This is a genomic window from Nocardioides sp. YIM B13467 (assembly GCF_042788075.1).
Taxonomy (GTDB): Bacteria; Actinomycetota; Actinomycetes; order Propionibacteriales; family Nocardioidaceae; genus Nocardioides.
Genome location: NZ_JBHZPJ010000001.1, coordinates 1 through 55273 on the forward strand (window position 1 = coordinate 1; position 55273 = coordinate 55273).

57 protein-coding genes (1 of these 57 cut by a window edge) are annotated in these 55273 nt (G+C 68.0%); 25 read left to right on the forward strand and 32 right to left on the reverse strand.

Going from position 1 to position 55273, the window contains the following annotated elements; translation table 11 throughout:
* Positions 1-48: 48 nt before the first annotated feature.
* The 5 genes from ACFX43_RS00005 to ACFX43_RS00025 form a co-directional block, all read right to left on the reverse strand.
* Complete coding sequence (locus tag ACFX43_RS00005) at positions 49-1119, reverse strand: nitrate- and nitrite sensing domain-containing protein (RefSeq protein ID WP_378815577.1); 1071 nt, start codon at positions 1117-1119, stop codon at positions 49-51.
* Positions 1116-1628, reverse strand: coding sequence for a SigE family RNA polymerase sigma factor (locus tag ACFX43_RS00010; RefSeq protein ID WP_378815578.1), 513 nt, complete (start codon positions 1626-1628; stop codon positions 1116-1118). Before ACFX43_RS00010 ends, ACFX43_RS00005 begins: the two co-directional genes overlap by 4 nt.
* A gap of 108 nt (positions 1629-1736) precedes the next feature.
* Positions 1737-2993: a hypothetical protein gene (locus tag ACFX43_RS00015; RefSeq protein WP_378815580.1), complete on the reverse strand. Its 1257-nt coding sequence runs from the start codon at positions 2991-2993 to the stop codon at positions 1737-1739.
* Positions 2993-3556, reverse strand: coding sequence for an RNA polymerase sigma factor (locus tag ACFX43_RS00020; RefSeq protein WP_378815582.1), 564 nt, complete (start codon positions 3554-3556; stop codon positions 2993-2995). Before ACFX43_RS00020 ends, ACFX43_RS00015 begins: the two co-directional genes overlap by 1 nt.
* A 137-nt stretch (positions 3557-3693) precedes the next feature.
* A complete protein-coding gene (locus ACFX43_RS00025; RefSeq protein ID WP_378815584.1) occupies positions 3694-4284 on the reverse strand; it encodes a TetR/AcrR family transcriptional regulator in 591 nt (196 codons plus the stop codon).
* Positions 4285-4332: 48 nt separating this feature from the next.
* Between ACFX43_RS00025 and ACFX43_RS00030 the strand changes: the two genes are divergently transcribed.
* Genes ACFX43_RS00030 through ACFX43_RS00040 form a run of 3 tightly spaced genes read left to right on the forward strand, consistent with a single transcriptional unit; the run spans position 4333 to position 7222 of the window.
* Positions 4333-5847 carry a flavin-containing monooxygenase gene (locus ACFX43_RS00030; RefSeq protein ID WP_378815586.1) on the forward strand — a complete coding sequence of 505 codons (1515 nt, stop codon included), beginning with the start codon at positions 4333-4335 and terminating at the stop codon, positions 5845-5847.
* Entirely contained in the window at positions 5844-6680 is an 837-nt protein-coding gene (locus tag ACFX43_RS00035) for an SDR family NAD(P)-dependent oxidoreductase (RefSeq protein WP_378815588.1), read from the forward strand. The genes ACFX43_RS00030 and ACFX43_RS00035 overlap by 4 nt, the downstream gene beginning before the upstream one ends.
* 17 nt (positions 6681-6697) lie before the next feature.
* Entirely contained in the window at positions 6698-7222 is a 525-nt protein-coding gene (locus tag ACFX43_RS00040; RefSeq protein ID WP_378815590.1) for a DUF402 domain-containing protein, read from the forward strand.
* On the opposite strand, the gene ACFX43_RS00045 is transcribed toward ACFX43_RS00040, so the two are convergent.
* On the reverse strand, positions 7217-8557 hold the full coding sequence (locus ACFX43_RS00045; protein ID WP_378815592.1) for a threonine/serine exporter ThrE family protein: 1341 nt from the start codon (positions 8555-8557) through the stop codon (positions 7217-7219). The two genes, ACFX43_RS00040 and ACFX43_RS00045, sit on opposite strands and share 6 nt — an antisense overlap.
* 82 nt (positions 8558-8639) lie before the next feature.
* On the opposite strand from ACFX43_RS00045, the gene ACFX43_RS00050 reads away from it, so the two are divergent.
* On the forward strand, positions 8640-9767 hold the full coding sequence (locus tag ACFX43_RS00050; protein WP_378815594.1) for a glutamate--cysteine ligase: 1128 nt from the start codon (positions 8640-8642) through the stop codon (positions 9765-9767).
* On the opposite strand, the gene ACFX43_RS00055 is transcribed toward ACFX43_RS00050, so the two are convergent.
* The 5 genes from ACFX43_RS00055 to ACFX43_RS00075 all read right to left on the reverse strand — a co-directional run bounded on the left by ACFX43_RS00055 (position 9764) and on the right by ACFX43_RS00075 (position 14388).
* Positions 9764-10879 (reverse strand): aromatic acid exporter family protein, encoded by a 1116-nt coding sequence (locus ACFX43_RS00055; protein WP_378815596.1) that lies wholly within the window; start codon positions 10877-10879, stop codon positions 9764-9766. The two genes, ACFX43_RS00050 and ACFX43_RS00055, sit on opposite strands and share 4 nt — an antisense overlap.
* A 32-nt stretch (positions 10880-10911) precedes the next feature.
* Positions 10912-11562, reverse strand: a complete 651-nt coding sequence (locus tag ACFX43_RS00060; protein WP_378815598.1) for an HNH endonuclease family protein — start codon at positions 11560-11562, stop codon at positions 10912-10914.
* Between the two features lie 109 nt (positions 11563-11671).
* On the reverse strand, positions 11672-12484 hold the full coding sequence (locus tag ACFX43_RS00065; protein ID WP_378815600.1) for an MBL fold metallo-hydrolase: 813 nt from the start codon (positions 12482-12484) through the stop codon (positions 11672-11674).
* A gap of 67 nt (positions 12485-12551) precedes the next feature.
* Positions 12552-13793: a site-specific DNA-methyltransferase gene (locus ACFX43_RS00070; RefSeq protein ID WP_378815602.1), complete on the reverse strand. Its 1242-nt coding sequence runs from the start codon at positions 13791-13793 to the stop codon at positions 12552-12554.
* Positions 13794-13803: 10 nt separating this feature from the next.
* A complete protein-coding gene (locus ACFX43_RS00075; protein WP_378815604.1) occupies positions 13804-14388 on the reverse strand; it encodes a hypothetical protein in 585 nt (194 codons plus the stop codon).
* A 77-nt stretch (positions 14389-14465) separates the two neighbouring features.
* Here ACFX43_RS00075 and ACFX43_RS00080 point away from each other — a divergent pair, with 77 nt between their 5' ends.
* Positions 14466-15041 carry a mismatch-specific DNA-glycosylase gene (locus ACFX43_RS00080; protein ID WP_378815606.1) on the forward strand — a complete coding sequence of 192 codons (576 nt, stop codon included), beginning with the start codon at positions 14466-14468 and terminating at the stop codon, positions 15039-15041.
* 4 nt (positions 15042-15045) lie between these two features.
* On the opposite strand, the gene ACFX43_RS00085 is transcribed toward ACFX43_RS00080, so the two are convergent.
* Positions 15046-16203 (reverse strand): hypothetical protein, encoded by a 1158-nt coding sequence (locus tag ACFX43_RS00085; RefSeq protein WP_378815608.1) that lies wholly within the window; start codon positions 16201-16203, stop codon positions 15046-15048.
* Positions 16204-16353: 150 nt separating this feature from the next.
* Positions 16354-20331 carry a carboxypeptidase regulatory-like domain-containing protein gene (locus ACFX43_RS00090; RefSeq protein WP_378815610.1) on the reverse strand — a complete coding sequence of 1326 codons (3978 nt, stop codon included), beginning with the start codon at positions 20329-20331 and terminating at the stop codon, positions 16354-16356.
* 394 nt (positions 20332-20725) lie between these two features.
* On the opposite strand from ACFX43_RS00090, the gene ACFX43_RS00095 reads away from it, so the two are divergent.
* On the forward strand, positions 20726-22555 hold the full coding sequence (locus ACFX43_RS00095; protein ID WP_378815612.1) for a hypothetical protein: 1830 nt from the start codon (positions 20726-20728) through the stop codon (positions 22553-22555).
* A gap of 1 nt (position 22556) precedes the next feature.
* Here the strand turns inward: ACFX43_RS00095 and ACFX43_RS00100 are convergent, their stop codons facing one another.
* Positions 22557-23096, reverse strand: coding sequence for a TOPRIM nucleotidyl transferase/hydrolase domain-containing protein (locus ACFX43_RS00100; RefSeq protein ID WP_378815614.1), 540 nt, complete (start codon positions 23094-23096; stop codon positions 22557-22559).
* A gap of 74 nt (positions 23097-23170) precedes the next feature.
* On the opposite strand from ACFX43_RS00100, the gene ACFX43_RS00105 reads away from it, so the two are divergent.
* Positions 23171-23920, forward strand: coding sequence for a helix-turn-helix domain-containing protein (locus tag ACFX43_RS00105; RefSeq protein WP_378815616.1), 750 nt, complete (start codon positions 23171-23173; stop codon positions 23918-23920).
* Positions 23914-24699, forward strand: a complete 786-nt coding sequence (locus tag ACFX43_RS00110) for a hypothetical protein (RefSeq protein WP_378815617.1) — start codon at positions 23914-23916, stop codon at positions 24697-24699. Before ACFX43_RS00105 ends, ACFX43_RS00110 begins: the two co-directional genes overlap by 7 nt.
* Before the next feature lie 4 nt (positions 24700-24703).
* Here the strand turns inward: ACFX43_RS00110 and ACFX43_RS00115 are convergent, their stop codons facing one another.
* The 3 genes from ACFX43_RS00115 to ACFX43_RS00125 form a co-directional block, all read right to left on the reverse strand.
* Positions 24704-25321, reverse strand: coding sequence for a nucleoside/nucleotide kinase family protein (locus ACFX43_RS00115; RefSeq protein WP_378815619.1), 618 nt, complete (start codon positions 25319-25321; stop codon positions 24704-24706).
* A gap of 164 nt (positions 25322-25485) precedes the next feature.
* Positions 25486-27021 (reverse strand): alpha-N-arabinofuranosidase, encoded by a 1536-nt coding sequence (locus ACFX43_RS00120; protein ID WP_378815621.1) that lies wholly within the window; start codon positions 27019-27021, stop codon positions 25486-25488.
* Positions 27022-27260: 239 nt separating this feature from the next.
* Positions 27261-28283, reverse strand: a complete 1023-nt coding sequence (locus ACFX43_RS00125; protein ID WP_378815622.1) for a LacI family DNA-binding transcriptional regulator — start codon at positions 28281-28283, stop codon at positions 27261-27263.
* A gap of 136 nt (positions 28284-28419) precedes the next feature.
* Between ACFX43_RS00125 and ACFX43_RS00130 the strand changes: the two genes are divergently transcribed.
* Both ACFX43_RS00130 and ACFX43_RS00135 read left to right on the forward strand, forming a co-directional pair.
* Positions 28420-28671 carry a helix-turn-helix transcriptional regulator gene (locus ACFX43_RS00130; protein ID WP_378815624.1) on the forward strand — a complete coding sequence of 84 codons (252 nt, stop codon included), beginning with the start codon at positions 28420-28422 and terminating at the stop codon, positions 28669-28671.
* Positions 28671-29696 carry a YDG/SRA domain-containing protein gene (locus ACFX43_RS00135; RefSeq protein ID WP_378815626.1) on the forward strand — a complete coding sequence of 342 codons (1026 nt, stop codon included), beginning with the start codon at positions 28671-28673 and terminating at the stop codon, positions 29694-29696. Before ACFX43_RS00130 ends, ACFX43_RS00135 begins: the two co-directional genes overlap by 1 nt.
* Positions 29697-29807: 111 nt before the next feature.
* Here the strand turns inward: ACFX43_RS00135 and ACFX43_RS00140 are convergent, their stop codons facing one another.
* On the reverse strand, positions 29808-30539 hold the full coding sequence (locus ACFX43_RS00140; protein WP_378815628.1) for a helix-turn-helix domain-containing protein: 732 nt from the start codon (positions 30537-30539) through the stop codon (positions 29808-29810).
* Between the two features lie 84 nt (positions 30540-30623).
* On the opposite strand from ACFX43_RS00140, the gene ACFX43_RS00145 reads away from it, so the two are divergent.
* The 6 genes from ACFX43_RS00145 to ACFX43_RS00170 all read left to right on the forward strand — a co-directional run bounded on the left by ACFX43_RS00145 (position 30624) and on the right by ACFX43_RS00170 (position 36222).
* Complete coding sequence (locus tag ACFX43_RS00145; protein ID WP_378815630.1) at positions 30624-31502, forward strand: DUF5919 domain-containing protein; 879 nt, start codon at positions 30624-30626, stop codon at positions 31500-31502.
* Positions 31502-32290: an inositol monophosphatase family protein gene (locus ACFX43_RS00150; RefSeq protein ID WP_378815632.1), complete on the forward strand. Its 789-nt coding sequence runs from the start codon at positions 31502-31504 to the stop codon at positions 32288-32290. Before ACFX43_RS00145 ends, ACFX43_RS00150 begins: the two co-directional genes overlap by 1 nt.
* Positions 32291-32334: 44 nt before the next feature.
* Complete coding sequence (locus ACFX43_RS00155) at positions 32335-32817, forward strand: TrmO family methyltransferase (RefSeq protein ID WP_378815634.1); 483 nt, start codon at positions 32335-32337, stop codon at positions 32815-32817.
* 140 nt (positions 32818-32957) lie between these two features.
* Complete coding sequence (locus ACFX43_RS00160) at positions 32958-35084, forward strand: Tox-REase-5 domain-containing protein (RefSeq protein ID WP_378815636.1); 2127 nt, start codon at positions 32958-32960, stop codon at positions 35082-35084.
* Positions 35081-35782: a hypothetical protein gene (locus ACFX43_RS00165; protein WP_378815638.1), complete on the forward strand. Its 702-nt coding sequence runs from the start codon at positions 35081-35083 to the stop codon at positions 35780-35782. The genes ACFX43_RS00160 and ACFX43_RS00165 overlap by 4 nt, the downstream gene beginning before the upstream one ends.
* Positions 35779-36222 carry an agglutinin cell wall attachment protein gene (locus tag ACFX43_RS00170; RefSeq protein WP_378815640.1) on the forward strand — a complete coding sequence of 148 codons (444 nt, stop codon included), beginning with the start codon at positions 35779-35781 and terminating at the stop codon, positions 36220-36222. The genes ACFX43_RS00165 and ACFX43_RS00170 overlap by 4 nt, the downstream gene beginning before the upstream one ends.
* Positions 36223-36399: 177 nt before the next feature.
* On the opposite strand, the gene ACFX43_RS00175 is transcribed toward ACFX43_RS00170, so the two are convergent.
* From ACFX43_RS00175 to ACFX43_RS00185, 3 genes are all read right to left on the reverse strand, one after another.
* The gene (locus ACFX43_RS00175; protein ID WP_378815641.1) at positions 36400-37251 is read right to left on the reverse strand and encodes a hypothetical protein; all 852 of its coding nucleotides are present in this window, start codon (positions 37249-37251) and stop codon (positions 36400-36402) included.
* Positions 37248-38504 (reverse strand): AAA family ATPase, encoded by a 1257-nt coding sequence (locus tag ACFX43_RS00180; protein ID WP_378815643.1) that lies wholly within the window; start codon positions 38502-38504, stop codon positions 37248-37250. The genes ACFX43_RS00175 and ACFX43_RS00180 overlap by 4 nt, the downstream gene beginning before the upstream one ends.
* A gap of 443 nt (positions 38505-38947) precedes the next feature.
* A complete protein-coding gene (locus tag ACFX43_RS00185; protein WP_378815645.1) occupies positions 38948-39868 on the reverse strand; it encodes an AraC family transcriptional regulator in 921 nt (306 codons plus the stop codon).
* 53 nt (positions 39869-39921) lie between these two features.
* Between ACFX43_RS00185 and ACFX43_RS00190 the strand changes: the two genes are divergently transcribed.
* From ACFX43_RS00190 to ACFX43_RS00215, 6 genes are all read left to right on the forward strand, one after another.
* A complete protein-coding gene (locus ACFX43_RS00190; protein WP_378815647.1) occupies positions 39922-40617 on the forward strand; it encodes a class I SAM-dependent methyltransferase in 696 nt (231 codons plus the stop codon).
* Positions 40618-40664: 47 nt separating this feature from the next.
* The gene (locus ACFX43_RS00195; protein ID WP_378815649.1) at positions 40665-42419 is read left to right on the forward strand and encodes a DUF429 domain-containing protein; all 1755 of its coding nucleotides are present in this window, start codon (positions 40665-40667) and stop codon (positions 42417-42419) included.
* A gap of 33 nt (positions 42420-42452) precedes the next feature.
* The gene (locus tag ACFX43_RS00200) at positions 42453-43991 is read left to right on the forward strand and encodes a molybdopterin-dependent oxidoreductase (RefSeq protein ID WP_378815650.1); all 1539 of its coding nucleotides are present in this window, start codon (positions 42453-42455) and stop codon (positions 43989-43991) included.
* A gap of 82 nt (positions 43992-44073) precedes the next feature.
* Complete coding sequence (locus ACFX43_RS00205; protein ID WP_378815651.1) at positions 44074-44721, forward strand: fasciclin domain-containing protein; 648 nt, start codon at positions 44074-44076, stop codon at positions 44719-44721.
* A 37-nt stretch (positions 44722-44758) separates the two neighbouring features.
* Positions 44759-45358: an ECF RNA polymerase sigma factor SigK gene (sigK, locus tag ACFX43_RS00210; RefSeq protein ID WP_378815653.1), complete on the forward strand. Its 600-nt coding sequence runs from the start codon at positions 44759-44761 to the stop codon at positions 45356-45358.
* The gene (locus tag ACFX43_RS00215) at positions 45355-46110 is read left to right on the forward strand and encodes an anti-sigma factor domain-containing protein (RefSeq protein ID WP_378815655.1); all 756 of its coding nucleotides are present in this window, start codon (positions 45355-45357) and stop codon (positions 46108-46110) included. The genes sigK and ACFX43_RS00215 overlap by 4 nt, the downstream gene beginning before the upstream one ends.
* 27 nt (positions 46111-46137) lie before the next feature.
* Here the strand turns inward: ACFX43_RS00215 and ACFX43_RS00220 are convergent, their stop codons facing one another.
* Positions 46138-46914, reverse strand: coding sequence for an NPP1 family protein (locus ACFX43_RS00220; RefSeq protein WP_378815657.1), 777 nt, complete (start codon positions 46912-46914; stop codon positions 46138-46140).
* Positions 46915-47041: 127 nt separating this feature from the next.
* Between ACFX43_RS00220 and ACFX43_RS00225 the strand changes: the two genes are divergently transcribed.
* Positions 47042-47488 carry a hypothetical protein gene (locus ACFX43_RS00225; protein ID WP_378815659.1) on the forward strand — a complete coding sequence of 149 codons (447 nt, stop codon included), beginning with the start codon at positions 47042-47044 and terminating at the stop codon, positions 47486-47488.
* Here ACFX43_RS00225 and ACFX43_RS00230 read toward each other — a convergent pair.
* From ACFX43_RS00230 to ACFX43_RS00270, 9 genes are all read right to left on the reverse strand, one after another.
* Complete coding sequence (locus ACFX43_RS00230; RefSeq protein ID WP_378815661.1) at positions 47482-47928, reverse strand: hypothetical protein; 447 nt, start codon at positions 47926-47928, stop codon at positions 47482-47484. The two genes, ACFX43_RS00225 and ACFX43_RS00230, sit on opposite strands and share 7 nt — an antisense overlap.
* Entirely contained in the window at positions 47925-48347 is a 423-nt protein-coding gene (locus ACFX43_RS00235; RefSeq protein ID WP_378815663.1) for a hypothetical protein, read from the reverse strand. The genes ACFX43_RS00230 and ACFX43_RS00235 overlap by 4 nt, the downstream gene beginning before the upstream one ends.
* A gap of 2 nt (positions 48348-48349) precedes the next feature.
* Positions 48350-48709 carry a hypothetical protein gene (locus ACFX43_RS00240; RefSeq protein WP_378815665.1) on the reverse strand — a complete coding sequence of 120 codons (360 nt, stop codon included), beginning with the start codon at positions 48707-48709 and terminating at the stop codon, positions 48350-48352.
* 7 nt (positions 48710-48716) lie between these two features.
* A complete protein-coding gene (locus tag ACFX43_RS00245; RefSeq protein WP_350716524.1) occupies positions 48717-49919 on the reverse strand; it encodes a hypothetical protein in 1203 nt (400 codons plus the stop codon).
* The gene (locus ACFX43_RS00250) at positions 49919-50221 is read right to left on the reverse strand and encodes a hypothetical protein (protein WP_378815667.1); all 303 of its coding nucleotides are present in this window, start codon (positions 50219-50221) and stop codon (positions 49919-49921) included. The genes ACFX43_RS00245 and ACFX43_RS00250 overlap by 1 nt, the downstream gene beginning before the upstream one ends.
* Positions 50222-50274: 53 nt before the next feature.
* The gene (locus tag ACFX43_RS00255; RefSeq protein ID WP_378815669.1) at positions 50275-52287 is read right to left on the reverse strand and encodes an MDR family MFS transporter; all 2013 of its coding nucleotides are present in this window, start codon (positions 52285-52287) and stop codon (positions 50275-50277) included.
* A 73-nt stretch (positions 52288-52360) separates the two neighbouring features.
* The gene (locus ACFX43_RS00260) at positions 52361-53521 is read right to left on the reverse strand and encodes a hypothetical protein (protein ID WP_378815671.1); all 1161 of its coding nucleotides are present in this window, start codon (positions 53519-53521) and stop codon (positions 52361-52363) included.
* A gap of 103 nt (positions 53522-53624) precedes the next feature.
* Positions 53625-53885, reverse strand: coding sequence for a metal-sensitive transcriptional regulator (locus tag ACFX43_RS00265; RefSeq protein ID WP_378815673.1), 261 nt, complete (start codon positions 53883-53885; stop codon positions 53625-53627).
* Entirely contained in the window at positions 53869-54291 is a 423-nt protein-coding gene (locus tag ACFX43_RS00270) for a DUF302 domain-containing protein (protein ID WP_378815675.1), read from the reverse strand. The genes ACFX43_RS00265 and ACFX43_RS00270 overlap by 17 nt, the downstream gene beginning before the upstream one ends.
* A 129-nt stretch (positions 54292-54420) precedes the next feature.
* Between ACFX43_RS00270 and ACFX43_RS00275 the strand changes: the two genes are divergently transcribed.
* The gene (locus ACFX43_RS00275) at positions 54421-54810 is read left to right on the forward strand and encodes a carboxymuconolactone decarboxylase family protein (protein WP_378815677.1); all 390 of its coding nucleotides are present in this window, start codon (positions 54421-54423) and stop codon (positions 54808-54810) included.
* A gap of 35 nt (positions 54811-54845) precedes the next feature.
* Positions 54846-55016 carry a hypothetical protein gene (locus ACFX43_RS00280; RefSeq protein WP_378815679.1) on the forward strand — a complete coding sequence of 57 codons (171 nt, stop codon included), beginning with the start codon at positions 54846-54848 and terminating at the stop codon, positions 55014-55016.
* A 100-nt stretch (positions 55017-55116) separates the two neighbouring features.
* Here ACFX43_RS00280 and ACFX43_RS00285 read toward each other — a convergent pair whose 3' ends face one another.
* Positions 55117-55273, reverse strand: partial view of a hypothetical protein gene (locus ACFX43_RS00285; protein WP_378815681.1) — the final stretch only. 488 nt of this gene lie beyond the right edge of the window; only the last 157 of its 645 coding nucleotides appear in the window; its start codon lies beyond the right edge, outside the window; the stop codon is at positions 55117-55119.

The following is a 55273-nucleotide window of genomic DNA, read 5'->3' on the forward strand; positions in this document are numbered from 1 at the left end:
CTTTCTTCCCCCACAACTGCCATCTCGGCCCGTTTCACCAAGCCGGGCTCAGTCGACCTCGGCGAGGTCGGCGATGAGCTCGTTCGACGCGGCGACGGCCAGCTTCTGCAGCCCGCGGAACAGCTCGGTACAGGACGCCGCATGCTGCTCCGGCGTCATCGTGACCCGGCCCAGGTTGCCCGTGCTCAGGACCTGGTTGACCGCCCGTTGCGCGGGAACCCCGACGGCTCCTGCGCTGGCTGTGTTGATGGTGATCTGGTCGAGGGAGTCGCGCTGAGGTTCCGAGCTCGACGTGTAGATCGCAGAGAGCGATAGACGCCACTCAGCCTCGGCCCGAGCAAGCTCGGCGAACTCCTCCTTGCTGAGAGCATCCGCGCCTGCAGCCCCCGCATGCTGCATGGCCTCACGCTTGGCGAGTGCCGTCATCATGATGTTCCGCTGCGTGCCGAGCGACCGGAAGGCCGGGCCCAGGTGGCCGAGCGCCTCGATCTCGTCGTCGATCTCGGCGTCACCGACATACGGCACGAGCGTCGAGATCGCGAGGACGTCCTCGGAGAGTGCCGATAAGGCCAGCGCTCCCTGCAGCAGAGTCTCCTTCGTACGGGCCATGGATCGCGTCTCCGGTAGGGCGGCCAACGACCGCTGGATCTCGGAGGCGAGGTCAGCGAGCTCCTGGTCCCCGCCGTCGATCTGCTCCGCCTTCGCGGTCCAGGTCACGATGGCCTCGTCGGTCGCCTCCTGCACCGGCCTCATCACCACGTCAGGGGCGCCCGCGAGGGCGGCGTCGCGCTCGAAGATCAGGTTGATCGCCAGGTCGAACGTGCTGGGCAGCGCCTGCGCGACCGACTCGGCCCGGCGCACCGACGAGGAAGATGTGGAGGTTGGGGAAACGGCCGGGTCAGTGGCCCGATCCGCAACGAGAGGCCGCAGCGCGACCCCGGCGATGCCGATGATCCCGACCGCCAGGACGGTCCCGGCAGTCGCGACCAGGCGGGCCCGGAACACGCGGCGGCGGCCGCGACGTACGTCCTCTAAGGGGTCCGCGCGTGGGACCGGAGCAGTGACGCCGATGCGGTGGAGGCGCTCGGTCAGCAGGGTGTCGTCGTCGAAGGTGTTCATCGCCGGCCTCCTCGGGCAGCGTCGGGGGAAGCATGGCCGGGACGGAGGGAATGGCGAAGGTTGGCCAGAGCGACCGAGGTCTGGCTCTTGACCGTCCCCGTGCTGATGCCGAGGTCGGCGGCAGTCTCCTCGACCGACAGGCCCCAGTAGTGCCGGAGCACCACAACTCGACGCTGACCTACGGGAAGGGATCGCAGCGCGGTCCAGAGCTCGTCGAGCTCCTCGGCACCGAGGCCGACCGGCGCCGGCCGGTCCGAGATCTCTCCGGTGCGCTCGCGTCGCCACGGGCGGCGGCCCTCGTCCAGATGGCTGTTGACCAGCACCCGACGTACGTAGGCATCGACGCTGTCGGCCTTCCGAACCCGCCGCCACGCCGCGTACACCTTCGACAGCGTCAGCTGCACGATGTCCTCGGCGCGATGCTCATCGCCACACAGCAGGTAGGCCGCGCGGTACAGGTGTGCGCGTCTCTCCCTGACGTAGGCCGTGAACTCCTCGTCCCTGCTCAACGTCTCTCCTCCTCCGGTTCCACCCCCGACGCCCTGTTGACGTAACCGGTGCCGGATCGGTTGGGGCCGCGTGGCTGTTCGCGGGTCACCGTCAGCGACGCCTGGCGCTCAGCCCTTCGGCTGCCACCTCTGATCGAGTACGAAGTCAACGGCGCGGTCCACTGGGATCGCGCCGTCGCCGTGCACGCTGACGGTGTAGACGGGACCCTGGAAGACGACGAGGTTCACCGGGTCAGCGGACTTGCCCATCCAGCGGCGCTTCTTGCCGAGCCCGATGAAGACCTCGCTGCCATCGACGGTGCGAATGATGCAGCGCTTGAAGACTGCGCGGTTGCACGCCTTGTCCATCTGGATCGGGTTGAGCGTCTCCTCCAGGCGCACGTCGACAAGGCCCGGCTCCCCACTGGAGAAGCCGTCCGCCATGTCCTTCTTGACGTCGGTCAGAACGACGTACGCCTCGTGGTTGAAGCGCGTCGGCATGCCGTCGTACCACTCCGCCGGGGTTCCGGGCGGGACCAGCGCCTTGAGTGCGGCCCTGCCCAGCTCCTTGGCGTTGACCTCAGGCGGCAGATCCAGCTCCGGTACGACCAGCCGGGGGTCGGCTGCGGCCGCCATGACCTCTTTCTCCCCGAGGTCGACACCGGAGACGGGGATCGTCGAGTTGTTGCCGAACAGCGAGTCGAGCGTGATCGCGACGACCGTCCCGTCGGATCGCTCGACGGCATAGGTGCGCGCGCCGTCGTGTGTCGCGACTCTCGCCACCTTCACCCCCGGGTGGTTGACGTCCTCACAGCTCCATCCGGGGTCCTCGCACAGGAGACCGACTCCATCCCAACCGGACCCGACGGCCAGCTGAACCATCCCGAGACCGTCCTCGCCTTCCACGGTCCACCCCAGCTTCGTACCGATGGTGCGCCCGCTGTCGGTCTCCCCGCCCTGCACGTTGGAGACGGTCTTATCGAGATGCTCTCCGGCCGGATCCAGGTGCTCGGCGAGGATGTCTCGGTACTCCTGAAGCACCGGGATGTCCCGAGACCACCCGACGCCGTGGCCGTTGAAGGCCGCGGGCCACAGCCCCGTGGCGTCGCTGACAGGGACCTTCACCGGCGCGACCACCCGGTCGGGAACCGGCGACGGCTTCGCCGACGTCTCCAGCGGACCTGCGATCTGCTTGTCGCCGCTCAGCAGCGAGGTTCTCTGGGCGACCACGACACCCCCGGTCGCCACGACCGCCACCGCGGCGGCAGCCGCGACGGGCACCATCCACCTCTTCGTACGACTCTCCTGCGAGATCGCCTGCATCAGCTCCGCCTCTCGCCGCGCCTTCACATGGGGCCGCAGCCTGCGTTCAGGAATTCCGGTCATCACATCTCCCCCTCACCCATGAGCGCGGCGACCCGCTTGCGTGCACGGGAGAGCCGGCTGCGTACGGTCCCGACAGGGACGTCGAGAGCTTGGGCAACTTGCAGATAAGAGAGGCCGTCCCAGGCGATGAGCATCAGGATCTGACGGTCCTTGCGGCTGAGCCGGTCGACAGCCACGAGCAGCTCAGACATCCGACGCTCCTCGTCGAGGCGGCGTACGACTCCCTCCGCGTGGTCCTCGGCGTCCTCGAGCCGCACCAACTGCAGCCTGCCCGCCAACGCGCTCCGCCGGCGGGCACCACGGGTGGCGTTGCGGCAGACGTTCTCGGCGACCGTGTAGAGCCATGGCATCAGCGAGCCGTCATAGGCCACCGCCCGCTCCCGCACCCGCCAGACCTCCAGGAACGCCTGGGACATCACGTCCTCGGCGAGGTTCCAGGAAGCCACGCGGCGGAAGCAGAAGTTGTAGACCGGGTCCGCATAGCGCCCGAACAGCTCTGCCATCGCCTCGTGGTCGCCCCGGCGCAGACGCTCCGCCAGACCGCTGTCGTTCTCCGTCACCACGAGTCCGAAGCTCTGGGACTCACTACCTCTCACGCCCCTCTATGTCCGGCACGCCAGGAGGGGTTCCATCTGGGGTGACCGCCCGCGGAGCCTAGCCAAACACCCACCGGGGTAGTCGTCCGCCCGGGTAACACGTGTTACAGCTCCCCCGACCCGAGCAGCTCCAGCAGCACCGGCAGCGACCCGGCCAGCAGCTGCAGCAGCTCCTCACGTGACAGCCCCGCGGGATCGGCCTTCCACGACAGCACCAGCTCCTCGGACATCGCCTGCCAGCCCCTGACGACCAAGCGGGCGGCCGGAGTGTCGGCAACGAAGTCGACACCGGCCTCGAAGATGCGGAGGCCGAGAGCGCCGAAGGCATCGTCGTAGATCTGGCGCAGCACCGGGTCGCTGGCGGCACCACGGACCATCGAGACGTACCCCTCGTAGTTGGCGTCGACGAAGTCCACATAGGCGGTCATCGATGCCAGCAGACGCTCGACCGGCTCCCCCGTCGAGGGCGGGGCGGTCTGGGCGACGAGTGCGTCGGCGGCGCGGCGTACGACCGCCTCGCGGAAGGCCATCTTGTCGCCGAAGTAGTGGTAGAGCAGCCCGCGCGAGATGCCGGCCTCACGCGCCACCACGTCGATCGATATCTCGTCGAGGGAGTGGTTCGCGAAGAGGCGAATGCCCAGATCGAGCAGCTGCTCGCGGCGTTGCTCGGGCGTCAGTCTCGTCCGTTGGCTCATGCCGACCATTCTATTGACATCTGTTCAATAGGCAAGAATACTCTCGGTATGACCACTGCTGACCTCACCCATGTCGACCACCTGATCGTCGGTGCCGGCTTCGGAGGCCTGTGCGCGGCGATCAAGCTCGAAGAGGACGGCGAGCGCGACTTCGTCGTCATCGAGAAGGGCTCCGGCGTCGGCGGCACCTGGCGCGACAACACCTACCCCGGCGCCGCCTGCGACGTCCCAAGCCAGCTCTACAGCTACTCCTTCGCACTCAACCCCGACTGGTCGATGAGCTTCTCGCCCCAGCCGGAGATCGAGGCGTACATCAACAAGGTCGCCGAGCAGTCCGGCACGCTGGACCGCTTCGTCTTCGACACCGCCATGACCGCCGCGACCTGGGACGAGAGCCGGCAGCGCTGGCTCGTCGAGACCGAGGGCAAGGCCGGGAAGAAGACGTACGCAGCGACGACCGTCATCGCCGGCCCCGGCGCGCTCTCCGAGCCCAAGCTCCCGGACATCGCGGGCATCGAAGGCTTCCAGGGCGAGATCTTCCACTCCGCGCAGTGGAACCACGACGTCGACCTCACCGGCAAGCGCGTCGCGGTGATCGGCACCGGCGCGAGCGCGATCCAGATCGTCCCGGAGATCCAGAAGAAGGCCGCTCGCCTCGACGTCTACCAGCGCACCGCACCGTGGGTGCTCCCCCGCAACGAGCACCGCTACTCCAAGCTCGAGAAGGCCGCCTTCCGCCACGTCCCCGGCGTCCAGCGTCTCGCCCGCGCGGCGGTCTACTGGGGCCTCGAGGTCCGCGTCCTCGGTCTCGCCGTGCAGCCCAAGCTCACCTTGGCCCATGAGCTGATGGCGAGGAACAACATCCGCCGCGGCATCAAGGACCCCGAGCTGCGCCGCAAGGTCACGCCCGACTACACCCTCGGCTGCAAGCGCACGCTGATCTCCAACGCCTACTACCCGGCGCTGGCCGCCGACAACGTCGACCTGATCACCGACGGCATCGCCCGGGTGAGCGAGAACGCGATCGTCGCCAAGGACGGCACCAGCCGCGAGATCGACGTACTCGTCGTGGCGACCGGCTTCTACACCACCGACCTGCCGATCGCCCACGCCATCACCGGCAGCAAGGGCCGCACCATGGCCGAGCGGTTCGTGGAGACCGGGATGAGCGCCTACAAGGGCACCACGGTCCCGGAGTTCCCCAACCTCTTCTTCGTGGTCGGCCCCAACACCGGTCTGGGCCACTCCTCGATGGTGTACATGATCGAGTCGCAGGTGGCCTACATCCGCGACGCGATCCGCACCATGCGCACCAACTCCTACGCGACCGTCGAACCCACCGAGGACGCCACCTCCGCCTGGAACGACGACCTGCAGCGCAAGATGGACAACACCGTCTGGTCCGAGGGCGGCTGCGCGTCGTGGTATCTCGACGAGCACGGTCGCAACACCACCCTGTGGCCGAGCTTCACATTCCTGTTCCGCCACCTGACCAGCAAGTTCGACGTCGACAAGTACGCCGTCACCGCCGCAACCACGACCAAGGAGAGTGTCCCCGCATGAAGTCCTTCGACGACAAGGTAGTCGTACTCACCGGAGCCGGCTCCGGGATCGGCCGCGCCCTCGCGGTCAACCTAGCCGGCCGTGGCGCCCGGCTGGCGCTCTCCGACGTCAACGAGGCCGGTCTGGCCGAGACCGTCGAGCTCGCCAAGCAGGCCGGGGCCCGCGAGATCAAGGAGGACAAGCTCGACGTCGCCGACCGCGAGGCCTTCAAGACGTACGCCGAGGGCGTCATCGCCCACTTCGGCCAGGTCAACGTGGTGATCAACAACGCCGGCGTCGCGCTCTCGGGTCGGGTCAACGACCTCGACTGGGAGGACATCGACTGGATCATGGGCATCGACTGGTGGGGCGTCGTGCACGGCACGAAGCTCTTCCTGCCGGCCCTGATCGAGTCCGGCGACGCGCACATCGTGAACATCTCCTCGCTCTTCGGGCTGGTCTCGATGCCCGACCAGGCCTTCTACAACGCGGCGAAGTACGCCGTGCGCGGCTTCACCGAGGCGCTGCGCGAGGAGATGCTGATCGACGGTCACAACGTCGGCGTCACCTCGGTCCACCCCGGTGGCATCAAGACCGCGGTCGCCCGCAGCGCCCGCGTCTCGGCCAAGGACGACCAGGCCGCGACCGCGAAGTTCTTCGACGAGAAGCTCGCCAAGATGGAGCCGTCGCGCGCCGCCGAGATCATCGTCAAGGGCATCGAGAAGAAGCAGGCCCGCGTACTGGTCGGCCTCGACGCCCACGTGATCCACAACTTCGGCAAGTTCACCGGCTCGCGCTATCAGGACCTCATCGCCCTGGGGGCCAAGTATGTGATGCCGAAGAAGAACGGCTGATCTCTAGACTGAGCGCCATGCGCTTCGAGGCCGGTCACCCTGTTCGTGTCGAGTTCACGAAATGGGGTGGCCGGCCTCATTGGTCCTTCACGGGCCTCTACCTCGGCGAGGACGAGCACGGCGAGTGGATCGGTCACCCGGTCGGCACCGAGTTCGCCCGCCCGGGACACGGCTGGGTCGCCAGCTGGGAGTCGGTCAGCCTGGTCCCCCACCACGACGCAGCCCACTTCCCCGCGTTCAACCGGCCCAACGATCGGGTGAGCTCGCAGATATATGTCGACATGTGCACCCCGCCGGTGTGGCAGGACTCGACGGTCACCTGCATCGACCTGGACCTCGACGTGGTCAAGAAGTTCGACGGTTCGGTCTACATCGACGACGAGGACGAGTTCGAGCACCACCAGCTCGAGTACGGCTATCCGCCCGAGGTCATCTCGATGACTGAGGACTCCGCCGAGCGCGTCTTCCTCGCAGTCAAGGAGAGCCAGGCTCCGTACGACACGACCCCCGAGCGCTGGTTCGAGGTGCTGAGCGGCCTATGAGTCGGTGTCGGCGACAGGCACCGGGGCTCGGTCCTTCCGCAGCGGACCGACCAGGCGCGGCCCGGACAGGCGCGTCTCGATCCGCCACGACCGGCGACTGAGCGGCTGGGCGATGTATTCGCCCAGGTAGACGCCGGAGGCGAGAGCGAGCGCGACCGAGGCCGCGGTGAAGAGGGCGACCAGGCCGACCGAGGTGGTCGTGGGCGTCTCCTGGGCGAGCATCGTCAGACCCCGGTAGATCGAGTAGCCGGGCAGGAACGGCACCACCGAGGAGACCACGACGACCAGCGGCGGCACCTTCAGTCGGGTGGCTACCGAGTAGGCGACCAGACCGATGAAGAGGGCGGCCACGGCCACCCGCCACGTACGCCCGACGTCGCCGGGCACGACGATCGACAGGATCACCGCGACGCCGGCGATCACCGCGATGGGAGCCAGCGTCCGCTTGGGCGCGTACGCCGCGTAGGCGAAGGCCGCGGCGCCGACCGCACCACCAACGGTGGCGAGGGTGATCGACTGCAGCGACGTGACGCTTCCCGTCACCGCGCCGCTGATCGGCACCCCGACCGCGCCCGCGAAGACCAGACCGCCGGTGACCCCGGCGATGATCCCGGCCGTGGAGACCAGCGCCTCCATGATTCGGGCGCTGGCGGTGACATGGAACCCGGTCAGGGCGTCCTGGAGGGCACCCATGAAGCTGATCCCGGCCAGCATCACGGTGATGTTGGCGGTGATCGAGGTGGAGACGTCGAGGTCCAGCGGCAGCGCTGCGGCGATGACCGCGAGCAGGGTAGCCACGCCCGCACCGGCGACCTGCAGGTAGAAGAGCGGCAGCCGCCAGCGCCGGTGGAGGAAGTGCTGCAGCTGGTCGATCGCGGCGCCGGAGATGAAGGCGAGGACGACCACGCGGAACTCACCACCGACGTAGACGGTGAACGCGGCCGCCATCACCGCCATGCCGAGCGTCACCGCCCAGCGCGGCCGCCGGTGGCCGCCGGAGATGATGCGACCGAGCGCGATCCGGGCGCCCTGGAGGTCCACCTCGTCGCGTACGACCTGGCGGACCAGGTGGTCGACGGCGGTCAGGTGGTCGTAGTCGATGGTGCGGTTCTTGACCTGACGGGTGGTGTGGATCGGGATGGCCTCGGGATCGGCCTGATAGCTCATCGAGAGACTGGTGTACGTGACGTCGACCTCGGCCTCGCGAAGACCCAGATGTTGGGCGAGCGACCTCATCGTCGCGGTCACGTCAGCGGCCCCGGCGCCGGTCGAGATCAGCAGCTCACCGACGCGGAGGCAGAAGTCCAGAGTCAGGTTCACCTCTCGCGCGTCCACCGTCACAGGGTGCCATCGGGCCGGTGAACGACAGGCATTCACGATGCTCGACAAACGGGCCCGTGCAAGGAACGCTCAATACATGCGGATCGACTTCCATCCCTCCCCCCGGCCGACGCTCGGCGTCGAGTGGGAGCTCGCGCTCGTCGACCGCGAGACCCGGGATCTGGTCAACGTCGCGGACCATCTCTTCGCCCGGGCCAAGCCCCGGGTTCCCCACCCCGGGCGGATCCACAAGGAGCTGCTGCGCAACACCGTCGAGATCGTCACCGGGGTCTGCGAGACGGTCGAGGAGGCCATGGACCAGATCCGTGAGACGACCGCCGGCGTGGTCCGCGCCGGTGACGATCTCGGCGTGGATCTGTTCGGTGCCGGGACCCACCCGTTCGCGTCCTGGACCACGCAGGAGCTGTCCGCGGGGCATCGCTACCAGGAGCTGATCAACCGCACCCAGTGGTGGGGCCGGCAGATGCTGATCTGGGGCGTGCACGTGCACGTCGGGATGCCGGAGCGAGATCGGCTGCTGCCGGTCCTCAACGGGCTGCTGACCTACTACCCCCACTTCCAGGCGCTCTCGGCCTCCTCACCGATATGGGCGGGCGTGGACACCGGCTACGCCTCCAACCGGGCGCTGATGTTCCAGCAGCTGCCGACCGCCGGGCTGCCGTTCCAGTTCGCGACGTGGCAGGAGTTCGAGGCGTACGTCTCGGACCAGTCCGTCACCGGCGTGATCGAGGACATCAGCGAGATCCGCTGGGACATCCGGCCCTCGCCCCGGATCGGCACCATCGAGAACCGCATCTGCGACGGGGTCTCCACGATCCAGGAGCTGGCCGCGATCGCCGCACTGGCGCACTGCCTCTGTGTCGACCTGGACTCCCGGGTGGCGGCCGGGGAGCCGGTGGCGACGATGCCGCCGTGGCACGTCCAGGAGAACAAGTGGCGCGCCGCCCGCTACGGCCTGGACGCGATCGTCATCCTCAACGACGCCTCCGAGGAGCGGCTGGTCACCGACGACCTCGCCGACCTGCTGGTGCGCCTGGAGCCGGTGGCCGCGCGCCTGGGCTGCGAGAAGGAGCTCGCCGGGGTGCACGACATCATCCACAAGGGTGCCTCCTACCAGCGACAACGCGCCATCGCGGCGTCCACCGAGGGCGACCTGGTCGCGGTCGTCGACTCGGTCGTACGCGACCTGCGCGGGTCGCTCTAGCGAGGCGGCAGCGGCGGCAGGGCGTCGGTCGCCTCGAACTGCCCCATCCCGGTGACCCCGAGCAGGTCGACGATGATCGACCTGATCTGGACGAGGATGACCTCGGCGTTGAGCGATTCCGTACGCTCCACCTCGGCCGAGTGCTCGCCGACCGCGAGCAACACCGACCTGGCCTCCTGGCTCAGTCCGTCCGGGCTGCGGCCCGCGGCGAGCTCGGCCTCGACGACGTCGACGGCGTCGGCGAGACCGAAGGCCAGCTGGTAGTAGCTCTCCGGCACCACGTCCCCGCGGTAGGCCGACACCGCCGCCCGCCGCACCAGCACCCGGGTGCTGCGCAGGGCGCGGTCGAGCGGCTCGACGAGCTCGGCCATCCGGTGTACGTGGCTGCGATGCCGGAACCGGAACGGCGAGACCGCCAGCACCGACATGCCCTCGTCGGAGGCGTCCTGCAGCTCGCGGATCAGCGGGTCGGTGGCGCGCGCGTCGGCGAGCACCTTGAGCCCGTGGACCGCGTCCGCGTCGAGCATCACCTGGCCGGCCGCGCGCAGCAGCGAGGCGATCTTCTTGGCGACCACGGCCGCCTGCTCACCGGGCCGCCGCAGCGGTGCGGCGGGCACGATAGAGGCCGCCACCAGCGCGACCGCACCGCCGATGAGCGCGTCGGTCCAGCGCGTGAAGGCGGCGCCGGGCGTCGGCAGCAGCCCCATCACGAAGATCGACTGCACCGCCGCCTGGTTGCGGAAGACCTGTCCCGAGGAGATGAAGATCCCGACCGCCATGGCCATCGCCACCACCAGGGTCATCTGCCAGGCACCCTCGCCGATGACCTGCACCACGACGTCGCCCAGGAACACGCCGAGCGCCACCCCGATGGTCACCTCGGTCACTCTCCTCAGCCGCTGGCCGTAGGAGGTGCCGAGGCTGACCACCGCGGCGATCGGGGCGAAGACGGGTTGGGCGTGGCCGAGCAGAGTGGCCGCGATGAACCAGGCCACCCCGGCTGCCCCTGCGGCCTGCAGCACGTGCCAGCGCTTCGACTTCAGCCGCGCCAGCCGGCGGCGTACGTCGGACTCCACCTGCTCACGTGTGACCCGTGGGGCAGAGAACGCCATGCGCAGATCCTAGGGCAGCCGGGCGGCCCGGGTCAGCGCGCGAGGGTCACCGAGACGCTCTGGCCGCCGCAGCCGTTGGCGGAGGTGAGGTTGGTGAGGGCGGACTTCTCGGTGCTGTCGACGGAGAGGCGCCAGCGGATCTTCACCGAGACGTACTCCTTCAGGTAGCGGCACTTCTGGAGGTCGGGCATCCACTCGGCCGGGTCGGCGTCGGACTTCTCCTGGTTCTCGTTGTCGGTGACGCCGACGAGGGAGCCGTAGTAGCCGAGGTCGTTGGCGTAGTTCTTGCGCTCGGTCGAGGTCCAGGTGCGGGCACCGGAGTCCCAGGCCTCCGCGAGCGGGACCATGTGGTCGATGTCGATGTCGCTGGTGGCGGTCCAGGAGAGGCCGTCGTAGTAGGAGTACCAGCGGCCGCCCGACAGCGAGCAGCTGGAGCCGACCGTGGGGGCCTCCTCGGCCTCCGCGATCAGCACCTCGTTGCGGGTGCTGCAGCCGTCGCCGTCTGCGTCGATCCAGTGCTGGAAGAGGTCACGGCTGTAGCCGGTGCGGTTCTCGGCCGCGACCGGGAGGTCGCCGATGGCGGTCGAGAGCGGCTGCGAGTAGGTCTCGGCGTGTGCTGCCGCCGGAATGGTGAGCGGCACGAGGGCGCCGCAGGCGAGGATGAACAGGCCACGGAGTTTCATGGGGGTCTCCCGAGGTGAGGTGTTCGGTCGCCCCCTGACGATGCCGTGTTTTACGCACCCCGTGTAACTCGGTTACCAGATGTTTCGAGAAGTTCACCAAGAGGCGCGATCACGCCGAGATGAACGGCTCCGTCAGATGCGGCGTCGCCAGGTGAAGCGTGGTGGAGGCTTCGCGGCTGAGCATGCGCTCCCTCGAGCGCCTGGCCGCATCGGGATCGATCTCGTGTGAGTAGGCGAGCTCGGAGTGGAGCAGCTGCAGCGCGTGGACGAGAAGGTCGCCGGTGACGAGCACCAGCTCGCGCCCCTCGGCGACCAGCACGCTCTGGTGCCCCGGCGTATGACCGGGCGTGGCGACTGCCCGCCCAGCGCGCAGAGGTGTGTCGCCGTCGAGGAGCCGGAGCCGACCGGCCGCAGCGAGCGGGTCGATGAGGGTCTCGCGAAGCTGGGGGTTGAGCGCGTCGAGGGCGTCGTACTCGGCCTGCTGGAGCAGGTATTCAGCGTTCGGGAAGTAGGGTCGGCGGCCGTCGGCCTCGGTCACGACCGCCCATCCGACGTGGTCGGTATGCAGGTGCGTGAGCACCACGGTGTCGACCTCGGCCGGGTCGATGCCCGCGGCGTCGAGCGACCGAGGAAGCACACCGGGAACGGGCGCCCACGAGGCGGCTGGGCCGTCCGCCGGACCGATCCCGGCGTCCACGACGGTGAGGCCCTTCTCGCCGCGGATCGCGAAGGCACGGAACTGGAGCCGCCAGCGACCCTCGGCGTCGACCGCGCCCGGATCGTAGCGGTCGACCTCGGCCCACTGATCGGCCGTGGCCCCGGGGAAGGCATCGGCGCGCGGGGAGAAGAACGGGCCTTCGCCGTCGGCGAGGGCGATGATCTCGGTCGAGCCGATCCGGAGGCGGGGAACGCTGAGGGCCATGGCCGCGATCCTGCCATGCCTTCCACGCGGTGGTGAGGTGTCCGGTCGCCACCTCGCGAGGCCCCTCCTACGCGCCCCGCGTGACGCCAGATGTCTCGAGAAGCTCGCCCATGTCGCGCTCGACCAACCCCTCCGCACCGCCGTTCCCGTGGGCCGCGACCACGGCCCGCAGCCGCGCGCGGGTGATGTCGGAGACGTACGCCATCTCGGCCTTCGCCGCGTTCGAGCCCGGCCGGGTCGCCTCGGCGATCTGGACCGACCAGCACGTACGCCGCGCCCCGTCCTCCACGTTGGCCAGCGCGACCGCGTGGCCGGTGGTGCCGGATCCGGCGAAGAAGTCGAGGACCCTCGCATCGGTCGGCATCGTGGCCAGGATCCGCCGGATCAGACCGGTCGGCTTCGGCGACTCGAACAGCGGCCCCACCAGGGACTTCAGCTCCGCGACTGCGGTGTCGGTCGAGCCGATCTCCTCGGCCATCCAGATCGTGGTGAGCTTCTTGCGCCTCGCCTCACCGGAGGCGTCGCGGGAGAGCCAGTCGCGCTGGTAGACGTCGACCCGCTCCCCCAGCTTCCCGCGTACGCGCCGGCACATCAGGTCGTCGGGACGGGCCGCGATCAGCGGGGCGCTCCACCGCCAGACCGCCGGGCGACCGTCACCGAAGACCGGCCAGATCTCCTGGCCCCCGGCGAACGGCTCGACCGCGACGCGCCCGGTGTCCGGATCTCCCCACACCGGGAAGTGGAGGGTCCTGGCGGTCGCCGGGTTGAACTTCTTGTTGGTGTTGCGCAGCGGCAGCCGCCGGTAGTGGCGCCCGTCGTCGGTGACGAGCGGGAAGTCCTGCTCGTTGACGGCCTCGGGGATGCTCGACTCCAGCGCACAGGCCCGGGCGTCCTTGGCGTAGACCAGCAGATACTCGTGGGACGTCGCGAACCCGTTGCCGAGCTGGCGGCCCTTGGGGTTGAGGTTGACCACGATCTGCGCGAGCTGGTTGCGCTCCTCGAAGACCTCGTCCATCAGCACCTTGAGGTGGGCGGCCTCGTTGTCGTCGATGGAGACGTAGATCGCCGCGCGCTCCGACATCACGGTGCGCGCCGCCTGCAGCCGGGGCCTCATCATCGCGACCCAGGCCTCGTGGCGACCGGCCCGCCGGCCGTCCTCACCGCGCCGGTCGTCGTGGTAGGCGAAGAGGCTGCCGGTGTTGTAGGGCGGGTCGATGTAGATCAGGTCGAACTTCTCACCCGCCACCGAGAGCGCCCGAAGAACATCGAGGTTGTCGCCCTCGACGAAGGTGTTCCACGGCTCCCCCACGCGGGGAACGTTAGCCGACCGGGATATCAGTCGAGAGCAACGCGACCGATCGCTCGGCCACCAGGCACTGGATCTTGGTGCTCTTCGGCGGGATGACGTTCAGGACCACGTCATCGCCGCTCGTGCCGGCCGTGATCGTCGCCGGGTCGGGCGTCTCGCAGCCGTCGTAGACCGTCTGGGCGTAGAGCCGCTGGCCCGTCGGGACGTGCGCGAGCAGCCTGGTCGCCTGGGTGGTGAAGGGCGCCTGGAGCGAGGTGCCGAGGGTGGCTGCGTACGCCTTGATCGCGGCCTCGTCCGGGAGGGGCGTCGCGGTCTTCTCCAGGTCGCCCTTGGCCGCGCCGCCGGCGGAGACCAGGCCGCGTACGGGCTTCTCCGAGCTCGGCGGACGGGACGGCTCGGGCTGCGGCTTCGGCTTCTGGGTTCCTGACGGAGAGGGCGAAGCCGATGCGGGCGAGGAAGCGGTGGAAGCCGGCGCGGAGGAGGCCGACGGCGACGGGCTCGAACCCGGGTCGCTCGCGTCGTCGGAGGTGCCGCAGGCGGAGACCAGGAGCGCCGTCGCAGCGAGTGCGAGTGGGAGAAGACGCGTGGGGTGCATATTTCACATACTCCCCACGGCACCCTGCTGTTGCACCCCCGACCAGCACGTCGTTACTGAGATGGAAGGATCACGCCGTGGCCCGCTTCACCCAGGCCGAGCTCCAGACCTACTACGGCGCCTCGGTCCCCGACCTCCTTCCGGCAGACGACCAGCCCCTGCGCCTCCTCTTCGTCGGCATCAACCCCGGCCTGTGGACGGCAGCGACACAGACCCACTTCGCGCACCCGCTCAACCGCTTCTATCCGGCGATCTTCCGGGCCGGGATCACCACCCGTCCGATCGACGCCTCGGCGGGAATGACGCCGGAGGACCGCGACTACTTCCGGGCCCGGGGCATCGGCTTCACCAACATCGTCCGTCGCGCCACCGCGAAGGCGTCCGAGCTCAGCAACGCCGAGCTCAAGGAGGGTGGCGCCGAGCTGTTCTCCCTCGTCGCACGCCGGAAACCAGCCGTGGTCGCGATCGCCGGGATCACCGCCTACCGGACCGCGTTCAACCGCCCCAAGGCCAAGCAGGGCCGCCAGCCGGAGCCGCTTGCCGGCGCCGAGCTCTGGGTCGTACCGAACCCGTCGGGTCTCAACGCCCACGAGACCGTCCCGACCCTGGCCGCCGCCTACGCCGAGGCCGCCCGCGCCGCCGGCCTGATCTGAGACCTCAGAACCCTGACGGGGCTTCCGGCAGCTCCGGAACCCCGAGCTTCGCCAGCAGCGCGACCGCGTCGTCGGCCGAGACCCGCGACGACTGGGAGTGGAGCATGTCGTCGACCGCGAGGTCGACTTCGGCGGTGAGACACACGAGCACGTCCTCACCCTCCGCCTCGGCAGGCCCCTGGAAGGCGAGCACGGGCAGGTAGGCGAGGTCGAGGGAAGCGGTCTTCTGGAGGAGGCGTACGGCGGCGAGCACGTCGCCACGAGGGTCGGCGACCTCCAGCGGGCGGCCGTCGACGGACGCCGCGCCCGCGGCCGGCACCTCGACCATGCCGGCGGTCGAGGGGATGTCGTGCTGCTCGATGACCGCGACCCCACCTGGATGCACCACGACCGCCTCGAGCTCCCGCGACCCGATGCTCACGTTGAGCACGACCAGCGCCGACTCGAGCTGGCCGAGCGCCTGACGGAGCTTCTCCTCGCCGAAGGTCTCCGGCGCGCCGAGGTCGAGCATCCAGCCGCCGGCGGCGGTGGCGACCCACGCGGCGGTCTCCTGCTCCTTCAGCGCCACCAGCTTCTCGGCCTCCTGCCGCAGCCGGTCCCGCTCGAGGGCCGCGTCATGGGCCCGCCGTCGCTCGTCGTCGAGCTCGGCGCGCAGCATCGCGACCTCGCTCTCGGCCAGCTGCTGCAGCTCGCGGCGCCGCTCCGCCTCCCGGGCACGCTCCTCGGCCCGCTGCTTCTCGGCCCGCAGCCGGGCGACCTCGAAGCGGCGCACGCCCTCCTCGAGCAGCCCGAGGGTGCGGTCGGAGACCGCCACGTCGGCGCCCGACTCGAGCCGGTCCCGCAGCGCACCCCAGTTGACCTCGGGGTGGTCGGTCACGAGTGCGTCCAGCACCTTCAGGAGTACGTCACCCTCGACCCCCGCACGCGAAGCCAGCGAGGCCTGGTTGAACCGAGCCGGCGCGGGCGCCGGGGACGAGGCCGGAGCCAGGCTCCACTGCCCCGGCGGCCCCTCGACGAAGCCACCCGAGTTCAGCACGCCGAGCAGCTCCTCCTCGGTCAGCAGCACCCGTTTGCCCTTCAAAGCGGCGCGCAGGACCTGCAGGCTCAACGGAGCCCGCAGGCGCAGGATCTCGGCGACGGCCGGCATGGAGGAATGAGGCATAGGGGCTGGTTAGGGGGTTGTTCTCGCAGGCGCGGCGATCGTACACCGCAGCACCGACATTCGAGGCCCGCCAGAGCGGTTCCGAACAAACACGCGAAGGCCCCGGACACCGGCTGGTGCCCGGGGCCTCGCTGTCGAGCCGGTCGAGCGCTAGTCGAGCGGCTTCAGGTCGAAGTCGTAGACAGTCGTCTGACCAGCCACGATCTGCGCCTTCTTGGTCGCCGGGACGAACCCGTCGGCCGCGACGACCACCTGGAGCGGCGCGTTGGACTTCTGCATCCAGTACCCGTAGGTGCCGTCCGCATCAGTCCGCAGCGTCACGTCGTACGACACGCCGTCGAGGGCCACCACAGCACCCTCGAGCGCCTCACCCGAGCCCGTCACCGTGCCCGTGATCTTGCCCCAGCCCGCGGGCGCCTTCACGATCATGGTCGCCGGGACCGGCGCCACGGTGTAGGGCGTGTTGTTCCCGATGACCACGTCGGCCGTGTAGGTGCCCGGCTGGTCGACCGTGGCCGCGAACGTGGCGATCGCGGTGACCGACTTGCCCGGCGCCAGGGTGAACGACGGCGGCTGGACGTCCAGCCACGCGACGCCACCGCCGCCACCGGCCTCACCGGTCACATCGAGGATGATGTTGGAGTCGGGGAACCCGAGCTCCGCGGCGTCGGTCGGCTCCGGCGTACCGCAGGCGTCGGAGGCCAGGTAGGTCGGCGACGTCTCGGCGGCGGGGTTGCCGCCGAAGTAGACCGCACCACCTGCGACGGAGACGACCAGGATGTCGTCCGGCGCGATCTCCGCCGACGCCGCGATCGGCACCGTGTAGGTCGCCCCGAAGTCGCCGGTCACCGTCGTCGTACCCGACCCGATCGGGGTCAGGTTGGCGAAGGTGAACGCCGCGCCCTCCGCCAGCGTGTAGAGCGTCGCCGTCACCGGGGTGCTCCCGTTCGCCGACTCCTGGACCGCGAAGCTCACGCTGGTGGGCGTGAAGCCGCCGGAGATCCCGAAGTCACCGGGTGAGTAGGTGCGCAGGATCGTCGTGGTCCCCGAGGGGCACGCGACCGAGCTGGCCTGCACGACCTCGTGCGAGCTCGAGTGGGACAGGGTCGTCTCACCCGCGGGAGTCGGCGCGAGAGCGGTCACCGAGGGCTTCCCCGACGAACCGAGCTTGCTCCCCGACTTCGACGAGGTCAGGCCCGACGCCTTCGAGCCGGCGCCCGGCTTGGTCTCGACAGTCGTGGCCTTCTTGGTGACGCTCTTGGTGACACCGGCCGAGGCGGTCTTGTCACCCTGGATGACGATCTCCTCGCCGGTGGCACCCAGATCGACCTCGGCGGGCGCGGACCCGGTGTTGGTGATCTTCAGGTTGCGGGAGACCGAGCCACCCATCGCGAGGCTGGCGTTCAGCGCCGTCTGGGTGACGGCGAGCTTGCCTGCCTTGAGCTGGGCGTTGGAGGTGAGCGTGGTGTCCTCGGCGACGGTGAGGTTGCGGCTGATCGGGTCGTAGTCGGGCGCGGTGAAGCTCACGCCGTACTTCCCGGTCACCAGGTCGACGCTGTAGGAGCCGTCGGCGCCGGTCTCGACCGTCTTGACGGAGCCGCCGGCGGTCGGGGTCAGGGTTACCTCGGCGCCGTCGATGCCTGCCTTGGTGTTGTAGTCCTTGACGACACCGGAGACCGTGCCCATCGGGGCCAGGTCGAAGGTGATCGACTTGTTGTCGCTCAGCGAGGCGGTGTTGAGCGAGAACTGGGTGCCGATCGTGCCGGTGGCGTTCTCGATGCCGATCGTCGCCGAGTTGCCCCGCCCGCGATCGGTGCTGGGCAGGTCGCCGTACCCCAGCTCGACCCGGCCGTCCTCGAAGAGGGTGACCGAGAAGTCGAGCAGCTGGTCCGAGCCGTTCAGCGGGTAGACGTCACGCCACTCGATGACGAACGCGTCCACGCCGTCGACCGTCGTCGCTCCGGTGAACACGTCGGCCTCACCGCGGGCGTCGAGGTCGTCCCAGAACGGGTAGATCGCCGCGTTCGGCACGGCCGTGGACGGGATCGCCCCGTTGCCGTAGGCCGTGCTGGACGCGAGGAAGTTCACGTGACCGTTGGACGCGACGTACGCCTTGGCGTAGCTGCCTCCATAGAGCGGGAAGCTGAACGGCAGGTCCACCGAAGCGGCCGCGTCGTCACCCTCGAGCCCGAGCGCGGTGGTGCCGGAGCGTACGCCGCTCGAGCCCTCCGAGCAGAAGTAGCCGTAGCCGTCGTAGGAGAAGACCACCTTGACGTTGTGGGTCTTGGCACCCGTGACCTCGATCTCCGAGCTCGTGGCCTCGGCACAGCCGGACCCCTCGGTGAAGATCGTGTACGTCCCCTCCGGAACGCCCGCGATCGAGTAGGTTCCGTCGGCGCCCGAGGTCGCGGACAGGTTGCCCGGCGAGAGCTGGACCTCGGCCCCGGCGATCGGGGCGTTGGTGCTGGCGTTGGTGACCGTGCCGCTGACCGTGTGCTTCGGAGCCTCGGCGAGGTCGAAGTCGACGGTCGTCGTGGCGTCCTGGGTGACCGTCGCGGATCCCGTCTCGGTGACGAAGCCGAAGGCGGAGGTGGTCAGGTCGTAGTCACCGACGAAGACGCCGGCCGAGAAGTGGCCCTCGGCGTCGGTCGTGAGGGTGCGGTCGAGAGCCTCGCCGTCGAGCTCGACGGTCGCGCCCTCGATCGGCTCGCCGCCGCTGGTGACGGTGCCGGCGACCGTGCCGCCCTCGGCCGGAGCCAGGGCGATCAGGCGCGCCAGGTCGAGGTAGCCCTCGCCGTACACGTTGTTGTTCTCGGCGGTGCCACCGCAGGTGGTGTCGTCGACGTCGGTCGCCGCCTCGTTGAGCAGGCGGCGGGTCTCCTCGACGTTACCGATCAGGGTCGGGTTGTAGCTCCACAGGGCGGCGACTGCACCCGCGAGGTGCGGGGCGGCCATCGAGGTGCCGTTGTAGCTGGCGTACCCACCACCCGGGACGGACGAGCGTACGTTCACGCCCGGCGCCGCGATGTTGGGCTTGACCAGACCGTCCTGGCCCGGGCCACGGCCCGAGAAGGAGGCGACGGTGCCCGAGGAGTCGACCGCGCCCACCGAGTAGGTGAGCACGTTCGCGCCCGGGGAGGACGTCCCCTGGCACATCGAGCCCGGGTTGCCGGAGGCCCACGAGGAGAACTGGCCGGCTGCGTTCCAGGCGGCGTTCACGTCGTCGAAGAAGGAGTCGATGTAGCCGACGCCGTTCCAGCCCCAGGAGTTGTTGATGACGTGCGGACGCTTGGCGACGTCCGGGTTCTCACCGGAGGCGTCGGTCGGCTCCAGCAGCCACCAGCCCGACTCGAGGAGTCCGGCGTCGGTGCCACAGCAGCCGTTGGTCTCGATCCACTCGGCGTCGGGTGCGACACCGATCTGGTTGCCGGCGCCGTCGTCGCCGATCATGGTGCCCATGGTGTGGGTGCCGTGGCCGTCGAGGTCGCAGGGACCGCTGGAGCAGTCGCCGTAGGCGTCGTACCAGTTGTAGTCGTGGGTGAAGGTGCCGTCACCGTTGTTGCCGCGGTACTGGTTCACCAGGGCCGGGTGGGTGTAGTCGGTGCCGGAGTCGACGCTGGAGACCACGATGCCGGCGCCGGTCGCGCCCTGCTCCCACGCCTCGGGGGCATTGATGAAGTCGATGCCCCACTCGATGCCCTGCGGCGCCTTGGTGGCCGTCTCCTCCTTGACCGGCTCCACGAGCGAGAGCTTGGCCCGCTCGTGGACGGTCTTGATCTCCGGGTCGGCGGCCAGCTTCAACGCCAGGTCCTCGGAGCCGTCCTTCACCAGGATCGCGTTCGAGATCGCGTACGTCTTGTAGCTGACCTTGGCGGCGTCGAGCTCGGCGACGGCGCCGGCCTGAGATGCCTTCGCCGTCTTCTCGAGCGCGTCGACGACGTACTGGCCACGCTCGGTCCAGTCGTCGATGGATGAGGCCGGGCCGAGGTTGGCCTTGTCGGAGAACCGGAGCCAGAAGTCGGTCGAGTCCGACTTCTCGAACTTCGACTCGAGGGTGGACGTGAGCTTGGCCGCAGGGGCCTTGTCGTCGGCTGTAGGGGTGCCGGCGAATGCGGGAGTGGCAAGCATCGCAGCCGCTGCGGCGAGTATGCCTGTGGCTGCTACGGCCGATCGGCCGAGGCGTGAATATCTCAAGGTGGGTCTCCTTGCGGAAACCGTCGGCAAAACCCGCGAACAGAGATCGTGCACATTCCCGGGTAATGCGGACGGATCGATTATTGCCACGGGAAAGCGTTCTCTCGATTTGTTACAGGCGCAGTCATTCAGAGCGCCGGAGCACGGCAGATACCTGCCAATGTCGTAAATGCGTCACAGCTCTAGACAAGTTGGCGAGGCAAATATGACACAGCCGCGTCATTGACACCCGCCCCCGGTATCGGCTCTGACGAATGCTCCGTCAAAGGCCGGGTCGTTGACGTAGGTCCGCTTTCCGTTCGCTGTACGTTTTTGTAAAAGGAGGGGCATGTCTGCGATCAAACGCGTGACGAACACGTCCGAGGCCGAGGCGCTGGCGGCGTTGCTCAACGGCGACTCCCGGACGAAGCCGACCGTGGTGGTGACGGTCGCGTCAGGACACACCGAGCCCTACGCCGATGTCGAGCGGATCGCGGCCGAGATCGGCGACCTCGCCGACCTCTACCTGGTCACCACCGGCGGACACACCTGGGCCTTCTCCAACAAGATGACGCCGGGCACGCAGGTCTACGGCGGCGCCGGGCGGGTCTACCCGGTCGGCCTGGGGTGGAACATCGATCTGAAGCAGGCCCCGCTGCGGTTCGCGTGGAACAAGTCCGAGGGCAAGAAGCTCACCGGGCAGCTCATCGACGACGCCCTCGACATGGCCGCGGCGGCCGGCCTCTTCGACAGCGCTCGCACCGCCTCCACCCGCGAGCGCCGCGCCGGCACCGTGCGCTCGATCATGAGCGAGCGCGCGCTGGTCGACCTCGTTGGTGGCGACATGGCCTCGGTCCCGCCTCAGCTCGCCCAGGCCGGGGTCCCGATCGAGCGCGTCCTCGCTCCGGGGATGCACGTCGACGGCGTACTGGAGAAGAAGTCACGCTGGCTCGACATCCGGGAGAGCCGTCCCACCGCCGAAGAGGCCTTGAAGACGTACGCCGCCGGGGACGTCGTCCCCGCCGAGGTGCGCTCCGTGCTGGCCGGCTCGGCCGACCTTCGCCTGCATCCCGACGTCACCGTCGAGCTCTTCCGCTCGGACGTGACCGGCGACCCCGACGACGACCTCTCGGCGCTCCTCACGCCCGGTGAGGTCGTGCTCGCGCGAGTCGTCGCCACCGGACCCAAGTGGCGGCTGTCGCTGCGCGAGGTCCGCGAGCACGACACGGCCCGCGAGGCGCTCGCCCTGTACGCCGGTGGTCCGCCCTGGCTCGACCCGGATGCTCCGCCGCCTGCGGTCGTCGAGCATGTCGATCCCGAGCCCGTACTGCCGGAGACCGCTCAGCTGGCCGAGCCGGTCGAGCCTGCTGCCGAGCCCGTTGTCGAGGCTCCGGCCAAGGCGGCGATCCCGAGCCCCGCGATGATGCCGCGGCGCAAGGGCGAGCCGGTCCGCGCGGTCCGACCGGCGCCTGTGCCGTCGCCCGAGCCCTCGCCGATGCCGGAGAAGGAGCACCCGCCGGCGAAGAAGGCCGCGGTGCAGTCGATGTCGCTGCAGGTCACCGCGATCAAGGCCGAGAAGGCCCACCTCGAGGCCGAGCTGACCGAGCTCCGCGACCAGGTGTCCGGGTTGCGCAACGAGCGCGTGCAGTTCGCCAAGGACCTCGCCCGCGCGGCCCGACAGGTCGAGACCCGCGACGCCGAGCTGGCCCGGATGCGCTCCCAGCTGCGCCGCGCCAAGCAGCGCACCGCGCCGCCCGACGTCGCACTGCCCGTCTTCGCCGACCGCGAGCGCGGCTTCCGACACCTGGTCGAGGCCGCCTGGGCCCGCCGGATCCCGGTCGGCGAGCAGCCGACCCGGCCGCTGCCGGACTTCGCGATCGGCGAGCGGTTCCTCGACAGCGTCGACGCGCTCGAAGGCATCGCCGTCGACAAGATCGCCGACGTGGTCATGGAGGTGCTCACCGGCCTGGCGGAACAGTCCACCGGCCGCGAGCTGCACCAGCTGCGTACCTCTGCCGGAGGCAACGCCGCGCCACAGTCCCGCCCCGACGGCGCGGTCTGCTACCGGGTCTCGATGCAGATCCATACCCCCAGCGCCCGCCGGCTGCACTTCTGGAAGTGCCCCGACGGCACCATCGAGCTCTCCCGCGTCGTCGTCCACGACGACATGGAGCCCTAGCTCAGCCCCAGCACCAGGTCAGCAGCCCGATGAGCGGGTCCGGGATCGACTCGAGCTCCACGGCCTCGCCGAGGATCGTGCCGTAGCGGATCTTGCGTCCCGACGCGGTGCCGAAGAAGCGGTGCAGCTGGTCGGCGACCTCCTCGCCGCGGTGCTCGGGCTGGTTCTGCAGCGTACGGAACTTGCCGCCCTCGCCGTTGGCCTCGAGGATCTCGACGATCCGCGCCGCCCCGATCGCCCGGATCATCTCGTCCTCGAGATCGCGGCGGCACGCGAAGAACCCCTGTCCGGAGAGGTCCTCGCCGACCTGTCGGCCGAGCGCGTTGGTGACGAAGTGCTCCTCGGCCTCGTCGTAGAGTCCGCCGACCCGATGCCCCGCGGCCGTCGTCTCCCGGATGAACCGCCCGGCGTTGCCGGCGCCGCCCATGGAGACGACCTCGATCCCGAGCTCGGCGAACTCCACCCCGTAGCGCGGAGCCAGCGCCTCCACCAGTGCCTTGTCGGACTCCCCCTCGACAAGCAGTGTGATCGGTCGCGTCATGGCGCACACGATAGAAGAACGTGCGCCGCCGCGCCTGTTCCATATATGCAACAAGCCGCAATAGGATTGCATATATGGAACAGGACGTCGGCCGCCTCGTCGCCGAGTGCATCGAGCACTCGGGGCTCAACGCGCGCCAGGTGGCCGCACGAGGCGGCGTGGCCGCGTCCACGGTCCACCGGATCCTCAACAACCAGGTCAGTCCGTCGGTCGCGACGCTCCACAACATCACCGCCGCCTGCGGGCTCGACCTGACGATGAGCACCTCACCTTTGGCATCCGCAGCAGCCGCCGCTGCAGCGCGAGCCATCCTCGACGAGAACTACCCAGCTGATGTGGCCCCCGACATCGAGCAGTGGGCCGCCCGGCTCGACACCTGGGCCGACGGCGACCCGGTCCAGATCATCGAAGAGGCGGCGCGCGCATCCGGTGTCCTCCATCGCCGCGACGCGATCCGGCTCAGCGGTGAGGCCACCATCGGCCGGCTCGCCTCCGCCGGCGACGCCTCGGGACAGCATTGGGCACTCTCCGGCGCGGCCGGCCTGGACCTTCCCTCCTTCGACGAGGCAGTCCCCCGAATCTCGGTCCTGTGGTGCGAGGATCCGAGCGAGATCCGGCCGCTGCTCACCGGCGGAACCCTCCGTCCGGCCTCCGCGCCGCACCGGTCCACCGTCGTCATCGCCGCCGCCGAACCCGACCTGTTCCTCGGCACGTTCGAGCGCGATCAGGTCGTCTACGCGGCCCCGATCCAGATCGCCATCGACGCCATCTCGGTCGGCGGCGACGCCGCGGCCCGCGCCCGCGAGGAGATCCGGACATGGTGACGAAACAGCCCCGCTGGGCGCCGGACCCCGAGACGTACGCCGCCCGCAAGCCGACCACCGACGACACCTACCGGGTGGTCACGGACCGCGAGGCCCGGGTGCGCGACACCGGCATCTGGTGGACCGAGGTCGACACCGACCGCGTCCGCCCGAGCGACACCGATCACGCCTGGCGCCGGTTCCGCGCGAGCCTGCCCGAGCTGATCTGGAACGCCGCGAGGCTCGAGGGCAACAGCTTCACCCTTCCCGAGGTCCGCTCCCTCCTCGACGGCGTCACCGTCGGTGGCCATCGGACCGCGGAGGAGCTGCAGGTCCTGGCGCTCGACGAGGCGTACGGCACGCTCCGCGACCTGATCGGGTACGGCAGGTTCCATATCGACAAATCGACGTCCGACCGTCTCAACCGGATCGTCGCCCGCCACGAGACGCTCGACGCCGGAAGGTTCCGCGGCGAAGGCACGCTGCGCCGCAATGGCAGCGAGCTGCTCAGAGCCCGCTTCGCCACGCTGCAGGAACGCCTTGCCGAGGCCGACGACCCACGGCTCCAGGCACTGATCTACTTCTGCTCCGCCACCCGGACCCGGTTCTACGCCGGCGCCAACAAGCGCACCGCCCTGCTGATGATGACCGGCATCCTGATCTCGAACGGCTTCGACGCCGTCACCGTCCCCTACGTCCGGCGCCTCGAGCTCGACCACGCCCTCGACACCCTCTTCGACACCGACGACGCCACCGAGCTGATGGCCTTCCTCATCGACTGCGCCGCCTCCGAGGGCTGACGGCTCACAGCACCAGATCGGCCCGATCCCGCGTCGCCCGCACCAACGCGGCGTTGCGCAGATCGCTCTCGGCGATCTTCGCCTCCGCCTCCTCCCGCGACCTCCCGCCGGCGAGGAACCGCTCGAGCAACCTGGGCACCAGGACGGCGTCCGGGACATCGACGAACCACACCTCATCCAGCAGCCCGCGTACGTCCTTCCACGGCCCCTCATCCAGCAGCAGATAGTTGCCCTCGGTGATCACGATCGGCTCGGCCTCAATCACGACTCCGCCCGGCACAGGTTCGTCGGTGACCCGGCTGAACGTCGGCCACTCGACCCGTCCCTGCCGCTCCCGCACACGTCGCAACGCCGCCACATACCCCTCGGCGTCGAAGGTGTCCGGCTCCCCCTTCCGCCCCCGCGCCCCCATCGAGTCCAGCTCCGCGTTGCTCCGGTGGAACCCGTCCATCGGCGCCACCACCGCAACGTTCCCGGACTCGTTGAGTACGTCCCGAAGCCGCTCCGCCAACGTCGACTTTCCTGCTCCCGGAGGCCCGACGATCCCGAGCACGAACCGGGCGCCCGCCTTCTCCCTGATCTGCTCCGCCAGCCGGAGGAGTTCGTTCTCACTGAGGGCCAAGGTAAACCTCCACGACGCACCCGAAGGCGACCCGGCAATCGGGCCTTTTACTAGACGATGACACTTTGTGAACGGTTCACAGAGTGTCATCGTCTAGTAAAAGGCATGACGAAACCCCGCTCACGCCGCGGGATCCCGCCATGCATCAAACTACGCCCGTGCGGTCACGACACCGCCACCTCGAGCTCGACCACAGCCCACGACAGCGGAGGCAAGGACAGCCGTACGCTGCCGTCCTGGACACCGACGTCGCGAAGCGGCACGAGCCCCACCCGGTCGGGTGCCGCCTCGACGTTGGACGCGTGCCGGTCGCCGCCCTCGGGGATGGTGAGGACCTCGGCGCTCGCCACCCGCGCCACCCCGAGCCCGCGCAGATCGACGGTCACCTCGGAGGCCTCGTCGAGGCCCCGGTTGGCGACGAAGAGCGCGACCCGACCGTCCGCCTCGGACCAGGTCGCGGCGGCGTCGATGACATCGACGTCGCCGAACTTCTCGGTCGGGATCTGGTCGGCGGAGACGGCGAGCCGCAGGATCTGCCCGCGGGCGAGGGAAGCCATCCGAGCGAACGGCCAGAAGATCGTCTGCCGCCAGGCTGGTCCACCCTGCTCCGAGCGGATCGGGGCGATGACGTTCACCAGCTGGGCCTGGTTGGCGATGCGTACGCGGTCACCGTGGCGCAGCAGGCTGTTGAGGAGGGTGCCGACGACGACGGCGTCGGTGACCGAGTACTCGTCCTCGATCAGCCGCGGGTGCTCGCGCCACTCCTTCTTCACCTGATCCGGCTGGTCCTCGGAGTCGAGGCCCTCGGCGTACCAGACGTTCCACTCGTCGAAGGAGATGTCGACCTGCTTCGTGTGCTTGCCGGCCGCCTTGACGGCGTCGATCGTGGCCACGACGCCGTCGATGAACGCGTCCATCCCGACGGCCTCGGCGAGGAACGAGGCGGCGTCCTCGGAGCGCTCCTGGTAGTACTCGTGCATCGAGATGTAGTCGATCTCGTCGTACGCGTGGGTCAGGACGGTGTGCTCCCAGCTGCCGAACGTCTCCATGTAGCGGTTCGAGGAGCCGACCGCGACCAGCTCGATCGAGTCGTCGACGAGCTTCATCGCCTTGGCCGTCTCCTGCGCCAGCCGGCCGTACTCGTGTGCCGTCTTGTGGCCGATCTGCCACGGCCCGTCGAGCTCGTTGCCCAGGCACCACAGCTTGATGTCGAAGGGCTCTTCGGCTCCGTTCTTCCGCCGCAGATCCGACCAGTACGTCCCGCCGGGATGGTTCGCGTACTCGACCAGCGCCCGCGCCTCCTCGACCCCACGCGTACCGAGGTTGATCGCCTCCATCACCTCGACGCCGGCTTCCCGGGCCCAGCCCATGAACTCGTGCAGCCCGAACTCGTTGGTCTCGATCGTGTGCCAGGCGCCGTCGAGGCGGCGGGGCCGGTCCGCGACCGGACCGATCCCGTCCTCCCAGCGGTAGCCGGAGACGAAGTTACCTCCGGGGTAGCGCACCACCGTCGGGCCCAGCTCCCGGACGAGCTCGAGCACGTCCTTGCGGTAGCCACGGTCGTCGGCGGTCGGATGGCCGGGTTCGTAGATGCCGGTGTAGACGCACCTCCCCATGTGCTCGACGAACGACCCGAAGAGACGTCGGGGTACGTCGGCGATCGTGAAGTCACGGTCGATGGTGATACGTGCGCGGGTCATGGCACGAAACTATTACATCGTTGTAATGACCCAGGCAAGAGTCTCCGCCTCCCCTATTCGGTGGATCCCTTCCGACCCCGACCGACCACGCCTCGATCACGAGTGCCAATGGGAAGCATGAAGTCCCGAAGGCCACGCTCCCGATGAGTACGACGATGCTCGTCGCCGCAGGTATCGGCTACCTGCTGGGCATCCTCGTCGGCGTGTGGATCGCACACGGCCGCTGGACCGCCCACTAGCTATCGCGTAGTGCTCGCCCGGACGACCAGCTCGTGCGGGATCGCCACCGCGCGCGGCGGGGACGTACGGTCATCGATCCGGGTCAGCAGCAGATCGACCGCCGCCTCGGCGAACGCGCGCCGGTCCAGCGCGACCGTGGTCAACGACGGGTTCATGAACCGGGCGTGCTCGACGTCGTCGAACCCGGTGACCAGGACGTCCCTGGGAACCTCGAGCCCGTGCTCCTGGAGCACGTGCATGGCGCCGAACGCGATCGAGTCGGTGAACGCCATGATCGCGTCGAACTCGACGCCGCGGCCCAGCAGCTCCTCCGCCGCTTCGGCCCCACCCACCATCGACCACTTCTCCACGTTCACCTCGAGCGCCGGGTCGTACGCGACGCCGTGCTCGCGGAGCGCTCGGTGGTAGCCCTCGAGCCGCTGGACGCTGGTGGCCATGGCATCTGTTGCGTCGGTCTCGCCACCCAAGACCGCTATCCGTCGCGCGCCGCGCTCGAGAAGATGGGCCGCCACCTCGTACCCCGCCTGCCGGCTGTCGATCAGCACCCGGTCGACCTTGTGCTGCTCGACCTCCCCGATCAGCACCACCGGCGGCAGCTGGTCGTCGTGGACGACGATGCTGTCCTGGAGCCGGATCGGGTTGAGGATCAGCCCGTCGATCTGGTGCTCGCGAGCCCGCGAGACCAGGTCGTACTCCCGCTTCGGCTCCGCCCCGGTCTCCTCGATCTGGACCGCCATCCCCCGCTCGTGCGCCACCTGCACCACCCGGTGCACCACGTCCGCCGAGAACGCCGTCGCCAGATCCGGCAGCGCCAGCGCGATCACCCCCGTCCGGCCGTTGCGCAGGCTCCGGGCACTCAGGTTCGGTACGAACCCCAGCTCCTCGACCGCCGCCCGCACCTTCTCCTGCGTGTCCGGACGTACGAACACCGTCCCGTTCATCACGTTCGACACTGTCTTCGGCGACACCCCCGCCAGCGCCGCGACATCCTTCACCGTCGCCCGCCGCGGCCCCCTGGTCATGATGTCAGCGTAGATGAGGGCGCCCCTGCGGCTTGCGTGGCGAGAACCCTTTGCCTGGATAAGTACGCCAAGCACCCCAGCCGGACAGAACTTTTATGTTCTCGTCTGGCGAATGCATGTTGACCAGGGTTGACGCGTGTCGAAAACCAAGGCCGGAACCCACCGACCTCTCCCCACAACCACAGCACAGACCCTTGCCTCACGCCTGCGTTATCTCCGCGAACAGGCCGGACTCACTCAAGAGCAGGTAGCAGGGACCGCCGACGTCTCCGTCCAAATGGTTCGACGCCTCGAAGCAGGAACCGCCAATCCCACTCTCGGCACACTCCACGCAGTTACCACCGCGCTCGACATCGCGTGGACCGACCTCTTCGTCGAGATCAAGTAATGGCCACTTACTACTTTGGAGAAATCCCGGGGCAGCCCATCGGTACCTCGTACGCCGCCCGCGTCAACCTTGCCGAAGCCGGCGTTCACCAAGTAAGGCAACAAGGCATTGCAGGAAACCGCCACATGGGATGCGCGTCCATCGCCATCTCAGGCGGCTACGAGACAGACGAGGACCACGGGCACGAGATCTTTTACACCGGTTCAGGCGGGCGGGATAGCAGAACTAAGAAGCAGGTCGCCGACCAATCCCTCGACAAGAGTGACAACGCTGCCCTCGTGCGCTCCGAGCAAACTGGTCTCCCGGTTCGGGTCGTTCGAGGCAAGGTGTCGGACAGTGAATACGCGCCTGCCAGTGGCTACCGATACGACGGCCTCTACAAGGTGATCAACCACTACGAGATCTACCCCGACGACGGGTTCCGTCGCTGGATGTTCCACCTCGTGCAACTCACCGCCGAGGAAGCCGCCCCGCACACGCCTCCTGAGAACATCGCCGCGAACAGTCGGGCGTTCGACGAACTCGGCCTCGGCTCGGAACCCCACAGCTCCGCTTCCACCCCACCGACCGACCCATCCCGAGTCGACCCGTTCTACGACGGGCCGATCGAACTCGTCCTCCCATCGGGCAAGACTGATCCCGGCACCAAGACCGTCATCAGCCAACGAGTTATCCGAGACACCAAGGTCACTGCCGCAGTGAAAGCCATGTACGCAAACACCTGCCAGATATGCGGAGTCCGGGTCGAAGTCAGGGTCGGCGGGTACTCAGAAGGTGCGCACATTCGACCTCTCGGCAGACCGCACCACGGCCCAGACACCATGAACAACATCCTCTGCCTCTGCCCAAACCACCATGCAGCCTTCGATAAGGGCGGGCTGTACCTAGACGACACCCTGACCGCTTACACCGCCGACGGATCAGTCCTCGGCACATTGTCGATGCACGATGACCACGACATTGATCTGAGCAACATCCGCTATCACCGCAACCACCACAAACACGGCGTCAACGAACACACATGATCACCCAAGCCGCTACCGGTCCCGGCGTCCCACTGGGCCTAGTGTCTCGCGGATTCTGCTTGCAGCCGCTGGCCCACCCCTGCGTGATGGGCCAGCGACAGGCTCCTGGGATCAGGCCTCCAAAGGCCCAATCAGGTCCGCCGCCCGTGCAGCCGCCTCATCGATACGTGCCTGGTCAGCCAAACAGACCCGGAGACAAGACGCGGCGACGATCGTCTCGATGGTCGGCGTGATCCGGTGCCCGCGAGAGCGCATGCCAATGACAACCTCGACCAACTGGAGCAGCAGCGTGCCGAGGAGATCGCGGTCGGGAGTCATTGCTGCTGAACGACCGGCGGTGATCTGAGTTCCCAGCCGCGCGTACGCATCTCGAAGCTCGTTACGTGCGGAGCCGAACGGCTCGAAAACATCCTTGCACTGCACCTCCGGAAGGCGGCTCAGCACGCCAGCGTTGCGCGGCGCAGCGGCGAGCGTACGCACGTCCAGCACGACCAACACGTGCAGCAGCACGTCCGGCCCCGCCCCGGCGTCAGCAGCCAGGGCCTCGATCCTCTCGATCCTGTCGAGCGTGGGCCTGACTGATCGCTGGAGCAGCTCGCCCAAGATTTCTTCCTTGTTGGCGAAGTGGAAGTAGAGCGACGCTTGCCGGATCCCCACCGCCTCGGCGATGTCTCTAGTCGAGGTCGCTGCGAAGCCCCGTTTCACGAACAGGCCGGCCGCGATGTCGAGAATCTCCTCACGCGGCGGCACCGACGTCGGTCGCCCGCCCGCGACCTGAGGCAACACACGAGGACGTCCAACCCGGCGAGCCACCATCGCTCCGCGGTGCGTGCTTGAAGTCATGTCTTTACGCTAGGTTCGATCTTGTCTCGTGCTAGTCTCACTTCGTCTCATATTGGTCCGGTTTTGGTCTCATGGAGTCTCATCATGTCTACGGAAGCGGCTCACCCCACGCGGGTTGATCAGCCGACGACGGTGCTCAAGGCGTTGCTGGAGCGGACGCATAGCGCGCAGTACGCGGTCTTCGTGCGCGACTACAACCGCCACGCTCGGACCGCTTCTCCCGAGATGAAGGCTCCCAGCCGCGCGACGTTCTACCGCTGGCTCAGCGGTGACCTCGGCACCCGTCCCCACCCCGGCCACCGCAGGGTGCTGGCCAGCATGTTCCCCGGTTGGGAGGTCGACGAGCTCACCCAGACTTGGGAGCCGGGGATGCCCCTGGTGCGTGAACGCACCGACCGCCCGACACCGGCGACCGTGGGCGATCTGGCTGGGGTTACCCATGTCTTTCAGAACCGGCCGGCGTTCCTTCGTGAGTTCTCCACGAGCCGCCTCTTCGACGCCGCCACAGAGGTCGACGGCTTGGGGCTCTCCCACAACCTGCTGTGTCAGCAATACCCCGATGGCGACCTTGCTGACCTGCTCGGTCGTGCCCGTGTACGCCTGTTGTTCCTGGATCCTGACGGTGATGCGATCCGAGTCCGTAACACCGAGGAGGGCCACGCCGAGGGACACCTGTCGGAGTGGACCCGGGCGAACCTTCAGGTCATCGCCAAGCACCGAGCCGGGCTGTCGCCCGAGGCAGCCGATCGTGTCCAGGTCCGGCTCTATGACGAGACCGTCCGCTTCCAGGTGTTGCTCATCGACGGCAACCTGGGGATCGTGCAGCCCTACCTGCCCCGTGGTCGTGGACTCGACAGCCCGACCTTCGTGATGCAGTCCCTGGTCGGCGCCCCGTCGCTCTACTCGACCTACCGCCAGATCTTCGACGACATTTGGGCTCGAGGAAGCGAGATCACCGCGTGATGCCAGACCTGGACAAGTATCTCGCGGCCGCCCACGACGCCGTCGACCTGGCCGACAGGATCCTGCGGGCGAACCGGGACCACGCCGTCGCCTTCAAAGGCGATCGGGACCCGGTCACCGAGACCGACCTGGCCATCGAGCGGGCCATGCGGGACAGCCTCCACCGCGCCACACCCGAGGCGGGGTTCCTGGGCGAGGAGACCGGCGGCAGCACCGACGGGCTCGCCTGGGTCCTCGACCCGATCGACGGCACCGCCAACTTCACCCACGGTGTCCCACTGACCGCGGTCAGCCTCGCCCTCCTCGACCACGGCGAACCAGTCATCGGCCTCATCGCGGCCGAAGCCGAAGGCGTCCGGTACGCCGCGGTGCGTGGTCGAGGCGCAACTCGAGGCGGAGCCCCCATCAGGGCCAGTGCGTGCACCGAACTCCGCTCAGCCATGGTCGCGATGGGCGATTACGCCACCGGCTCCGAAGCCACGGCGCGCAACCAGACCCGACTTCGCATCACGGCCGTTCTCGCTGCCCGCGCCCAACGCGTGCGCATGCTTGGCAGTGCCGCCATCGACCTCGCCTGGGTTGCCGCCGGCAAGCTCGACGCCTCAGTGATGCTCTCCAACAAGCCCTGGGACACCGCTGCCGGCGTACTCCTCGCCCGCGAGGCCGGCGCACAAGTCACCGACCTCGACGGTCGCAACCACGAACTAACATCGACCGCCACGATCGCAGCCGCACCGGGGATCGGTGACCACCTTCTCGACGCGTTGAGCCGAGACGACCCCGCCTGACTACGACACGGTGCCTGACCCGAACCCACCGACAAGGAGCATCCGTGGAACCCATCCCCATGACCCCGATCGCCCAGATCGTCGGCGGCCGCACCGATCCCACCGATGACTACTGGGGTGGCACCCAGGCGATCATCCGCCTCGACCCCGACCTGTACCCGGTCGAGGCGACCCAGGGTCTCGAGGAGTTCTCCCACCTCGAAGTCGTCTTCTTCTTCCACCTCACCGACCAGACCGACCTCAACCTCGGCCTGCGCCGTGCCCGCGAGAACCCGGCCTGGCCCGAGGTCGGCAACATCGGACACCGCAACATGCGCCGCCGCAACTGGCTCGGTATCTCCCGCTGCAAGCTCATCAAGGTCGACGGCCTCGACCTCCACGTCGAAGACCTCGACGCCGTCGATGGCACCCCGGTCATCGACGTGAAGCCATGGTTCGCCGAGTTCGGCCCGCGCGGAGAGACTCACCAGCCGGCTTGGGTCACCGAGATGCTCGGCGACTACTTCGCTCCATCGACCGAGGTCTAGCTGGCTACTCGGTAAACGGTGGCAGCCCTCGGCACCGTGGGCGAAACTGCTGTTTGGTTTCGGGAGCATCGGGGGACATGAAGTTGGGTGGTCGGGCACCGCTTCGAATACGCCGACACGGCGGGCGATCGCGTCTGCTCGTGACGTTGCTCGCCCTGACCTTCGTCGTCATCGGATCGGTCGTCGCCGGCTCGCCGGCGGGCGCGGCGGGTCTCGATGCGTGCAACAACGACGATGCGCCCATCCCTGCCTCCCCGCACGGCGCGGGGTCGTGGATCGTCCAGCTCGGCGAGAGCCCGAAGGACGGTGATCCTTTCGACGACGACGGCGTGACCCTGGAAGCGACCTACGGCACGACTCCGCAACTGTGGACCTACGACAACGGGTGCACGGGCCAGTTCGTGGCCGGGGCGGGGACGGCGATCGGGAACATCCTGCTCCAAGTCTCCGGCGCGATTCCGAACTGGACCCACGCGCTGCTGGCTGCCGTTGTCGACCCAGACTCTCCTGTCCAGGCTCTCGACAATCCGGTCGTCGATGCCACCCGTGCAGTCACCGAAGGCGTCTGGCGCCCATGGATCACCATCGCCGTTCTCCTCGTCGCCGCAACCGCGATCTGGCGCGCACGCACCGGACACATCGCCGGATCTGCAACCGCTGTCGCATGGGCTGGTGTCGTAATGCTTGGGACGACCCTGCTGATCTCCTACCCCGCCGAGTCGGTCCGCCTGGTCGATGACGGCGTACGCAACGCGGTCACGCTGATAGCGACGGGGTTCGAGGACCACCCAGCACCCGGCGAGAATCCAGCAGTAGCGGCGATCAACGGCCAGATGGACGAGGTCGTACGTTCCACCCAGTACCGCACCTGGCTCACCGGCGCCCTGGGCGACGCCGACTCTGCCACGGCCCGCGAGCACGGACCAGACCTGTTCCGGGCGACCCACTTCACCTTCGACGAATACGAGACCTACCGGTCCGACCCCGAAGGCGAGGGCAAGGCGATCGTCGAGGAGAAGCAAGACGCGTTCAAGACGATCGCCGAGCAGATCGACCGTGAAGACTCGGTCGCGTACGAATACTTCACGGGCGAGCACTGGGGTCAGAGGGTCACTGCCGGTCTGGTCAACCTGGTCGCGGTGATCGTGACCTGCGGCTACCTGCTGATCGCTGGGTTGGCGATCCTGCTCGCGTTCGTGCTCATCCGCCTCATCGTCCCGTTCGCGCCGGCCGCCGGGATCCTGTTCATGTTCGATCGCACCCGCGACCTGGCAGTGGGCTGGTTGCATCGCGTGATCGGCCCACTGGTCATGGGGCCGATCTACTTCGTCGTGGCCCTGTGCCTGCTCCGGTTCTTCAGCGCAGTTCTGACCAACGGCCAGGTTCACTACACCCTCAAGCTCGCCGTCTGCGCAGTCCTCACCTACGTCGCTTGGCGCTTCACACGTCCCGCTGCCTACGGGGTCGGACATATCTGGGGCGCTGCCGGGTTCGCCTGGGGGATGGCCACCGGCTGGCGTCGCCAGGCCGCTCCCTACCTCCCGCCTCCACCAGAAGAACCTCCCGCCGTAGCCACATCTGGTCGGCAGCCGCAGGCGATTCCAGGTCAATCAGCAGTCGGGCCGACCGCGCACGGCGGCCAACTGCCAGCGCTGTCGGCGCCAGTTCCGGCATTGCCACCATCTTCGCAGTCGTCAATCGCTTCAGCACCGTCTTCACCGGTTCGTCAATTCAAGAAGGACACTTTCGATGCCAGCCGGGCGGCGACCTACACCTCAGGAGACGCGTACCTGCCTGGAGATGCGCCGGCGCACCTTCCGGCAACGACGTTCCAGCCAGGCGATTCAACGCCCGGGTGGCGTGCGGTCAACCGAGGGCCGTACAAGCCGTGGATGGGCTATCAGGAGCAGATCACCGGCGTCCAGCGAACTCCGTCTGGCCACATCCCCGAGTATCACCTGCCGAACCCAGAGACAGGCTCCACGGTGAAGTTCGACGGGCATACGCAACGGGGTGAGGACCGCCGGGAGGTCTTCCTCGAGGCCAAGCGCGGCTATCGAGTGATGGTCTTCAAACCAGACTCAAAGATCGCAATCAGCATGGCTGACAGCCTCGTTTCGGAGGCGAATCGGCAGCTCGACGTGCTGCCAGAGGACGCCGAGCTGGAATGGCACGTCTCGGACGAGTTCTCCGCGAACAAGATGCGCACGCTCCTCGCGCAGCAAGGCATCTTCGAAATCGAAGTCATCTACACTCCAGAGATATGACCCAGACGGTGGACGACCTGGTGGCCTGGGCGGCGCGAGACGCGCACGTCTGGGCAGGCTGGCTTCCTCGAGACGAATCGCCCGAGACGATCGCAGCGCGCGCCAAGCGCCATACGAACGCGATCGGCAACTTCGTCGGTGCTGCGGCGTGGACGATCTCAAGTGGTGCACCATGGGACGGCGATCTTGCGGCTCTCGTTGCTGCACATCCAGTCAGGGACGACGAAGGCAACGTCGATGCAGCCTACGGCTATGTCTTCAGCCTCCACGCCGAAGGCACAAAGGCCGACGTGACGATGCGCTACATGTGCGGCGGGCGCGTCGCCGGTCGTCGTGGCCCGAACAATCACCTCACTGTCGAGGTGCGGCCCACCCAGACGGACGCGTTCACCGCTCGGGTCGTGGATGACATCGCGATCTCAACGATCGAGGCATGGGAACCGGCCGCATTGGCCTTCCGCGATGAAGAAACACTCATGACAGCGCGCCGAGGCGGTTGGTCGATCCCGGTCGGCTACCGCACCTGGATCGCAGACAGCGTCGGCCACGTCGATGCCGCAACTCACGGCATCGCATCACAGCACGTGGCCGGCGGCTCCTATCTTTCAGCGCCCGACGGTTGGGACGCCGACGCCGTTGTCCACGGCATGCTCCAGACCTTCTCCGCCAACGGTCTTGACAAGATCCGCCACACATGAATCGGCAGCGCGCGCTGATCGGTGAGATCTCTGCGCTCATACCGACCGGGCTGACCGGTCCCTGGCGCAAGCTGACCTTCAACCGCAGCGCCCTCTCCATGCTGTCCGAGCACGAACTCATCGTCGAACGACCCGACGGCACCCTCGACAAGTCCGCAAGAGTCCCGTTCGAGGTCGATGACCTCCTCAACGAACTCCGCAAGGTCATGTACACACCCGGCGCCGGCACCTGGATGTCAGCCCAATGGACCATCACTGACCTCGGCGACGGCCACGCCGACGTGCGCGCAACGTTCAACTACGACGGCGAGTCCCGATGGAGCATGCCCGTCCGTGCGTTCAACTACGCCATCGACGTTCGCGACTTTCCGCAAGACGACGGCGACGTTCCAAACTGGCTGCGCCAGCAGCTCGCCGAGGTAGCCCCCGAGTCAGCCTGATGGACGCATTAAGGCACCGTGAGCGACACCGCACCCGCATCCGTCAGTGACCGTGACGAGCGCGTGACCATCATCGGCGCCGGGGAGCCGAGACTGACGACGGCGGCGGTGGTCTCGGCACGGCCGGCCATCCCAGAACACGGAGACTGGCACACCAGCATGAGGGACAAGTCCCAATTATGCTGCGGACACTTCACATGTAAATGCTCGCATCGCTCTTCCCGCCGCCCAGGAACTCAGTTCCTTCACTACTCGCAAAGAGAAGAACGTCTCGCAAGTGATCGCCTGACGCAAGGAATGCTCAATCTCTCTGCGCGACCCTCGCCCCCCATGTTCCTCAACAACAGCTGATAGCGCAGATGCAATGTCGTGTGAACACAGAAGCGACTCTGGTGGCGAAACCTGCGAAATCTCAAGGTCTATTCGATTGGCGACTAGTCCTATGTCTAAACGCCCACCCGATCTCTGGACGGCAATCTCGCCAATCAACTCTCTGTGGCGCACTATCCCAGCACTTACACCACCGAAGGTCAGATTGCGCACCGAAATATCGTACTCGCCACACACAACAACGTGACGTAGTGCGCCAGCATGCAGCGAAACCGAGGACACGATCTCCCAGATTGAGTACGAACTCGATCGACGTAGTGGATGCGAAGGCCTAACACCGTGATTGATGGCAATCGTCTCGACTACCCGCGGGCTGGCAATCAACGCATCAACTACCAAATCGTACTGATCTGTAATAACCACGTTCGATGGGAACGCAGTAGCGGCGCCGTCAAGTTTGGAGAAATCCGCGTCAACCATACAGAGCGCCCAATCGATTCTCTCTGCTATCAGTTCAGCCGCAGCTTCGAGAACGGCGGTCTTGCTTCCCGCACATTCAGTCCGACAATCACCCTGATTCAGGTGCATGTCGAGAAGGCGACAGTCCTCGGTTCCTTCTACGACGAAGACAAGCCGTCCGTCCAATTGGCGTTCCATTACCAGGAGATTGACGAGCTCTTCACCTGTCATCGACGTCACCGCCTAACACCCCTCCCGTCCTCCAACTCTCCGAAAGACGGTCCCATTTCGACCGTATAACTTCTCCACTTTCCGAGAATCATCGGCGAATGGGTTGCCACAATGATTCGAGCAGAGGTGATATTGGCAACCCGAAGAATGTCATCTAAGAATCTGCGCTGCCACGAGACATGCAATGAGATCTCTGGTTCATCAATTAGGACCAGACCACCTGCGGCGACGTTGAAGATTAGGTCATAGAACATGATCAACTCGTGCTGCTCCCCCGAGGACAACTCTTCAGGACGAATCCTCTCGCCACCGGTCGTCTGGATTCTCAGGCCCTCGTCGAGGCTGACCTCGATCCTTTTCCGCAAGAATCGCGAATTGATGATGTCTACGAGAAGTTCCAAACGCTCGAGCAGATCATCAAAGGTTTGAAGCTTGCTCTCAGTGTCCTCAATGTAGGTACCAAGAACCACTGTCTCCCAATCCTTCAACTCCCGTCTCGGAAGATTTACCTCGGCTTCCGGCATGATTAGCGAAAAATTCGCCAACCGCGCTCTCTTCTCATTAAGAGCAACATGCCGGGCGCGAATTTCATCTTCACTAATCGTAACTTCGGAGGGGGTTCGCAGAATCCTTCGCGGAAAACTTCTATCGAGCCGAGCAGTAGCCCTCGAATTAGATGCCAGAGCGCTCCGAAGACGATTCCGTAGGTCGTGCGAGTATCGAGATACTGCAGCATCACCGAGACCTTCCGGAAGGCGCCTTCGCGCGCGCGTATCCCGTCGCCTTGAAAGCAAGCGCTGCGTCTCGATCAGCGTTACCTCAACCTGCCCGACGAACTCCTTGAAAGGCTCCGGGACGATAGCCCCACGATAGAATGGATAACGTGCAATAAACTCGTCCTCTTCCAGGATCTCGCCGTCGCGTTCATCAACCCAGATCCCAGGGGATGGGCTGTTCCAGAATTCCGCCTCCGAGTCTCTGCGCTGCATCTGCTCGCGCTCAGGCATGTACTCCCACTCATGGAGACTTTCGCCAGACCTTGAGATTGTGAAGTCGACCACATCATTGTCTCGACGCCTGCGACGATGCGCGGTGATACTCAAACCGTCACTCATAAGCACACGAGCACGACTAAACGGAATGGATGAAATCTTGATCGCGTCACACCGAAGAAGCGCGCTTATGATTTCCAGAGTTTTTGTTTTCCCCACACCATTGGGGCCATACAGAATCAAGAACTCCTGCCCGATCGGGAACTCCAAGATATGATTCAGTTCTCCAAATAGTCCAAGTACCTGAAATGCTACAGGCACTCGCAGGACATCTCGCCTTTCAATCTGCGCCAATTCCTGCACCAATCGTTCGGTTCTCGATTTCGGTTACTCAAGGTTTAACGAGGTCAACCAGATCCAGCATACGTGGGGATTGCGACCGATTCGGCCTCCTCGCCCAATAATGGGTCCACACGCCACCAGTGATACGTGACGCCGCCACGTCACTGCGACAGTCAATGTCCTGAGGGGCCACATTGGTAACGGCCTGGTTGCTGCAGCCTTCGGTTATCGGCATCGCGATGTCGACCTCTGTCACAGTTCCCGACATTACTTTCCGCCCCGACATCCTCGTGCGAAATCGTGCATAGTCATTGCCGTTCATGCCCATTTTGAGGTACGCACGGGCGCCAGTTCTGCTGCTCGCCTCCTGCTTACACCTCACGGCGCCAGCGGTCGGGGGTGGTGCCGTAGCGGGACTTGAAGCGGCGTACCAGGTAGCCGGGGTCGGTGAGGCCAGTGCGGGTGGAGATGACCGAGAGCGGGAGGTCGGTTTCGCGCAGGAGGCGGCGGGCTTCGGTGAGGCGACGCTCGGTGAGCCAGTCGAGGAGGGTGCGGCCGGTGCGTTGGCGGATGACGGTGGTGAGGTGGCCCGGGGTGTAGCCCAGGGTGCGGGCGAGGTCGCCGGCGGAGACCTTGGTGGCGTACGTCCGCTCGATCTCGTCGAAGACGCGGGTGACCAGTGGGTCCGGGGCGATGGGAGCGCTCAGTGCCAGGCGGGCGGAGGCGACGAGGAGGTTCGTCAGGATCGCGGTCACGGCGTCGTGGGAGCCGAGGCGTTCGGGGTGGCGCAGCTCGTCGGTGAGCTCGGTGAGCCACGCCCGCCAGCGCGGGCGCTCGGCCTCGGGAACCAGGCCGCGGCGGCCGTCGGCGGCGAAGAGGGCTAGCAGCGGGTGGTGGGCCCAGGTGAGCGGGGAGATGGAGGCGAGGGAGGGGATGGCGTCGGGGGTGAACGCCACCGACCAGGCCCGGGCGTGGGTGAGCTCGGCGAGCGACTCGGCGGCCACGACCTCGCCGGGAGCCACCGCGTGGATCTCGCCGTCACGCAGCGCCACCTGTTTGCCGTCGAGGCCGACGGCCCCTCCGCCGCGCTCGACATAGGCCAGCACCCAGAAGTCGTGAGCGTGCCGGTTGTCGGGAGGCAGGTGGTCGACGTCGCAGTCGGGATCGAGGGGGACGACTCTGACCGGAGGCAGGCCGGGACCCTGGTCCCAGGCATAGACCGGAGTGCCGTCGGCGCGGACGGTGCGTACGGCACGCGCGAGAGTCGAGGTCGGATCCGAAGAACGTCCCATGGTGACCGACTTCCCTCCCACCGCTGATCCGCAGAATGTCCCATCGTGGATGTATGACCACCATACAGATCATCGACGGCCGCGCCGAGGGCGAACGGGACCGCCCGTTCCTCCCCGGCATGGGCCGCACCTGGCTCCTCCCCCTCTACGACCTCTTCACCCGGTTCGCCCGCGTGCGCGCCCTCCACGAACGGACGGTCGAGCTCGCCGGCATCGAGTCTGGCCAGAGCGTGCTCGACGTCGGCTGCGGCACCGGCAACCTCTCCTTCTCGGTGCTTCGCGCCGTCCCGGGAGCCGTCGTCACCGGGCACGACCCCGACGCCGGCGCGCTGCAGATCGCCGCTCGGAAGGCGGGTCGTCGGGGCGTACGTATCTCGCTGGTGCAGGGGTACGCCGACCGGTTGCTGCCCGAGGACGGCAGCGTCGACCACGTCGTCTCCTCGCTCGCGCTGCACCACGTCGACGACGCCGGGCGCGAGGGGTTCGGACGTGAGGCCCACCGGATCCTCCGGCCCGGCGGCCGGCTCACCATCGTCGACTTCGGCGCCCCCGACCACGGGCACGGCGGGCACGGAAAGGGACACGGCCATGAGGGCCACCGGCACCGCGGGATGAACGCCTACACCGAGCGCAACCTCGGCAACGGGATCGTCGACCTGCTGACCGACGCCGGGTTCACCGACGCCCGCGAGGTCGACCACATCGACCACCGATTCGGTCCGATCACGATCGTGCAGGCGACTCGCTGACGGCCCGGGGGTTAGACCCGCGCCTCTTGGGCGGGCAGTCTGGCCCCATGTACTTCCTCGGAGTCGACCTCGCCTGGGGCGTGCGCAGGCCCACCGGCCTGGCCGTCCTGGACGAGGATGGCCGCCTCGTGCACGTCTCTGCCGCCAAGACCGACGACGAGATCGTCGCCGCCCTCGAGCCCTACGTCGACGACTGTCTCGTCGCGATCGATGCTCCCCTGATCGTCACCAACCCCACCGGAAACCGTCCGGCCGAGGCCGCGCTCAACAAGGACTTCGCTCGCTTCGACGCCGGCGCGCACCCCTCCAACACCAGCAAGCCGGAGTTCAGCGAGCAACCTCGAGGCGCCCGGATCGCGGCACGGCTCGGGCTCGACATGAACCCCCGGTCCGGTCGGCGGCGCCGGGCGATCGAGGTCTACCCCCACCCCGCGACGGTGGCCCTCTTCCGCCTGGGCCGGACACTGAAGTACAAGAACAAGTCAGGGCGTGACATCGACCAGCTCCGCGCCGAGCTGATCATGTTGTTCGGCCTGCTCGAGGGGCTCGCGAGCGCCGATCCGCCGCTGCTGCTCGACAACCCGTCCTGGCACGCCCTGCGAACGGCCGCCGAGAACGCGGTACGCAAGAGCGATCTGCGAGTGGTCGAGGACCAGGTCGACGCGGTGCTGAGCGCCTACATCGGCCTGTTCGCGACCCGCGCACCGGACCGGACCACCACGTACGGAGACTTCGCCACCGGCTACATCGTCACTCCGACGCTGCCCGACGACCTCCGCCCGACACCCCGCGGGCGAGCCGGGGCCAGGATCCACGACACCGCGACCGCGGTCCGTGAGTACGCCGCGATGCAGCCGACTCTGCAAGAAGCAGCCGACCAGTACGTACAGCTGGTGACCTCGATCCTCGACGACGCGGGCATCAACTACCTCACCGTGACCTCGCGCGCGAAGTCGGTCGCGTCGTTCGCGGCCAAGGCGGCTCGTACCGTCGACGGACGGCAGGTCTTCACCGACCCGCTCCGCCAGATCACCGACCAGATCGGGCTGCGGGTGATCACCTACGTCCACAGTGACGTCCAGGCCGTTGCCGACCTCCTCGACGACCAGGTGGTGGTCCACGACGACCGCGACATGGGCGAGGAGACCGCGAGCGAGGGCCGGTTCGGGTACGCCAGCCGCCACCTGCTGGTCAGTCTCGACCCCGCGCGCGAGGGCCAGGCAGCGTACGAGCTGTTGCGAGGCCGCCAGGCGCAGATCCAGATCCGCACCGTGCTGCAGCACGCCTGGGCCGAGTTCGAGCACGACATCCGCTACAAGGGCACCATCCCCAGCGAGCACGTGCCCGACTTCGACCGGCGGTTCACGCTCGCCGCCGGCCTGCTCGAGCTCGCCGACCGCGAGTTCTCCACGATCAGGGACCGGCTCCGGGAGGGCGCGACCGCCGCCAGCACGGAGGCTCCCGACGACGACCCGCGGATCAGCCCCCGGGAGCTGGCGGCGTTCCTGGCCGGCCAGTACGCCGACGCCGGGTGGTCGCGAACCGACCACTACGGGTGGATCTCCGGCGTCATCCTCGAGCTCGGCATCACCTCGCTGACCGAGCTCGGCGACGCGTTGCGCTCGGTCGACGAGGAGACCCTCATGGCGCGGATGGACTACCGCTATCCGCCGGGCGCGGTGCGGCGGCTCGACGACGCACTGCTCTGGGTCTACGGCGACACCTACGTCGGGCTGCGTGCCAATGCGCATCGGGAACCCGGCCTGCGGGCCAGGCTCGCCAAGATGCGCGACTCCGACTGAAATCCGATCCGGGCGCGGGCGCGAACTCCCGCTATGAGACACCTGGATCGCCACACCCTCGCCCATGCCGCCGCCGGTGTGCTCGCCGGAGTGGCTGGAATGTCCGCCGCGCACCTCACCGCTGCGCTGCTCACCCCGGCCTCGTCACCCGCCCTCGCCGTCAGCACGGCCGTCATCGACGCGACGCCCACGCCGGTCAAGGAGTGGGCGGTGCGCGAGCTCGGCAGCGCGGACAAGCCGATCCTGATCGGCAGCGTGCTGCTGGTCACGATCGCGTTCGCCGCCGCGATCGGCGTCGTCGCCCGCAGACGGCTGCGACTCGGCGTCGGACTCATGGCCGGCCTGGTCCTGCTCGCCGGAGTCGCCGTGGTCCGCCAGCCGCTCTTCGAGGTCGCCGACCTCGTGCCTACGGTGGTGGCGCTCGTCCTCGGACCCGTCGTACTGGTGCTGCTGACCCGGGCCCTGACCGTCGAGCGCACGCCGACTCACCGGCGTGACGCCCCGAACGAAGGCGCGGCCACCCGTCGCAGCGTACTGATCGGGTTCGGGGCCCTCGCCCTGCTCGCCGCCGCGGCCGCGACGGGCGGGCAGCTGATCGTGCGGGGGCGTACGGCGCTCGCCGACATCATGCTGCCGCGGGTCCGCGACCCGCTGCCGGCGCTCCCGGCAGGGCTGGAGGAAACACACCAGGGGATCTCCCGGTTCATCACCCGCAACCGTGACTTCTACCGGGTCGACACCAAGCTGGCCGTCCCGATCGTCGACCAGAACAGCTGGTCGCTGACCATCGACGGTGACGTCGACCGCGAGCTCACCTTCAGCTACGACGACCTGCGCGCGCGGGAGAACGTCGAGCACGACATCACCCTGACCTGCGTCTCCAACGAGGTCGGCGGCAAGCTCGTCGGCGCAGCGCGCTGGACCGGCGTACCTCTCCAGGAGCTGCTCGAGGAGGCAGGAGTCGGCACCCACGCCGACCAGATCCTCTCGACCGACGTCGAGGGCTTCACGATCAGCACCCCACTCGAGGCCGTGATGGACGGCCGCAACGCGATGGTCGCCCTCGGCATGAACGGCGAGGTCCTCCCCCGCACCCACGGCTTCCCGGCCAGGCTGGTGGTGCCCGGCCTCTACGGGTACGTCGGCGCCACCAAGTGGGTCACCAAGCTGACCCTGACCCGCTATGACGAGGCGACCGCCTACTGGACCGACCGAGACTGGGCCATCGATGCCCCGATCAAGCTGTCCAGCCGGATCGACACGCCCCGCCCGCTGAGCAACATCGAGGGCGGCCGCACCGTGATCGGCGGTGTCGCCTGGGCCCAGCACCATGGCGTCGCCAAGGTCGACGTACGCATCGACGGCGGCCGCTGGCAGCCGGCCGAGCTCGGCCCGGACGCCGGGATCGACTACTGGCGCCAGTGGTTCATGCCCTGGGACGCCGAGCCCGGGAGCCACCAGCTGGCCGTTCGTGTCACCGACCGCGGCGGCAACGTGCAGAGCGGGGAACGGGCCACCCCGTTTCCCGACGGGTCCAGCGGCATCCAGGAAATCGTCGTCACCGTCACCTGATCACAAATTGGCGAAATCCGATTCGGCCACCGTGCCGAAGCCCTCATGACAGCAAGAGACCAACCCTCGAAAGGCTCTCCCAATGAAGCTCAACACGATCACCCGCACCGGCAGCGTCGCCGCGTCCATGGCGCTCCTGCTGGGTCTCGGTCTCTCGGCATGTGGTTCCGAGGACACCGCGTCCGGCAGCGAAGGCGGGTCCAGCACCTCCGAGTCGACCGAGGCCGCGCCTGAGGAGTCCGAGGACATGGAGGCCGGTGCGCAGACCTTCGGCGAAGGCTGCAAGCTGATCCCCGCCGATGGTGCCGGCTCGTTCAACGGCATGGCGACCGCGCCGGTCGCCTCCGCGGCGAGCGCCAACCCGCTGCTCAAGACGCTGGTCTCGGCCGTCGGCCAGGCCGAGCTCGTCGACACCCTCAACAGCGCCGACGCGCTGACCGTCTTCGCCCCGACCGACGACGCCTTCGCGAAGATCCCGAAGGCCGACCTGGACGCCGTGCTGGCCGACAAGGACACGCTGACCAAGGTCCTCACCCACCACGTCGTGGCGGGCCAGCTCAGCCCGGACGAGGTCGCTGGTGAGCACGAGACCCTGGCCGGCGACATGATCACCGTCGAGGGCGAGGGCGAGGAGTTCACCGTGGGCAAGGAGAACGCCAAGGTGCTGTGCGGCAACATCCCGACCGCCAACGCCACGGTGTACGTCGTCGACACCGTCCTGATGCCCTGATCGGGACATCGGACCGGACATCCGCGAGGATCGACACATGAGACCGCTCAGCTCAGTTCCCTCCGGCGACTCGTCGCCGGAGGGAGCCGGGTCCCCGGGGCTTGCCGAGCTCCTCCGTCGCGTCGCCCGAGGCGACGAGGCCGCCTTCGCCGCCCTCTACGACGCGACCGCCGCCCGCGTGCACGGACTGGTGCTGCGGGTGGTCCGAGACCCGGCTCAGGCGGAGGAGGTCACTCAGGAGGCGTACCTCCAGGTGTGGCGCACCGCCAGCCGGTACGACGAGAACCTGGGCAGCGCCCATTCGTGGCTGCTGACACTGGCGCATCGTCGTGCCGTCGACCGGGTCCGGTCCGCGGAGTCAGCCGGCCGCAACGACACGGCCTACCACGGGACCACCCAGACCCCGCCCCATGACACGACGGCCGAGGCCGTGGAGACCTCCTTGGAGGCTCGCCGCGTCCATGCCGCCCTCGAAACCCTGACGGCAGTTCAACGGGAGGCGCTACAACTGGCGTACTTCGGCGGTTACACCCACACTGAGGTCGCCGCCATGCTGGACCTGCCGATAGGCACTGCAAAGACCCGTATCCGGGACGGACTGATCCGGTTGCGCGACGCGATGGGAGTGAGCAGATGAACGCGCAAGACATTCACGCCCTCTCCGGCGCATACGCGGTGGACGCCCTCGACGACATCGAGCGCATCCGCTTCGAGGAACATCTCGCCGCCTGCGCGGACTGCCGCGACGAGGTCGCCAGCCTGCGCGAGAGCGCCTGGATGCTCGGCAGCCTGACCGACACCGCACCTCCGCCGGAGCTGCGCGACCGTCTGCTCGCCGGTATCAAGGAGATCCGGCCGCTTCCGCCCGAGACCACGCCGAAGCACAGGGCCGACGAGGCTCCTGAGCCCTCGGACGTGCCGGCCGGACGTCGACGGTTCGGTTGGCGTACGTTCGCCGCCGCGGCCGCGGTGCTGGCCGTCGTCGGCACCGGAACGGTCACCGCCGTCGAGCTGATCCGCGACGACTCCAGCCAGACCATGACGACCGCGGAACGGGTTCTGAACGCGAAGGACGCCACGACCGTGGCCGTCGACCTGCCCGGCGACGCCCGGGCGCGGGTGGTCCGATCGGTCTCGGAGAACAGGGCGGTGCTGGTCACCTCCGACATGCCGGCCGCGCCGGACGGCAAGGTCTACGAGCTCTGGCTCCAGCACGACGACGTCATGGTCCCCGCCGGTCTGATGCCCGCCGGCAGTGACCAGACCGTCGTCCTGGAGGGTGATGCCGGGGACGCGAGTGCCGCCGGGATCACCGTCGAGCCCGAGGGAGGCTCCGACGAACCGACCTCGGCCCCGATCGCGCTGTTCGACTTCTCGCAGGCCACCTGACCTGCGAGAAGTGGGGAGCCGGCCGGCTCAGGCGTAGGGGTCGAGGGAGACCCCGGCCGGCTTCCCGCCCGCCAGCGCGTCGCCGAAGCGCGCGTCGGTGAGCTTGAACGTGGCGGCGCCGAAGTCGGCCGCGACGAGGCGGTCGCGGATGCCGGCCGGGTAGTTGTCCCAGCCGACCAGGCCCTTGACCTGCCAGACACCCTCGTGGTTCTCGGGCGGCTCGTCTCCGCCACCGGTCTTGGGGAAGCGGAAGCAGTGGGTGCTGCCGCCATCCTTGTGATAGACGGCCTTGGGGTGCGTACCGCCCTCGAACTGCAGTTCCGCCTCGGGCTTGATCTGATAGCCGGAGTGCTGGGAGACGGACATGAACCTCGCGTGATTGTCCTGCACCCACACGATGATGTGCTCCCAGTCGTGCCGGTGGCCGGCCGAGCCGGGGCCCCACGAGACCTGGTCCTTCTCGAAGTAGTAGCCGTAGAGGTAGGCACACCAGCCGTTGTTGCACTTCGAGCGGGAGTAGACGTTGGTGTTCTGCAGGTCGGAGAGGTCACGGCACTGGCCGTTGACCGTGCCGCCCATCGCCAGGCCGCCGTTGAGCGTGCCGTCCGGTCCGATCGCCGGGGTGCTGTAACAGCCATCGGTGTCGAAGTCGAGGGCCGGCTGCCAGGTGCGGTCGCCCTCCGGGGCCGAGGCCGGCAGCGCCGGGGGCGGGGCGGCCCAGGCGGCCGCCGGAACGAGGGAGAGGAGTGCGGCGAGCGGAAGCGCGAGGGCGAGCTTGCGCGTGAGTCGTTTCCCGAGAGTCATGGTGGGGGTCCCTTGTTCGTGGGGGAAGCGGGTGCACAGATGCAACCAGTGCCGCGATCGCGTGACAACCCCTTGTGTGTGAACGCGCCGGTAACGCTGCTCTCTCCCGCCCTGGTTGGATGGACCGGTGGACGCAACGCAGTGGCAGGAACGGATCACCGCCGAGCTCGCCGGTCTCGGGCAGCAGGAGTTCGTGATCATCGCTGAGCCCTCGCCGCCGGCGCCGGAGCCGACAGGCTTTCTGGCCCGGCTCAGGTCGAAGGTGTCACGGCCCGCCTCGCCGTCTCGCTGGGGGCAGGTCCTGTGCGTGGACTCGGTTCTCTACGCGGAGTTCGTGGGTACGCAGCACATCGGCGGCACCTGGGAGGCCTCCGTCGAGCAGCATGAGGCGCTTCGCGCGGCCGGCTGGTTGACCCCCGACGAGACGGACCCGATCGCCCCGGCGCCGGCCGTGCCGCACTACTGGCGCACCGTTCCGCGGACCGAGGCAGCGCTCGTCGCCGGGCTCCTCGTCGACGCCTTCCGCATCCTCGGCGCCGACTTCTCGACGCTTGGTATCCGCAGGGATCAGTAGGCGCCGAGCTGCTGGCAGAGCATGCGGTAGAAGGCGGTGTTGGTCATCGGCGTGAGCCTGTCCTCCAGCGCGAGATGGAGGCCGTCGGGGCCGTTGATGCCGGCGAGCTGCCACGGGCCGACCATGATCGACCAGGCGGTGCGGGCACCGAGCTCCTTCAGAACCACGTCGCGAGCGTCCTGGTCCTCACCCAACAGCTCGGCCATCCGGGCGGTCGGGAACGGACGCACCGACCCGGCCGCGCCCTTGACCGGGCGGATCTTCAGCGTGCGCACCAGGCTCGGGACCAGGTGACCTCGCGGGAGGTCGAGAGGCTGCGTACGGGTGCCGTCGACGCCGAGCTCGAGGTGGATGCCCGTGGGGTCGACCGCGGCGCGGTGCTCGAGACGCCCGCCCGGGCCGGCGAGGATCCAGACGACCTCCGTCGCCGCCGCGCTCATGCCGGGCTCCAGGTCGCGGCAGCGGCGTCGATCTGGGCGGCCCACGTCGCATAGTCGCTGGTCGGCACGGTAGCGGTCAGGGTGTGGCCGACTCCGTCGATCGCCACGAACCACTGCTCCATGGTCAGCGCGGAGCCGCCCGGCCCGTCGTACATCGCCAGCCGCCGCCCCGCCTCCTGCCCGGCGATCGTGAGACGCCCGAGGTCGATCGGCGTGTAGCCCGGCATCATCTCGGTGAACGCCATCTCCGATCCGACCTGCCAGTCGCGGAACCCCAGCTCGCCGTTGGTCTGGGCGGTCACCGTGAGGTTGGAGCGGAAGGTGCCGCTCGCGGGCGCGAGCGCCAGGAAACGTACGCCCTCGGGTGGCTCGACGCTCTCCCAGCCTTGCGGGAGCGTCATCGTCGTCTGATCAGACATGGTCACTTCTTTCCTGCGGTGCGCTTCTTCTTCGGGCGCGACTCGCGATACCACTTCGGCTTGATGAACGACGGGGTGGGCACGATGACCAGCAGCGGATAGACGAGGCAGGTGAGCAGGAAGAGCCCACCGATGACCGTCCATGCCGCGGTCTGCTCCGGCACCAGCCCGAACGCCGTCGAGCCGGTGATGGCCAGCGCGGAGATGCAGGGCAGATGGATGAGTACGACGTCCTCGCCCACACCGCCGCGGTTCCACGCGGTCGCCCAGGAACGGGCACGAGCGGAGAGCCCGAGATGTTGCCAGATGCTGACCCCGGCGCCGACGACGCCGGCGACGAGGATGAGTGCGGCCCAGATCATTGCGGTCCTAGTCCCAGAAGGTGATGGCGTCGCCGACATCGGAGGCTACCTCGCCGGCGCCCTCCGCGAAGTCGCTGACCCCGTCGACCACGGCCTCACCGAGCTCACCAGCCTCGTCGACCACGAAGTCAGCGGCCTTGCCGGCCAGCCCGGAGCCGATCGCACCACCGATCACGCCACCGACGACACCGCCGATCACCGTGCCCGGACCGGGGAAGATGCTGCCGATCGCGGCACCGGCCTGAGCGCCGGCCCAGGCTCCACCCGCGGCGCCCGCGGTCGTGATCGCGGAGGTGCTCACCGTGCGGCTCACCCGCTCCGTCGTCGACAGCGACGGGTCGTCGGCGTCCTTCTGCCACTGCTCCCACGCCGAGGTGCCGGCCGTGACCACCCAGCCGGCCCGGGTCGCCCACTTGCCCGCGGTCAGCCACTTGCCGCGTACGGCTGCCTTGTTGGCCTTCGCGTGCCAGTTCTTGTCGCTGAGCACCTTCGCGGCGCGCTCCAGCTTCGTCAGGCTCGACGGGCTGGCGAACCGGCCGTTCACCCGCGGCTGGAACGTGCCGTAGCGGCTCTTCACCATCCAGTCGACGCCGGCACCGGCTCCCAGACCGGCCAGCCCCAGGGCGTACGCACCGATCTGCATGCCGTCGGAGAAGTCTTTCGGCAACAGGCCCAGGTCCTCGAGGCGGTCCTCGATCCAGCCGTCGCCGGTCGACTTCGAGATCGCCTTGCCGAGGTCCTCGTGGGCGTTGTCCTCGTCCTTACGAGCCGTCTCGACCCGGCTGACCAGGTCGTTCCACTTCTCGACCTTGGTGTTGTGGGCGTTGACGTCGCCCTCGGACGCGTCCTCGCCAGGGTCGGTCGGCGGCGAGATCATGGTGCCGCTGACCGTGAGCCCCGCGCCGCTGGCCTCGGTGCGGATCGTCGACATCTTCGTCTCGACCGCCTTGAGGTCGCCCGAGAAGGTGGAGAGGCCCTTGCCCATGGCCTCGATGCGCGACTCGAGCTGGCGCAGGTCGCTCTTGCGCTTCTCCGCCTTCGACTCGAAGGCGGCGCCCGCCTGTCCCTTCCACGAGCCGGCGGTCTTGATCGCCTTGCCGAGGTCGTCGAGCGCGTCACCGACCGCGTCCTTGGCGGTCGTGCACGCGTCCGCCGCGGTCTGCGCCGCCGACGCGTCGCCGTAGACCTTCGTGTCCATCGCCTCAGGCATCAGTTGCCCCTCACCCTCTGCTCCTGGCGCCGGCCCGCGTCGCCGGCCCCGTGATCGGCGGTGGTCGCGTGGTCGAGAGCGTTCTGTACGCCGTCGCTGAGTGACCCGAGACCTTCCGCCATCCCTCCGACGGCCGCCGCCAGCGACGCCAGTGCCGTCGCGACCTCGGAGGACGACTCCCCGACGTCAGGTGTCTTCTGCAGCGGCTTGGCCTGCTTGAAGAGGTCGCCGCCGGCGGTGTCGAGGGTGTTCTTGATGGACCTGAGATCGTCGGGATTGACGTGCATGTCGTCGTCACTCATGCCTTCGTCCTACCCGCTCTCGCCGATTTCAAACACGCCGAAAGCAAAAAGCCCTATGCGGCGGTCTCGGCCGGGCTCCGCACGTCCTGCTCGCCCTCCACGAACTTGCGGGAGAGCACCGCGAGCGCCTCGTCGAGCTTGGCGTCGTCAGCACCCCAGTCGGAGAGCTCGGTGGCCAGCCACTCCTTGAACGCCGCGACCAGCTTGGCGAGCTCCTCCCTGCCCGCCTCCGTCAGGGCGTACGCCGTCTCGTCGCCGTGGAGGTAGCCCTCCGCCGCGGCGGTGGCGAACGCTGGCGCCAGCACCGCGCCCGGCATCCCGAGGCGGTGGCCGATCGCGACCAGCGAGGTCTCGCCGCCGACCCACTCGCGGATCCCGATCTGGCGTACGCACCACGCGGTCGCCGCGTCGAGATCGACCGCCGACTCCCGGAGCATGGTGAAGGTCTCCGGCGGCTGGCGCCGGATGAGCTGGGCGACGGCGACATCGAGGCGCATCGCGCTGTCGGAGGAGTTGGGCATCGCGAAGCCGTCGCCCGTGTCGGTCGCGGCAGCCCTCGAGGTGCCGCGTAGGGGCACTTCCTTGAGGAGGAGCGCGACCACGAATGCCAGCCCGGCGACAGGGACCGCGGCGAGGAAGACGATCTGCAGCGTCTCCGCATAGGCCCCGATGATCGGTGCGCTCTGAGCCTCGGGCAACGCGTGCAGAAGGGCTGGTGTCGCGACTTCGTCCGCGGAGACTCCGGCCGCGGCGAGGGCGGCGGGGAGTCGGTCGGCGAGCCCGTTGGCATAGACGGTTCCCATGATCGAGGCGCCGAACGAGCTGCCCATCGTCCGGAAGAAGGTCACGCCGGAGGTCGCGACGCCGAGGTCCTCGTAGGCCGCGGTGTTCTGAACGATGATCGTCAGGATCTGCATGCTCAAGCCGACACCCATGCCCATGATCAGCAGGAACAGCGACATCATCAGGGTGCTGGTGTCGGCGTCCATGGTCGAGAGCAGATAGAGCCCCAGCGCCATGATCAGGGCACCAGCGACCGGGAAGATCTTGTAGCGGCCCGTCCGGCCCACGATCGAACCCGCCACTGTCGATGTCACCAGCAGACCGATGACCATCGGCAGGGTCCGGATCCCGGACGACGTCGCGGAGACGCCGTGGACGTACTGCATGTAGGTCGGCAGGTAGGTCATCGCGCCGAGCATCGCGAAGCCGACGATGAACGAGAGCACGACGCTGACCGTGAACACCCGGTCCCGGAACAGCCGCAACGGCAGGATCGGGGAGAGCGCCCGCGACTCGACCCAGACGAAGATCGCGAACGCGACCGCCGAGCCAATGAACAGACCGATGATGGTCGCCGATCCCCAGGCGTACTCGGTCCCGCCCCAGCTGACGGCCAGCGTCAGCATCGAGGCGCCGAGGCCGACGAAGAGGATGCCGAGATAGTCGATCGAGGGTCGCTTGCCGCGGGCGATCTGCGGCAGCGTGAGGCTGGCGATCGCGATCACGGCGATGCCCAGCGGCAGGTTGATGTAGAACGCCCAGCGCCAGGAGAGATGGTCGGTGAAGAGACCGCCGAGGAGTGGCCCGAGCACGGTGGTGGCACCGAAGACCGCCCCGAGCGCGCCCTGGTACTTCCCTCGCTCGCGCAGCGGGATGATGTCGCCGATCAACGCCGTCGCGGTCACCATCAGGCCACCGGCACCGATGCCCTGTACGGCTCGAGCGCCGATCAGCCAGGCCATGTCGGTCGCGAACCCGCACGCGGCCGAGGCGAGGATGAAGAGCCCGGCGGAGACCTGCAGCATCAGCTTGCGGCCGAAGAGGTCGCCGAACTTGCCGGCAAGCACGGTCGCCACAGTCTCGGCCAGGAGGTAGGAGGACACCACCCAGGACAGGTGGCCGGCACCTCCGACGTCGGCCACGATCGTCGGCAGCGCAGTCGACACGATCGTCTGGTCGAGCGCCGCGAGCAGCATGCCGAGGAGCACGGTGCCGAAGATGAGATTGATCCGGCGCCGGCTCAGCGGAGGCTCGGCGTCCGACGTCGCCTGCGATGCTGCCATTGCGACCCCCACGGTCTCGACTGGAATCAAACTAAGCCAAACTCCAGGTCGGGGCGAGAGGCCTCGCGGAGTGTCAGGCAGCCTCCTCGTGGTGGTCGGCCAGGTCGCGGATCAGGCTCGCGGCCGGCTCGTGGACGAATTCGGCGAACCCGCCGAGCGCGGCAAGACCATCGGGCGGCGTGCCCGAACCGAGCGCCGTGATCGTCTCCGGTCGCATCAGCCACGCGGCCAGACACGCGGGATAGTCGGCAGGATGGTTGAACAGCTCGTCGAGCTCGACCAGCCCATCGTCATCCGGATTCCTGAACGCATGCAGCCCCGCGTCCATGGCGAGGTTGACCAGCCCGTACGGAATGTCGGTGAGCAAGCCGTAGTCGCGAAGCCCGCGGTGGGTCCAGATCTCACCCGGCTCGCGCCCCGGCCTGCCGGTCCTGTCACGCAGCGCGTCGATCCACCGCTCCGGCTCATCCGCCACGGCGTACGCCACTTCCTCAGGCACCCGCAGTGGCGCCGTCTCGAACATCAGGCCGTCGTCGATCGGCACGATCCGGCCGATCACGCACTCCCCGTCGTCGACGAGCAGACCAGCACCGATGTTGATCGTGGTCAGCTGCTCTCCGGTCCTCGGATCCTCCCAGAGCAGGTGTCGCGGCTCGTGCCCCCGCAGCCGTAGGCCACGCATCGGCGCCCGCACCCACTCCCAGATCCGGTCGGCACCGGCGATGAGGTCGCCGGATGCGTTGTGGCGCAGGAACGCCTCGAGCCCGCCGAGCTCGTAGAGGAAGGTCTGCCGGTAGACCCAGTCGCGATCCAAGATCTGGATCCGGTCGTCCTCCCGGTCACGTCCGGGGTCGGGGCCACCACGGACGTCCAGCGCGACACGGATCGCCTTCGACATCCGCCACTGGTTGCGCGCGTGGGTGCTCTGCAGCGCCTGCGCCACGATCCATCGCGAATGCGCCCACCTCGGCATCAGCGCCTCGAGCAGCCGCAGCTGTTCCAGCCGCTCGAGGCGCGACGGATGCCAGAACTGCTCCTTGTCGAGCTGGTCGCTGGTCGTGTGGATGATCTCCAGGGCCGACTTCACATCCCCGCGAGCCTCGGCGTCGTTCACCGCGAACATCGCGGGCCAATAGGGACTGTCGACGACCTTCTCCGCGAACGACCGCCGCCGCGGATCCCCGGGCCTGTTCGGTGGGCGAGGTGACTTCTCACGCTTCTTTCGTTTGGGCATGACCCCAGCAGACCCCGGATCTCTACACCCCGCCAGCGCCTATCACCGACCTGTGGATAACCCTGTCCCGAAGCTCGCCTGTGGACAGTGATCGGCCCGCCGATCAGGCAAGAGCGAGGAAGAGCTTCTCCATCTTCTTGGTGTCGACACTGTCGCGCCCGCCGTCGGCGAGGCACTTCTCCAGCCCGGTGGCGACCAGCGCGTAGCCGCCTCGGCTGACCGCCTTGTTGACCGCCGCGAGCTGGGTCAGCGCGTCTTCACACTCCGAGCCCTCCTCGAGCATCCGGATCACGGACGCGAGGTGTCCGTTGGCCCGCTTGAGTCGGGTGATGACGGCCTTGATCTCGTCAGGCTCGAGCTGCATCGTCGTCCTTCTTCTCTCCAGTGAGTGCTTCCAACATGCCAGTGAGGCGCTGACGCGCGTCCGCCGCGACCTCGGCGACGCCGGCGTCCGAGCTGAACGAGGTCATCGCAGCCGGGTCGAAGATCTCCACCCGGGTCTCCTCGCCCTGGGCAGCGACCACGACGTTGCACGGCAGCATCGTCGCGATCCGCGGGTCGGCCTCGAGTGCGCGATGCGCGAGCTGGGGCATGCAGGCTCCGAGGATCACCTGCTGCGGGATGTCTACACCGAGCTTGGCGTGCAGGGTCGCCTTCAGGTCGATTTCGGTGAGGACGCCGAACCCGGCGTCGCCGAGCAGGTCTCGCACGCGCGCCAAGGTCTCCGCGTACGACGCGGGGACGGTGGCACTGAGAGTGAAGCTGGTCATTGGTTCTCCTTCGTCTTCAGCGATTCTATAACCCCCCGGGGGGTTATGCTACCGTCTTAAGTGTAACCCCCCGGGGGGTTACGATTCTGAGGAGAGACACCTCCTCCACCGCGGCCGAAAGGAGCCATCATGACCACCACTACTGACCATGCCTCGCCCCACGGCAAGAGCGTCCTGCGGGACCTGGGGCCGCTCCACCAGGAGCTACGCAGTGCCATCCCCGACGTCTACAAAGGCTGGGGCGGGCTCTCCAAGGCGGCCTTCGCCGATGGTGCGCTCGACCGCAAGACGAAGGAGCTGATCGCCTTCGCGATCGGCGTGGTCGAGGGCTGCGATGGCTGCATCGCCTCCCACGGCCAGGCCGCCGCTCGCGCCGGCGCGAGCCCTCAGGAGGCAGCCGAGGCCATCGGCGTCACCTTCCTCATGCACGGCGGTCCCGCCACCATCCACGGCGCGCGAGCCTTCGACGCGTTCTGCGAGTTCGTCGACGCCCTCGACGCCGGCGAACCTCCCGCCTGACCACCGACCAGAACCACAGAAGCAGGAACCGAACAATGTGTCGCCCCGTCCGCTGCAAGAAGTGCAAGAAGACCACCTGGGCCGGCTGCGGCCGCCACGTCGCCCAGGTCAAGGCATCCGTACCCTCCGGCCAGTGGTGCGCCGGACATTCCGCCGATCCCAAGGACCCGAACGGCACCTGGCTGAGCCGCATCCTCGGCCACTGACCGAACGGAAGAAGCCCGTTCCAGGTCTGCGCTCCGGGCGTTCATCGGCGCCACTGCTGGTGGTCGTTCGTCCGACGAGCAGTCGAACTCGAAGGTGCGGCTACGCGCCTTCGGACATCTCCCGGAACTCCCCGTGCCAGCTGTGGTACCAGACGGCGCCGGTGACGGCGTTCACCGAGAGCATCCCCTCGATGCGGCCGTCCTGGAGCGTGTGCAGGGTGTAGTAACCGGGAAAAGCCTCGGCTTCGGCGACCGCG

What these genes read in the sequence shown, in the direction of transcription:
- ACFX43_RS00030 (WP_378815586.1), top strand. Translation starts at nt 4,333, where the DNA reads ATGACCACTGCTGACCTCACCCATGTCGACCACCTGATCGTCGGTGCC.
- ACFX43_RS00205 (WP_378815651.1), top strand. Translation starts at nt 44,074, where the DNA reads ATGAAGCTCAACACGATCACCCGCACCGGCAGCGTCGCCGCGTCCATG.
- ACFX43_RS00035 (WP_378815588.1), top strand. Translation starts at nt 5,844, where the DNA reads ATGAAGTCCTTCGACGACAAGGTAGTCGTACTCACCGGAGCCGGCTCC.
- ACFX43_RS00280 (WP_378815679.1), top strand. Translation starts at nt 54,846, where the DNA reads ATGTGTCGCCCCGTCCGCTGCAAGAAGTGCAAGAAGACCACCTGGGCC.
- ACFX43_RS00230 (WP_378815661.1), bottom strand. Translation starts at nt 47,928, where the DNA reads ATGAGCGCGGCGGCGACGGAGGTCGTCTGGATCCTCGCCGGCCCGGGC.
- ACFX43_RS00220 (WP_378815657.1), bottom strand. Translation starts at nt 46,914, where the DNA reads ATGACTCTCGGGAAACGACTCACGCGCAAGCTCGCCCTCGCGCTTCCG.
- ACFX43_RS00150 (WP_378815632.1), top strand. Translation starts at nt 31,502, where the DNA reads ATGCCAGACCTGGACAAGTATCTCGCGGCCGCCCACGACGCCGTCGAC.
- ACFX43_RS00105 (WP_378815616.1), top strand. Translation starts at nt 23,171, where the DNA reads ATGGAACAGGACGTCGGCCGCCTCGTCGCCGAGTGCATCGAGCACTCG.
- ACFX43_RS00060 (WP_378815598.1), bottom strand. Translation starts at nt 11,562, where the DNA reads ATGAAACTCCGTGGCCTGTTCATCCTCGCCTGCGGCGCCCTCGTGCCG.
- ACFX43_RS00145 (WP_378815630.1), top strand. Translation starts at nt 30,624, where the DNA reads ATGTCTACGGAAGCGGCTCACCCCACGCGGGTTGATCAGCCGACGACG.
- ACFX43_RS00190 (WP_378815647.1), top strand. Translation starts at nt 39,922, where the DNA reads ATGACCACCATACAGATCATCGACGGCCGCGCCGAGGGCGAACGGGAC.
- ACFX43_RS00215 (WP_378815655.1), top strand. Translation starts at nt 45,355, where the DNA reads ATGAACGCGCAAGACATTCACGCCCTCTCCGGCGCATACGCGGTGGAC.
- ACFX43_RS00120 (WP_378815621.1), bottom strand. Translation starts at nt 27,021, where the DNA reads ATGACCCGCGCACGTATCACCATCGACCGTGACTTCACGATCGCCGAC.
- ACFX43_RS00065 (WP_378815600.1), bottom strand. Translation starts at nt 12,484, where the DNA reads ATGGCCCTCAGCGTTCCCCGCCTCCGGATCGGCTCGACCGAGATCATC.
- ACFX43_RS00090 (WP_378815610.1), bottom strand. Translation starts at nt 20,331, where the DNA reads ATGCTTGCCACTCCCGCATTCGCCGGCACCCCTACAGCCGACGACAAG.
- ACFX43_RS00195 (WP_378815649.1), top strand. Translation starts at nt 40,665, where the DNA reads ATGTACTTCCTCGGAGTCGACCTCGCCTGGGGCGTGCGCAGGCCCACC.
- ACFX43_RS00005 (WP_378815577.1), bottom strand. Translation starts at nt 1,119, where the DNA reads ATGAACACCTTCGACGACGACACCCTGCTGACCGAGCGCCTCCACCGC.
- ACFX43_RS00250 (WP_378815667.1), bottom strand. Translation starts at nt 50,221, where the DNA reads ATGAGTGACGACGACATGCACGTCAATCCCGACGATCTCAGGTCCATC.
- ACFX43_RS00085 (WP_378815608.1), bottom strand. Translation starts at nt 16,203, where the DNA reads ATGCCTCATTCCTCCATGCCGGCCGTCGCCGAGATCCTGCGCCTGCGG.
- ACFX43_RS00135 (WP_378815626.1), top strand. Translation starts at nt 28,671, where the DNA reads ATGGCCACTTACTACTTTGGAGAAATCCCGGGGCAGCCCATCGGTACC.
- ACFX43_RS00170 (WP_378815640.1), top strand. Translation starts at nt 35,779, where the DNA reads ATGAATCGGCAGCGCGCGCTGATCGGTGAGATCTCTGCGCTCATACCG.
- ACFX43_RS00265 (WP_378815673.1), bottom strand. Translation starts at nt 53,885, where the DNA reads ATGCAGCTCGAGCCTGACGAGATCAAGGCCGTCATCACCCGACTCAAG.
- ACFX43_RS00235 (WP_378815663.1), bottom strand. Translation starts at nt 48,347, where the DNA reads ATGTCTGATCAGACGACGATGACGCTCCCGCAAGGCTGGGAGAGCGTC.
- ACFX43_RS00245 (WP_350716524.1), bottom strand. Translation starts at nt 49,919, where the DNA reads ATGCCTGAGGCGATGGACACGAAGGTCTACGGCGACGCGTCGGCGGCG.
- ACFX43_RS00110 (WP_378815617.1), top strand. Translation starts at nt 23,914, where the DNA reads ATGGTGACGAAACAGCCCCGCTGGGCGCCGGACCCCGAGACGTACGCC.
- sigK (WP_378815653.1), top strand. Translation starts at nt 44,759, where the DNA reads ATGAGACCGCTCAGCTCAGTTCCCTCCGGCGACTCGTCGCCGGAGGGA.
- ACFX43_RS00075 (WP_378815604.1), bottom strand. Translation starts at nt 14,388, where the DNA reads ATGCACCCCACGCGTCTTCTCCCACTCGCACTCGCTGCGACGGCGCTC.
- ACFX43_RS00165 (WP_378815638.1), top strand. Translation starts at nt 35,081, where the DNA reads ATGACCCAGACGGTGGACGACCTGGTGGCCTGGGCGGCGCGAGACGCG.
- ACFX43_RS00055 (WP_378815596.1), bottom strand. Translation starts at nt 10,879, where the DNA reads ATGGCGTTCTCTGCCCCACGGGTCACACGTGAGCAGGTGGAGTCCGAC.
- ACFX43_RS00255 (WP_378815669.1), bottom strand. Translation starts at nt 52,287, where the DNA reads ATGGCAGCATCGCAGGCGACGTCGGACGCCGAGCCTCCGCTGAGCCGG.
- ACFX43_RS00040 (WP_378815590.1), top strand. Translation starts at nt 6,698, where the DNA reads ATGCGCTTCGAGGCCGGTCACCCTGTTCGTGTCGAGTTCACGAAATGG.
- ACFX43_RS00275 (WP_378815677.1), top strand. Translation starts at nt 54,421, where the DNA reads ATGACCACCACTACTGACCATGCCTCGCCCCACGGCAAGAGCGTCCTG.
- ACFX43_RS00200 (WP_378815650.1), top strand. Translation starts at nt 42,453, where the DNA reads ATGAGACACCTGGATCGCCACACCCTCGCCCATGCCGCCGCCGGTGTG.
- ACFX43_RS00185 (WP_378815645.1), bottom strand. Translation starts at nt 39,868, where the DNA reads ATGGGACGTTCTTCGGATCCGACCTCGACTCTCGCGCGTGCCGTACGC.
- ACFX43_RS00015 (WP_378815580.1), bottom strand. Translation starts at nt 2,993, where the DNA reads ATGACCGGAATTCCTGAACGCAGGCTGCGGCCCCATGTGAAGGCGCGG.
- ACFX43_RS00260 (WP_378815671.1), bottom strand. Translation starts at nt 53,521, where the DNA reads ATGCCCAAACGAAAGAAGCGTGAGAAGTCACCTCGCCCACCGAACAGG.
- ACFX43_RS00100 (WP_378815614.1), bottom strand. Translation starts at nt 23,096, where the DNA reads ATGACGCGACCGATCACACTGCTTGTCGAGGGGGAGTCCGACAAGGCA.
- ACFX43_RS00240 (WP_378815665.1), bottom strand. Translation starts at nt 48,709, where the DNA reads ATGATCTGGGCCGCACTCATCCTCGTCGCCGGCGTCGTCGGCGCCGGG.
- ACFX43_RS00050 (WP_378815594.1), top strand. Translation starts at nt 8,640, where the DNA reads ATGCGGATCGACTTCCATCCCTCCCCCCGGCCGACGCTCGGCGTCGAG.
- ACFX43_RS00125 (WP_378815622.1), bottom strand. Translation starts at nt 28,283, where the DNA reads ATGACCAGGGGGCCGCGGCGGGCGACGGTGAAGGATGTCGCGGCGCTG.
- ACFX43_RS00025 (WP_378815584.1), bottom strand. Translation starts at nt 4,284, where the DNA reads ATGAGCCAACGGACGAGACTGACGCCCGAGCAACGCCGCGAGCAGCTG.
- ACFX43_RS00270 (WP_378815675.1), bottom strand. Translation starts at nt 54,291, where the DNA reads ATGACCAGCTTCACTCTCAGTGCCACCGTCCCCGCGTCGTACGCGGAG.
- ACFX43_RS00140 (WP_378815628.1), bottom strand. Translation starts at nt 30,539, where the DNA reads ATGACTTCAAGCACGCACCGCGGAGCGATGGTGGCTCGCCGGGTTGGA.
- ACFX43_RS00095 (WP_378815612.1), top strand. Translation starts at nt 20,726, where the DNA reads ATGTCTGCGATCAAACGCGTGACGAACACGTCCGAGGCCGAGGCGCTG.